The 53460-nt window shown below is 74.0% G+C and carries 47 protein-coding genes and 1 pseudogene; 14 read left to right on the forward strand and 34 right to left on the reverse strand.

The genetic code is table 11. The annotated features are described in order from the left end of the window. Positions 1–50: 50 nt before the first annotated feature. Positions 51–257, reverse strand: coding sequence for a developmental transcriptional regulator BldC (gene bldC, locus ABZ885_RS04275; protein ID WP_014137253.1), 207 nt, complete (start codon positions 255–257; stop codon positions 51–53). A 561-nt stretch (positions 258–818) separates the two neighbouring features. Beyond that, positions 819–1739: a hypothetical protein gene (locus ABZ885_RS04280; protein WP_360183190.1), complete on the reverse strand. Its 921-nt coding sequence runs from the start codon at positions 1737–1739 to the stop codon at positions 819–821. Positions 1740–1980: 241 nt separating this feature from the next. Here ABZ885_RS04280 and ABZ885_RS04285 point away from each other — a divergent pair, with 241 nt between their 5' ends. Both ABZ885_RS04285 and ABZ885_RS04290 read left to right on the forward strand, forming a co-directional pair. After that, complete coding sequence (locus ABZ885_RS04285; protein ID WP_360183272.1) at positions 1981–3096, forward strand: Glu/Leu/Phe/Val dehydrogenase dimerization domain-containing protein; 1116 nt, start codon at positions 1981–1983, stop codon at positions 3094–3096. A 385-nt stretch (positions 3097–3481) separates the two neighbouring features. Next, the gene (locus ABZ885_RS04290) at positions 3482–3739 is read left to right on the forward strand and encodes a DUF3073 domain-containing protein (RefSeq protein ID WP_360183192.1); all 258 of its coding nucleotides are present in this window, start codon (positions 3482–3484) and stop codon (positions 3737–3739) included. 160 nt (positions 3740–3899) lie between these two features. On the opposite strand, the gene purM is transcribed toward ABZ885_RS04290, so the two are convergent. The 3 genes from purM to ABZ885_RS04305 form a co-directional block, all read right to left on the reverse strand. Next, positions 3900–4985: a phosphoribosylformylglycinamidine cyclo-ligase gene (gene purM / locus ABZ885_RS04295; RefSeq protein WP_360183194.1), complete on the reverse strand. Its 1086-nt coding sequence runs from the start codon at positions 4983–4985 to the stop codon at positions 3900–3902. Positions 4986–5063: 78 nt separating this feature from the next. After that, positions 5064–6647 carry an amidophosphoribosyltransferase gene (gene purF, locus ABZ885_RS04300; RefSeq protein ID WP_360183196.1) on the reverse strand — a complete coding sequence of 528 codons (1584 nt, stop codon included), beginning with the start codon at positions 6645–6647 and terminating at the stop codon, positions 5064–5066. Between the two features lie 242 nt (positions 6648–6889). Then, the gene (locus tag ABZ885_RS04305; RefSeq protein WP_360183198.1) at positions 6890–7780 is read right to left on the reverse strand and encodes a diacylglycerol kinase; all 891 of its coding nucleotides are present in this window, start codon (positions 7778–7780) and stop codon (positions 6890–6892) included. 126 nt (positions 7781–7906) lie between these two features. On the opposite strand from ABZ885_RS04305, the gene ABZ885_RS04310 reads away from it, so the two are divergent. The 3 genes from ABZ885_RS04310 (at position 7907) to metG (ending at position 12110) form a co-directional block, all read left to right on the forward strand. Continuing rightward, positions 7907–9190 (forward strand): adenylosuccinate synthase, encoded by a 1284-nt coding sequence (locus ABZ885_RS04310; RefSeq protein WP_360183200.1) that lies wholly within the window; start codon positions 7907–7909, stop codon positions 9188–9190. A gap of 133 nt (positions 9191–9323) precedes the next feature. Continuing rightward, positions 9324–9926, forward strand: coding sequence for a GNAT family protein (locus tag ABZ885_RS04315; protein ID WP_360183202.1), 603 nt, complete (start codon positions 9324–9326; stop codon positions 9924–9926). Between the two features lie 453 nt (positions 9927–10379). Then, positions 10380–12110 (forward strand): methionine--tRNA ligase, encoded by a 1731-nt coding sequence (gene metG / locus ABZ885_RS04320; protein WP_360183204.1) that lies wholly within the window; start codon positions 10380–10382, stop codon positions 12108–12110. A 52-nt stretch (positions 12111–12162) separates the two neighbouring features. Here the strand turns inward: metG and cutA are convergent, their stop codons facing one another. Together cutA and ABZ885_RS04330 are read right to left on the reverse strand one after the other, a co-directional pair. Beyond that, positions 12163–12540: a divalent-cation tolerance protein CutA gene (gene cutA / locus ABZ885_RS04325; protein ID WP_360183206.1), complete on the reverse strand. Its 378-nt coding sequence runs from the start codon at positions 12538–12540 to the stop codon at positions 12163–12165. A gap of 93 nt (positions 12541–12633) precedes the next feature. Further along, positions 12634–13041: a MarR family transcriptional regulator gene (locus ABZ885_RS04330; RefSeq protein WP_360183274.1), complete on the reverse strand. Its 408-nt coding sequence runs from the start codon at positions 13039–13041 to the stop codon at positions 12634–12636. 165 nt (positions 13042–13206) lie between these two features. On the opposite strand from ABZ885_RS04330, the gene ABZ885_RS04335 reads away from it, so the two are divergent. Both ABZ885_RS04335 and ABZ885_RS04340 read left to right on the forward strand, forming a co-directional pair. Further along, the gene (locus ABZ885_RS04335; protein ID WP_360183208.1) at positions 13207–13644 is read left to right on the forward strand and encodes a multidrug efflux SMR transporter; all 438 of its coding nucleotides are present in this window, start codon (positions 13207–13209) and stop codon (positions 13642–13644) included. 64 nt (positions 13645–13708) lie between these two features. Continuing rightward, the gene (locus tag ABZ885_RS04340; protein ID WP_360183210.1) at positions 13709–14029 is read left to right on the forward strand and encodes a multidrug efflux SMR transporter; all 321 of its coding nucleotides are present in this window, start codon (positions 13709–13711) and stop codon (positions 14027–14029) included. 70 nt (positions 14030–14099) lie between these two features. Here ABZ885_RS04340 and ABZ885_RS04345 read toward each other — a convergent pair whose 3' ends face one another. Together ABZ885_RS04345 and ABZ885_RS04350 are read right to left on the reverse strand one after the other, a co-directional pair. Further along, positions 14100–14906 (reverse strand): methyltransferase domain-containing protein, encoded by an 807-nt coding sequence (locus tag ABZ885_RS04345; RefSeq protein WP_360183276.1) that lies wholly within the window; start codon positions 14904–14906, stop codon positions 14100–14102. A gap of 305 nt (positions 14907–15211) precedes the next feature. Next, positions 15212–16237: a hypothetical protein gene (locus ABZ885_RS04350; protein WP_360183212.1), complete on the reverse strand. Its 1026-nt coding sequence runs from the start codon at positions 16235–16237 to the stop codon at positions 15212–15214. A 196-nt stretch (positions 16238–16433) separates the two neighbouring features. Between ABZ885_RS04350 and ABZ885_RS04355 the strand changes: the two genes are divergently transcribed. After that, entirely contained in the window at positions 16434–17489 is a 1056-nt protein-coding gene (locus ABZ885_RS04355; protein WP_360183214.1) for an aldo/keto reductase, read from the forward strand. A 145-nt stretch (positions 17490–17634) separates the two neighbouring features. Here ABZ885_RS04355 and ABZ885_RS04360 read toward each other — a convergent pair whose 3' ends face one another. Next, a complete protein-coding gene (locus ABZ885_RS04360; RefSeq protein ID WP_360183216.1) occupies positions 17635–18057 on the reverse strand; it encodes a DUF350 domain-containing protein in 423 nt (140 codons plus the stop codon). A 209-nt stretch (positions 18058–18266) separates the two neighbouring features. Between ABZ885_RS04360 and ABZ885_RS04365 the strand changes: the two genes are divergently transcribed. Both ABZ885_RS04365 and ABZ885_RS04370 read left to right on the forward strand, forming a co-directional pair. After that, a complete protein-coding gene (locus ABZ885_RS04365; protein ID WP_360183218.1) occupies positions 18267–19409 on the forward strand; it encodes an acyltransferase in 1143 nt (380 codons plus the stop codon). Between the two features lie 93 nt (positions 19410–19502). Continuing rightward, positions 19503–21332, forward strand: coding sequence for an NHL domain-containing thioredoxin family protein (locus ABZ885_RS04370; protein WP_360183220.1), 1830 nt, complete (start codon positions 19503–19505; stop codon positions 21330–21332). Between the two features lie 103 nt (positions 21333–21435). On the opposite strand, the gene ABZ885_RS04375 is transcribed toward ABZ885_RS04370, so the two are convergent. Then, complete coding sequence (locus ABZ885_RS04375; RefSeq protein WP_360183222.1) at positions 21436–22749, reverse strand: M18 family aminopeptidase; 1314 nt, start codon at positions 22747–22749, stop codon at positions 21436–21438. A 326-nt stretch (positions 22750–23075) separates the two neighbouring features. Next, positions 23076–24905 (reverse strand): acyl-CoA dehydrogenase, encoded by a 1830-nt coding sequence (locus ABZ885_RS04380; protein ID WP_360183224.1) that lies wholly within the window; start codon positions 24903–24905, stop codon positions 23076–23078. A 293-nt stretch (positions 24906–25198) separates the two neighbouring features. On the opposite strand from ABZ885_RS04380, the gene ABZ885_RS04385 reads away from it, so the two are divergent. Together ABZ885_RS04385 and ABZ885_RS04390 are read left to right on the forward strand one after the other, a co-directional pair. After that, on the forward strand, positions 25199–25627 hold the full coding sequence (locus tag ABZ885_RS04385; RefSeq protein WP_360183278.1) for an SseB family protein: 429 nt from the start codon (positions 25199–25201) through the stop codon (positions 25625–25627). A gap of 202 nt (positions 25628–25829) precedes the next feature. Continuing rightward, positions 25830–26780: a pirin family protein gene (locus tag ABZ885_RS04390; RefSeq protein WP_360183226.1), complete on the forward strand. Its 951-nt coding sequence runs from the start codon at positions 25830–25832 to the stop codon at positions 26778–26780. A gap of 160 nt (positions 26781–26940) precedes the next feature. Here the strand turns inward: ABZ885_RS04390 and ABZ885_RS04395 are convergent, their stop codons facing one another. From ABZ885_RS04395 to ABZ885_RS04455, 13 genes are all read right to left on the reverse strand, one after another. Further along, positions 26941–29529, reverse strand: coding sequence for a lantibiotic dehydratase (locus ABZ885_RS04395; protein ID WP_360183228.1), 2589 nt, complete (start codon positions 29527–29529; stop codon positions 26941–26943). 46 nt (positions 29530–29575) lie between these two features. Then, a complete protein-coding gene (locus tag ABZ885_RS04400) occupies positions 29576–30433 on the reverse strand; it encodes an ABC transporter permease (protein ID WP_360183230.1) in 858 nt (285 codons plus the stop codon). Further along, positions 30430–31281, reverse strand: coding sequence for an ABC transporter ATP-binding protein (locus tag ABZ885_RS04405; protein WP_360183232.1), 852 nt, complete (start codon positions 31279–31281; stop codon positions 30430–30432). The genes ABZ885_RS04400 and ABZ885_RS04405 overlap by 4 nt, the downstream gene beginning before the upstream one ends. Before the next feature lie 155 nt (positions 31282–31436). Beyond that, positions 31437–32498, reverse strand: coding sequence for an LLM class flavin-dependent oxidoreductase (locus tag ABZ885_RS04410; RefSeq protein WP_360183234.1), 1062 nt, complete (start codon positions 32496–32498; stop codon positions 31437–31439). Between the two features lie 5 nt (positions 32499–32503). After that, the gene (locus ABZ885_RS04415; RefSeq protein ID WP_360183236.1) at positions 32504–33589 is read right to left on the reverse strand and encodes a hypothetical protein; all 1086 of its coding nucleotides are present in this window, start codon (positions 33587–33589) and stop codon (positions 32504–32506) included. A 49-nt stretch (positions 33590–33638) separates the two neighbouring features. Then, positions 33639–33818: a thiazolylpeptide-type bacteriocin gene (locus tag ABZ885_RS04420; protein ID WP_360183238.1), complete on the reverse strand. Its 180-nt coding sequence runs from the start codon at positions 33816–33818 to the stop codon at positions 33639–33641. A 247-nt stretch (positions 33819–34065) separates the two neighbouring features. After that, on the reverse strand, positions 34066–34236 hold the full coding sequence (locus ABZ885_RS04425) for a thiazolylpeptide-type bacteriocin (protein WP_360183240.1): 171 nt from the start codon (positions 34234–34236) through the stop codon (positions 34066–34068). A 260-nt stretch (positions 34237–34496) separates the two neighbouring features. Further along, on the reverse strand, positions 34497–34970 hold the full coding sequence (locus tag ABZ885_RS04430; protein WP_360183242.1) for a hypothetical protein: 474 nt from the start codon (positions 34968–34970) through the stop codon (positions 34497–34499). Beyond that, entirely contained in the window at positions 34967–35950 is a 984-nt protein-coding gene (locus tag ABZ885_RS04435; RefSeq protein ID WP_360183244.1) for a thiopeptide-type bacteriocin biosynthesis protein, read from the reverse strand. Before ABZ885_RS04435 ends, ABZ885_RS04430 begins: the two co-directional genes overlap by 4 nt. Further along, positions 35947–37548, reverse strand: a complete 1602-nt coding sequence (locus ABZ885_RS04440; protein WP_360183246.1) for a hypothetical protein — start codon at positions 37546–37548, stop codon at positions 35947–35949. The genes ABZ885_RS04435 and ABZ885_RS04440 overlap by 4 nt, the downstream gene beginning before the upstream one ends. A gap of 11 nt (positions 37549–37559) precedes the next feature. Beyond that, a complete protein-coding gene (locus ABZ885_RS04445; RefSeq protein WP_360183248.1) occupies positions 37560–39443 on the reverse strand; it encodes a YcaO-like family protein in 1884 nt (627 codons plus the stop codon). Beyond that, positions 39431–41197 carry a hypothetical protein gene (locus tag ABZ885_RS04450; RefSeq protein ID WP_360183250.1) on the reverse strand — a complete coding sequence of 589 codons (1767 nt, stop codon included), beginning with the start codon at positions 41195–41197 and terminating at the stop codon, positions 39431–39433. The genes ABZ885_RS04445 and ABZ885_RS04450 overlap by 13 nt, the downstream gene beginning before the upstream one ends. Before the next feature lie 124 nt (positions 41198–41321). Further along, positions 41322–41543 (reverse strand): hypothetical protein, encoded by a 222-nt coding sequence (locus ABZ885_RS04455; RefSeq protein WP_360183252.1) that lies wholly within the window; start codon positions 41541–41543, stop codon positions 41322–41324. Positions 41544–41742: 199 nt separating this feature from the next. Between ABZ885_RS04455 and ABZ885_RS04460 the strand changes: the two genes are divergently transcribed. Next, a complete protein-coding gene (locus ABZ885_RS04460) occupies positions 41743–42774 on the forward strand; it encodes a LuxR C-terminal-related transcriptional regulator (protein ID WP_360183254.1) in 1032 nt (343 codons plus the stop codon). A 54-nt stretch (positions 42775–42828) separates the two neighbouring features. On the opposite strand, the gene ABZ885_RS04465 is transcribed toward ABZ885_RS04460, so the two are convergent. The 8 genes from ABZ885_RS04465 to ABZ885_RS04500 all read right to left on the reverse strand — a co-directional run bounded on the left by ABZ885_RS04465 (position 42829) and on the right by ABZ885_RS04500 (position 51992). After that, a complete protein-coding gene (locus ABZ885_RS04465) occupies positions 42829–43650 on the reverse strand; it encodes an integrase (protein WP_360183256.1) in 822 nt (273 codons plus the stop codon). 358 nt (positions 43651–44008) lie between these two features. After that, the gene (locus ABZ885_RS04470; protein ID WP_360183258.1) at positions 44009–44632 is read right to left on the reverse strand and encodes a TIGR03086 family metal-binding protein; all 624 of its coding nucleotides are present in this window, start codon (positions 44630–44632) and stop codon (positions 44009–44011) included. Positions 44633–44761: 129 nt separating this feature from the next. Next, complete coding sequence (locus ABZ885_RS04475; RefSeq protein ID WP_360183260.1) at positions 44762–45418, reverse strand: TetR/AcrR family transcriptional regulator; 657 nt, start codon at positions 45416–45418, stop codon at positions 44762–44764. 155 nt (positions 45419–45573) lie between these two features. Further along, on the reverse strand, positions 45574–48102 hold the full coding sequence (locus ABZ885_RS04480; RefSeq protein WP_360183262.1) for an ABC transporter permease: 2529 nt from the start codon (positions 48100–48102) through the stop codon (positions 45574–45576). A 151-nt stretch (positions 48103–48253) separates the two neighbouring features. Beyond that, positions 48254–49570, reverse strand: a complete 1317-nt coding sequence (locus tag ABZ885_RS04485; protein ID WP_360183264.1) for an amidase — start codon at positions 49568–49570, stop codon at positions 48254–48256. 29 nt (positions 49571–49599) lie between these two features. Next, the gene (locus tag ABZ885_RS04490; RefSeq protein WP_360183266.1) at positions 49600–49830 is read right to left on the reverse strand and encodes a hypothetical protein; all 231 of its coding nucleotides are present in this window, start codon (positions 49828–49830) and stop codon (positions 49600–49602) included. A 105-nt stretch (positions 49831–49935) separates the two neighbouring features. Further along, complete coding sequence (gene alc, locus ABZ885_RS04495; protein WP_360183268.1) at positions 49936–51024, reverse strand: allantoicase; 1089 nt, start codon at positions 51022–51024, stop codon at positions 49936–49938. A gap of 59 nt (positions 51025–51083) precedes the next feature. After that, positions 51084–51992: a LysR family transcriptional regulator gene (locus ABZ885_RS04500; protein ID WP_360183280.1), complete on the reverse strand. Its 909-nt coding sequence runs from the start codon at positions 51990–51992 to the stop codon at positions 51084–51086. Positions 51993–52152: 160 nt separating this feature from the next. On the opposite strand from ABZ885_RS04500, the gene ABZ885_RS04505 reads away from it, so the two are divergent. Next, positions 52153–53079 (forward strand): LAETG motif-containing sortase-dependent surface protein, encoded by a 927-nt coding sequence (locus ABZ885_RS04505; RefSeq protein ID WP_360183270.1) that lies wholly within the window; start codon positions 52153–52155, stop codon positions 53077–53079. Between the two features lie 70 nt (positions 53080–53149). Here ABZ885_RS04505 and ABZ885_RS04510 read toward each other — a convergent pair. Beyond that, positions 53150–53460: pseudogene (locus ABZ885_RS04510) on the reverse strand (hypothetical protein); the annotation flags it as partial.

The following is a 53460-nucleotide window of genomic DNA, read 5'->3' on the forward strand; positions in this document are numbered from 1 at the left end:
GGACCCGGCGGAGTCCGGTAAGCGGCCCCTTTGAAAGAGCCTTAGGCCGATCAGGCCTCGGTGCGCTGAGCCGGAATACCGGCCAGCAGAGCGCGCACCTCCGCCTCGCGGTAACGGCGGTGCCCGCCGAGCGTGCGAATGGACGTGAGCTTGCCCGCCTTGGCCCAACGGGTAACCGTCTTGGGGTCCACGCGGAACATGGTGGCGACCTCTGCCGGCGTCAGCAGGGGTTCAGCATCAGGGGTACGAGCGGTCATGAGCGGCCTCCTCGGGAGAACCGAACCAGGGCGGTTCTATCCTTCAAATTCTGCACCTTGGCCCGCGATGCCCGAAATGGCATAGACGGGTCGAGTCGGTTATAGGACGAACGGCTTGTCCTGGTGTCTACAACTACACCATCCGTCCAGCCCTATCGACCAAACCGCCAAAATTGACCCCTCACGGGTTCAAGGCCGACGGATGGCGATGGACCACCCCATAACGGACAGTCACTCGACAGTAACATCCGGTTACGGGAGGACCAGACCCGCCGTTTCCTCGCAAAGCACGCATCGGATCCAGAACCACCCAAAAGTGGGCACGCTCACGTGAAGTTGGGCTGGTTGTCCCATTTTTGCACATAGGGGTAAGTTCGCGTCAACGGTGAGTAGTGTCACGTTCGATAGCTATTGACCCGAACCAGGACCTTGGTCATACCGATCAGGCCGTAGGACCCGCTCAGTCTTACAAGTACCACCGACACCCGGCCCGGCCAGCGGTGACGCCCGCTCAGGCCGCCCCCGCCCCGCCCTCCGGCGCGCCCCGGCCCCCTGCCGCGCTCAGTTCGCGTATCGCAGCGCCAGCACCGACCGCCAGCGCCCCGTCAGCTCCTCGTACGCCCGCAGCGCCTCCGCCGCGTCCCCCGCCCGCAGCGCCCGCAGCCCGTCCTCCAGCTCCCCCGCCGAACGGTCCGCCAGCAACCGCTCCGGCCCCAGCAGATGCACCAGCCCCCCGTAGTCCAGCTCCACCAGCGAGCGCGGGTGGAACTCCTCCAGCCACCGCCCGACCTGCTCCGCCCCGCGCACCAGCTCCCCCTCCGGCACCGCCTCGCGCAACGCCCGGTACGCCCGGGCCACCCGCCGGCGCGCCTGCGCCATCGGCGTCAGGTAGAACAGCGCGGCCCCCTCCCCCTTCTCCCCCTGCGCCGGATCCCCGACACCACCCGTCCCGCCGGCCGGCACGAAGCAGCGGTCCTCCTCCCCGAACGGCAGGAACCACCGCACCGGCACCTCCCACCGGCTGGTCAGGATCCACGGCCGGGCGTCCGGGTGCTCGACCCGCCAGCGCTCCCGGTCCGACTCCGCGGCCTCCCGGGTGGCCGGCGGCAGCGCGGTGTCCACCAGCGCCACCGGCGCCCCCGCCCGCAGCTCCTCCAGCGCCTGCCAGCTGCGCAGCCTGGTCGCCCAGGGACAGACGTACAGCACCCCGTCCAGCGCCCGCACGAAGGCCCGGTCGCTCTCCCGCTCCGGCAGCGGGCGCGGCGTGCGGCCGACCAGCTCGGCCAGCGCGGCCCGCTGCTCCTCCAGCACCGCGGCGGCCACCGGCTGCCCGGCCTCGGCCGCGTCCGGGCCGTGCTCCGCGGCGTAGGCCTGCCAGCGCCCCCGCTCCGGCTCCGGGTAGGCGGCCAGCGGCTCGTAGACCCGCAGGTGGGCGGCGTAGGGCGGCAGTACCGAGGTGCGTACGACGGTCACGTTCTGCATCGTCGCACGCGCCGCGCCCGCCCGGGAGGGCTTCGCCCGGGCCCCGTTCGCGGACGCACTCCGCACGCCCCGTCTCACCACGCGGACAACCGGCCCAAGCTCGGGCAAGAGGGCGGATCCCAGGCGGCCGCGCGACTACTCTTCGCCTTAGGCGCCCGCACCACAGCAGCGGGCCTTCGATACTGGAGTCACCACAGTGACCGACGTACAGACCGCGTCCGCCACGCACCCCGCACCCGGCGTGCTGAGCAGGATCTTCCGTACCGAGCAGGACGGCGCCCCCGGCGACGGCCACGAGCAGGTCGTCCTCTGCCACGACCGCAGCTCCGGACTCAAGGCGATCATCGCCATCCACTCCACCGCGCTGGGCCCCGCCCTCGGCGGCACCCGCTTCTTCCCGTACGCCTCCGAGGAGGCGGCGCTGGAGGACGCGCTCAACCTCTCGCGCGGCATGTCCTACAAGAACGCGCTGGCCGGGCTCGACCTCGGCGGCGGCAAGGCCGTCATCATCGGCGACCCGAACAAGGACAAGAACGAGGCGATGCTGCGGGCCTACGGCCGCTTCGTCGAGTCGCTGCGCGGCCGCTACATCACCGCCTGCGACGTGGGCACCTACGTGCAGGACATGGACGTCGTCGCCCGCGAGACCGAGTTCGTGACCGGCCGCTCGCCCGAGAACGGCGGCGCCGGCGACTCCTCCATCCTGACCGCCTTCGGCGTCTTCCAGGGCATGCGCGCCTCCGCCCAGGCCCGCTGGGGCCAGCCGACCCTGCGCGGCAAGCGCGTGGGCGTCGCGGGCGTCGGCAAGGTCGGCCACTACCTGGTCGGCCACCTGGTCGCGGACGGCGCCACCGTCGTCGTCACCGACCCGTTCGAGGCCGCCGTGAACCGCGTGCGCGCGGCCCACCCCGAGGTCGAGGTCGTCGCCGACACCACCGCCCTGCTCCAGGCCAAGCTGGACGTCTACGCCCCCTGCGCGCTCGGCGGTGCGCTGACCGACGCCGCGGTGGCCGCGCTCGGCGAGTTCGGCACCTCCGTGGTCTGCGGCGCGGCCAACAACCAGCTGGCCCACGCCGGCGTCGAGAAGGACCTCGCCGACCGCGGCATCCTCTACGCCCCGGACTACCTGGTGAACTCCGGCGGCGTGATCCAGGTCGCCGACGAGATCGAGGGCTTCAACTTCGACCGGGCCAAGAACAAGGCCACGAAGATCTTCGACACCACGCTGGAGATCTTCACCCGGGCCGCCGCCGACGGCGTCCCGCCGGCCGTCGCGGCCGACCGCCTGGCCGAGAAGCGGATGCGCGAGATCAGCGCGCTCCGCTCGGTGCTGCTGCCGGGCGCCCGCCGCGCCTGATCCCGGCCGCCCGCGGCCCGCGGTGCGCGGGGGACGGCCGGCTTCCGTCCCCCGCGCATCACAATGTGGAACCGGATTCTCACTTCTGCGCCCGATCGGGTGATCCGAGGTCCCCCTTGGGGGGATAATCGATCCCGGAACGACGGACCTGAGACACCTCCGAACAGCGTGCAAACTGCCGCAAACCCTCCCCTGACCTGGGAAGACCCGGTCTCGGGTGCTGCCAGTGCGCGCCACGTCACACCGACGACGTACCGTCCGGCGGCGGAAACAGGTACCGTTAATGCTCCAAGGGACGGCTTCTCCTACTCCGGGCAGGCCGGTCCTGAACATGAACACGTGTCAGACTCGGGGCCGTGAGCCCCACCGTTGAGGGGGTCGACCCATGGGGCGCGGCCGGGCCAAGGCCAAGCAGACGAAGGTCGCCCGCCAGCTGAAGTACAACAGCGGCGGCTTCGACGCTAACCGTCTGTCCAACGAGCTGGGCGTATCGCCCTCTACCGCTTCGATCGAGCCGGAGCCGATCGAAGAGGAAGAGGACGACGACCCGTACGCGGAGTACGCGGCTCGCTACGCCGACGACGACGAGGACGACGACACCGATTCGGGCACCGGGCCCTCCCAGGCCCGCCGCCGCGCGTAGTCCCAGTCTGGCCTGACCGGCCCGGGTGCCCTGAGCGCCGGGCCGGTTTTCGGCGTTCCCGCACGAGGTCCGCACCCGGCAGCCGTCCGGACGCGCGGAAGGGCCCCTCCGGCCGGTGCCGGAGGGGCCCTTCCGCGCGCCCTGCCGGGACCGGCCGGGCTCAGCCCGCCGTGAAGCCCTCGTAGGCGTTGTAGAGGGCCGCGCCGCCCTCGTGCTCGTCCGAGCGCTCGACGATGTCGCCGAGCAGCCAGGCCTCGACGCCGCGGTCCTCCAGGATCGACAGCACGACGTCCACCGAGTGCGGCGGGACGACCGCGACCATGCCGACGCCCATGTTCAGCGTCTTCTCGATCTCCAGGGTGGCCATCTTGCCGACCTCGGCGACGGTCCGGAAGACCGGCAGCGGGGTCCAGGTGCCGCGGTCCAGGCGGGCGTGCAGGCCGTCCGGGATGACCCGGGCCAGGTTGGCCGCCAGACCGCCGCCGGTGACGTGCGAGAAGGCGTGGACCTCGGTGGCGCGGGTGAGCGCCAGGCAGTCCAGCGAGTAGATCCGGGTCGGCTCCAGCAGCTCCTCGCCGAGGGTGCGGCCGAACTCCTCGACCTTGCGGTCCAGCTTCCAGCCGGCCTCGTTCAGCAGCACGTGGCGGACCAGCGAGTACCCGTTGGAGTGTAGGCCGGAGGCGGCCATCGCGATCACCACGTCGCCGGCCCGGACCCGCTCGGCGCCGAGCAGCGCGTCCGCCTCGACCACACCGGTGCCGGCGCCCGCGACGTCGTACTCGTCCGGGCCGAGCAGGCCCGGGTGCTCGGCGGTCTCGCCGCCCACCAGGGCGCAGCCGGCCAGCGCGCAGCCCTCGGCGATGCCCTTGACGATCGAGGCGACCCGCTCCGGGACGACCTTGCCGACGCAGATGTAGTCGGTCATGAACAGCGGCTCGGCCCCGCACACCACCAGGTCGTCCACGACCATGCCGACCAGGTCGTGGCCGATGGTGTCGTGCTTGTCCATGGCGGCGGCGATGGCGACCTTGGTCCCCACACCGTCGGTGGCCGTGGCCAGCAGCGGCCGCTCGTAGCGCTTGAAGGCGGACGCGTCGAAGAGCCCGGCGAAGCCGCCGAGACCGCCGACCACCTCGGGGCGGTTGGCCTTCTTCACCCACTGCTTCATCAGCTCGACGGCGCGGTCGCCCGCCTCGATGTCGACGCCGGCGGCGGCGTAGGTGGCGCCGTTCTGGTTCGTGGTCACTGCGGTGCGGCCCTCTCGGGTCTGGTGGGGGTTGGAACAGCGGTGGGGTCCCGGTTCGCGGGACCCCACCGTGGGTTCTTACGGGCGGCGCAGGGCGTCGGCCGCGCCGGCACCGCCGAGCAGGGACTGGACGCCGTCCAGGTCACTGCCGCCGGCCGGCTTGCCGCGGACCGCCGGGGGCTGCTGCCCGCCCTTGATCTCGGCCTCCAGCAGGAGCTTGCCGAGCAGCGCCGGGTCGGGCAGCTCCATCGGGTACTCCCCGTCGAAGCAGGCCCGGCAGAGCTTCTCCTTGGGCTGCTTGGTGGCCTCGATCATGCCGTCGATCGAGATGTAGGCGAGCGAGTCCGCACCGAGGGTGCGGCCGATCTCCTCGATGGTCATGCCGTTGGCGATCAGCTCGGCGCGGGTGGCGAAGTCGATGCCGAAGAAGCACGGCCACTTCACCGGCGGCGAGGAGATCCGGATGTGGACCTCGGCGGCGCCGGCCTCGCGCAGCATCTTCACCAGCGCGCGCTGGGTGTTGCCGCGGACGATCGAGTCGTCGACGACGACCAGGCGCTTGCCCTGGATGACCTCGCGCAGCGGGTTGAGCTTGAGCCGGATGCCCAGCTGGCGGATGGTCTGGCTGGGCTGGATGAAGGTGCGGCCCACGTAGGCGTTCTTCACCAGGCCGGAGCCGTACGGGATGCCGCTGGCCTCGGCGTAGCCGATGGCGGCCGGGGTGCCGGACTCCGGGGTCGCTATCACCAGGTCGGCCTCGACGGGTGCCTCGGCGGCCAGCTTGCGGCCCATCTCCACCCGGGAGAGGTGCACGTTGCGGCCGGCGATGGAGGTGTCGGGGCGGGCCAGGTAGACGTACTCGAAGACGCAGCCCTTGGGCTTGGCCTCGGCGAAGCGGGAGGTCCGCATGCCGTTCTCGTCGATGGCGATGAGCTCGCCGGGCTCCACCTCACGGATGAAGGAGGCGCCGCAGATGTCGAGCGCCGCCGTCTCGGAGGCGACCACCCAGCCGCGCTCCAGCCGGCCGAGGACCAGCGGGCGGATGCCCTGCGGGTCGCGGGCGGCGTAGAGCGTGTGCTCGTCCATGAAGACGAGCGAGAACGCACCCTTGACCTTGGGCAGCACGACCTTGGCCGTCTCCTCGATGGAGAGGTCCGGATGGCCGGCGAGCAGCGCGGTCACCAGGTCGGTGTCATTGGTCGCCGCCGTCCGGCCCGAGCGGGAGACGTGCTCCTCGCCGGGCAGTTCGGCGACCATGGCCGCCAGTTCGGCGGTGTTCACCAGGTTTCCGTTGTGGCCGAGGGCCAGCGAACCGTGAACGGTCGCCCGGAAGGTCGGCTGGGCGTTCTCCCAGACCGAGGAACCGGTGGTCGAGTAGCGGGCGTGTCCGACGGCGATATGCCCGTGCAACGACCCCAGCGAGGCCTCGTCGAAGACCTGGGAGACGAGTCCCATGTCCTTGAAGACGAGAATCTGGGAGCCGTTGCTCACTGCGATGCCCGCGGATTCCTGACCGCGGTGCTGCAGGGCGTAAAGGCCGAAGAACGTGAGCTTGGCGACCTCCTCGCCGGGAGCCCAGACACCGAAGACGCCGCAAGCGTCCTGGGGGCCTTTCTCGCCGGGAAGAAGATCGTGGTTGAGTCTTCCGTCACCACGTGGCACGCCTTCGAGTCTAGGGCAGTTGGCACAGGCTTCCGGAACCCGGGAGGCCGGGATTGTCGGGCGATCGCTCGGCAACGCGCGTAGACAAAACCCCTTACCCGGGCCGGATTTCGCGGTCGCGGAATTCGGCGGGACGGCGCTCGCCCTTGTGGTTCGCGCCCGTTGGGGCTTTTCGCGTGCGGACGACACCGGGGGCGGGCGGCGGGGAACGTGAGCCTGCTCACCCGGGCCGCGCCGGCCGGCTACACGGCCGGCAGCAGCAGCCCCCAGGCACCCGGGTGGACCGTCCAGGTGCGGGCGCGGACCGGGCCCACCGGGCGGCCGTCCACCTCGTAGCCGAACCCGCGCCCCGCCACCGAGAGGGTCGCCGCCCGGGCGCGCACGAGGGTGCCGGGCGCGCGGACGACGACCTCCATCACGCCGGCGCCGGCCGCCTCGCCGGCCGGCAGGGTCACCTGGACCACCCGGACCGGGCGGTGGACGTCGGCGATGAGCTTCCCGTCCGCCTCGACCCGCAGGCGCGAGTTCGGCTCGCCCTTCCCGGCCCCGGCCCCGGCTCCGTCCGCTCCCCCGGCCGGTCCGGCGCCGGAGGTTAGTGAGGTCCCCTGCTCGGCCGCAGCCAGTTTCGCCCATAGCGAACGCCAGCCACCCGTCCGGCTCACCGCCCGGCGCGTCCCGCTGCCGGAGATCCGCACCCCGCCGAGCGCGACTCCGCCACCGTCGTCCACCAGCAGGTCCAGCTTGCGCGGCACGCCCGCGAGCACCGCCCGGGCGGCCGGTACCGGCTCCCCCGGCACGCCCAGCGCACGGGCCGCCACCAGCTCCTCCGGCCGGCCCACCGGGACCATGCCCACCGGGTCCGCCCCCAGCTCACGCTGCCGGTACAGGGCCTGGAGCACCCGCTGCAGCGCAAGATCGGAACCGATCACCACCGGTCGCCGCCGACCCCGGTGCGAAAGCACCCGGTCGAGCTCGGACGGGCTCTCCGGGTAGGCCACCTTGACGTCCGCCCCTCCGCAGAGGACGTCCTTCGCGATCCGCACCGACTCGCCGTCGGTCTGCCGGGCCGCCGGGTCGAGGAGCAGCAGAAGCGGCTCGGGGCCGCCGTTCGCAGGCGTGGACAGGGACGACACGACCGGTCCTTCCTCAGGTAATCTCTCGGTGCAAGAGCCCCTTGCGCTATTGCGCCAGGGGCTTCGTCTATCTCGGGGCAGACTGCGGCCTACGCAGGATGCCCCAACCGGAAGGGGTGTACGCCTGTGCCGGCACTCGTGCTCGTTGGCGCTCAGTGGGGGGACGAGGGCAAGGGGAAGGCGACCGACCTCCTCGGTGGCTCCGTCGACTACGTCGTCCGCTACCAGGGTGGCAACAACGCCGGTCACACGGTGGTCATCGGCGATCAGAAGTATGCACTTCACCTCCTGCCTTCCGGAATCCTCAGCCCGAATGTGACGCCGGTGATCGGCAACGGCGTCGTCATCGACCCGGGCGTGCTGCTCTCCGAGCTCAGCGGCCTGAACGAGCGCGGCATCGACACCTCCAAGCTGCTGATCTCGGGCAACGCCCACCTGATCACCCCGTACCACCGCACCCTGGACAAGGTCACCGAGCGCTTCCTGGGCAAGCGCCGGATCGGCACCACCGGCCGCGGCATCGGCCCGACCTACGCGGACAAGATCAACCGCGTCGGCATCCGCGTGCAGGACCTCTTCGACGAGTCGATCCTGCAGCAGAAGATCGAGGCCGCGCTGCACGACAAGAACCAGCTGCTGGTCAAGCTCTACAACCGCCGCGCCATCCCGGCCGAGCTGGTGCTCGAGGAGTACCTCGGCTACGCGGACAAGATCAAGCCGTTCCTGGCCGACACCACCCTGGTGCTGGACGAGGCGCTGAAGGCGGGCAAGGTCGTCCTGCTGGAGGGCGGCCAGGGCACCCTGCTCGACGTCGACCACGGCACGTACCCCTTCGTGACCTCGTCGAACCCGACCGCGGGCGGCGCCTGCACCGGCGCCGGCATCGGCCCCACCAAGATCGACCGCGTCATCGGCATCCTGAAGGCGTACACCACCCGCGTCGGCTCGGGCCCGTTCCCGACCGAGCTGCTGGACGCGGACGGCGAGGCCCTGCGCCGGATCGGCGGCGAGCGCGGTGTCACCACCGGCCGTGACCGCCGCTGCGGCTGGTTCGACGCGGTGATCGCGCGCTACGCGACCCGGGTCAACGGCCTCACCGACTTCTTCCTGACCAAGCTCGACGTGCTCACCGGCTGGGAGCAGATCCCGGTCTGCGTCGCCTACGAGATCGACGGGCGCCGCGTCGAGGAGCTCCCGTACAACCAGTCGGACTTCCACCACGCCAAGCCGGTCTACGAGACCCTGCCGGGCTGGAACGAGGACATCAGCAAGGCGAAGTCCTTCGCCGAGCTGCCGAAGAACGCCCAGGCCTACGTGAAGGCGCTCGAGGAGATGTCCGGCGCGCCGATCTCGGCGATCGGCGTCGGCCCGGGCCGTGACGAGACGATCCAGATCAACTCGTTCATCTGAGCCGCCTGGCACCCGGGGCTTGAGAGGCCCTGCGGGACACCGCGTCCCGCAGGGCCTTTCCCATGCTCCGGGAAGTTTGCACTAAGGCAATATTCCATTGCATCTAGTGCAGAGTGGCGCTACGTTCGGGATCATGACTGCGAAGCTGCCCGAACCCGTCACCCTCACCGGCCGCCACGTCCGCCTGGAGCCGCTGGACCGGGGCCACCTCGCCGACCTCTGGGCGAACGTCGGCCCGGACCCGGACGTCTGGCGCTGGATCCCGTTCGCCGAGCCGACGAGCGAGGCCGAGCTGGGGTCGATCCTGGACGTCCGGCTGGGGGAGGTGGCGGCGGGCACCGCCGTGAAGTTCGCGGTGATCGACCTGACGAGCGGGCGCGCCGTCGGCATCACCGGGTTCTACGACTTCAGGGCCGAGGACGAGCTGGTCGAGATCGGCGGCACCTGGTACGCCCGGTCGGTGTGGCGGACGCCGGTCAACACCGCGTCGAAGCTGCTGCTGCTCACATACGCCTTCGAGGAGTTGGGCATGGGCCGGGTGATGTGGAAGACCGACGCGCTCAACGACCGCTCGCGCAACGCGATCCAGCGCCTGGGCGCGCAGTACGAGGGCACCCACCGCCGGGAGAAGCGGCGGGCCAACGGCGTGTGGCGCGACACGGCGTACTTCTCGATGCTGCGGGACGAGTGGCCGGCCGCGCGCGAACGGCTGACCGGGCGGCTCGCCGCCGGCTGAGGGACGGGCCCCGGCTGCGGCCGGTCGAACGGCTCGCGCGGCTGGGAGTTGACCACCCAGACCAGCCACCCCACGAAGACCAGCGAGACGAACAGCCCGGCCAGCAGGAGAACGGCCATCAGGGGGCGACCGCCGCTGCCGCCCGCACCGCTCCGCCGTACGCCCCGATGAGTTCCACACCCCCTCATCGGCAGGCGCGTCCACGAGGTCAAGCCCCCGCCCGGCCGGCCCGGCCCGCGGGCCCGCCGCGACGGCCGGCGTTCACCTGGCGGAACGGCGGGCGGGGCGCGGGCCGGATTTCGCTACGATTGGGGCGCCCACAGTGGACCTTCGCTCTGTGCGGCAGCCCGGGAGCCGGCGTGTGTGGCGGCCTCCCGTTGCGGCCCCAGACCCTGCGCCTGTCACGGCACTCCGGGGTAGGGGTGCGTGCGGGAGAAATTGGAGCATCCGAGGATGGCTCGGCACCTGATCACCAGCGCCCTTCCCTACATCAACGGGATCAAGCACCTGGGCAACATGGTCGGGTCGATGCTCCCGGCGGACGTCTACTCCCGGTACCTGCGGCAGCGCGGGCACGAGGTGCTGTACATCTGTGCCACCGACGAGCACGGGACGCCGGCCGAGCTGGCCGCGCAGGAGGCCGGGCTGCCGGTCGCGGAGTTCTGCGCGGCGGCGCACGACCAGCAGAAGGCGGTCTACGACGGCTTCCGGCTGTCCTTCGACTACTTCGGGCGCAGCTCCTCCCCGCAGAACCGGGAGATCACCCAGGAGATCGCCCGCGAGCTGCACGCCAACGGGTTCATCGAGGAGCGGGCGATCCGCCAGGTGTACTCGAACACGGACGGGCGCTTCCTGCCGGACCGGTACATCGTCGGCACCTGCCCGCACTGCGGCTACGACAAGGCGCGCGGCGACCAGTGCGAGAACTGCACCCGCGTCCTCGACCCGACGGACCTGCTGGAGCCGCGCTCGGCGATCAGCGGCAGCTCCGACCTGGAGGTACGGGAGACCAAGCACCTCTTCCTCCTCCAGTCGAAGCTGACCGAGCAGGTGGAGCAGTGGGTCGGCGCGCACGGCGACCAGTGGCCGGTGCTGGCCTCCTCGATCGCCCGCAAGTGGCTGACCGAGGGCCTGCAGGACCGCGCGATCACCCGTGACCTGGAGTGGGGCGTGCCGGTGCCGGCCGACGTGTGGCCGGAGCTGGCGGCGGAGGGCAAGGTCTTCTACGTCTGGTTCGACGCCCCGATCGAGTACATCGGCGCCACCAAGGAATGGGCGGACGCGGCGCCGGCCGGCGAGGTCCGGGACTGGAAGTCCTGGTGGTACGAGGCCGACGAGACCGTCCGGTACACCGAGTTCATGGCCAAGGACAACGTCCCGTTCCACACGGTGATGTTCCCGGCGACCATCCTCGGCTCGCGCCGGCCGTGGAAGAAGGTCGACTACGTCAAGGCCTTCAACTGGCTGACCTACTACGGCGGGAAGTTCTCCACCAGCCAGAAGCGGGGCATCTTCACGGACGTCGCGCTGGAGCTGCTGCCGGCCGACTACTGGCGCTACTTCCTGATGGCGCACGCCCCCGAGTCCGACGACTCCAGCTTCACCTGGGACCTCTTCGCCTCCGTCGTCAACAAGGACCTCGCCGACACGCTCGGCAACTTCGTCAACCGGGTGCTGTCGTTCAGCCGGAAGCGGTTCGGCGACGACGTCCCGGCCGGGCACGCGGCGGGCGAGGCGGAGGAGCGGCTGGGCGCGCAGATCGCCGAGCTGCTGGCCGACTACGAGGCCCAGCTGGACGCGCTGAACTTCCGCAAGGCGGCGCAGAGCCTGCGCACGCTGTGGAGCGCGGGCAACGCGTACCTGGACGAGAAGGCGCCCTGGAAGCAGGTGAAGACGGACCCGGAGGCGGCCGCGCTCACCCTCCGGACGGCGATGAACCTGATCCACCTGTACGCGGTGGTGTCCGAGCCGTTCATCCCCGCCGCGGCCGCGGCGATGCGCGGGGCGTTCGCGCTCCCGGCCGACGCGCCGGCGCGTACCCGGGCGTGGGTGAGCGCGGAGGAGGCGCGGGCGCTGGACTTCGTGCCGGCCGGCACGGCGTTCACCGTTCCGCCGGTGCTCTTCGCGAAGATCACCGACGAGGACCTGGCCGCCTGGACCGCCCGCTTCGGCGGCGGCGAGTAGGCGACCGGGCGTACGGACGCACGGGCTGATCCCGGGTCACGGTGGCCCGGGGTCAGTCGGCGCTCTCGTCGGTGGTCCCGGCGGTGGGTCCGGTGGTGACCCCGGTGACGGTCTCGGCGGCGACCCACCGCAGGTAGGCCGGGCTGCCGCCGGTCACCGGGACGACGACCACCTCGGGGGTGTCGTAGTCGTGGTGCGCGCCGATGAAGGCGGTGAGGCGTTCGGCGAGGCCGGCGCGGGTCTTCAGGTCCACGCGCCACTCGAGCGTGTCCTGGACCTCGCCGTCCCACCAGTAGAGCGAGCGGATCCGCTGCACCTGCGCGCAGGCGGCCAGGCGCTCGCGGACGGCGGCGGCGGCGAGGGCCCGGGCCTTGTCCTCGGTTGCGTGGGTGGTGGTCACCACGACGACGTCAGGGGTGGTTGCCGGCATGCCGCGACGGTACCGCGCGCCGGCCGGTCCGGGGAGCGGCCGCCCGGGGAGCCGACGGTCGGGGAGCTGCGGCCCGGGGGGGCGGCCGGCCGGTCAGCCCAGGGAGCCGCGGGCTGTGCCGAGCAGCGGGGCGAGGTCGGGCGCGGCGGCGACCTCCTCGTCCAGGGCCGCGGTGAGGGTCTCCTCGTAGGTGGCGCGGGCCTCCTGGTGGCGGGCGCGGCCGACGGCGGTGATCACGGTGTAGACGCCGCGCCGGTCGTCCGGGCAGGAGTCCCGGTAGGTGAAGTCCGCGGCGTGCAGGCGGGCCACCAGGCGGGTGACCGAGCTCTGGTTGAGGCCGAGTCCGGCGGCGAGGTCCTGCATGCGCAGCTCGCCCCTGGGGGCCTCGGCGAGGAAGCCGAGGGCGCGGTACTCGGAGAGCCCGAGGCCGTGCCGGCGCTGGAGGGCGGTCGCGAGGCGGCCCTCGACGTGGGCGTGCAGAGCGCTGAGCCGGCTCCACATCCGGGCGTCCGAACCACCGCCGGCGGGGCTGGGTTCCGTGGGCATGGGCGGCTCCTGACCGGGTGCGACGGTTGACACAGATTACTTGTACATGCATGCTCTTGCCCAGTCGAAAAGAATTTGCACATACATGCAATGACCGTGACCCCGGGGGGTTCCGTTCCCATGGCCTGGATCTACCTGCTCATCGCCTCGGCCTTCGAGGTGGTCTTCGCGCTCGCCACCAACGCCACGCACGGCTTCACCGAGCCGGGCCCGTCCCTGCTGACGGCCGCGGCCGCCGCGGGCGGGATCTTCTTCCTCAGCCTCGCCCTCAAGACCCTCGACGTCGGCGTCGGCTACACCGTCTGGACCGGGATCGGCTCGGTCGGCACCGTCGTCCTCGGCACGGTGGTCTTCGACGAGTCGATGAACGCCGGGAAGGCCGTCGCCTTCGTCCTGATCATCGGCGGGGTGCTCGGCCTGAAGCTCGCCGACCGGTTCGGCCGGGCGGCGGACGGCCCGGCGGCCGGCCCGGCGGACGGACCGGACGCCGGGCAGACGGCCGGACAGACGGCAGAGCAGGCCGGGGGCCTGACGCCGCAGCACCAGCCCGCCGCCTGACCACCGCGCCGATCCGCACCCGCACCCGCACCCGCACCGACCGTCCACGAAGGAGTGCACCACCATGGCCTGGCTCCACCTCGCGATCGCCGTCGTCTTCGAGATCGCCTTCGCCGTCGGCACCAACGCCACGCACGGCTTCACCAGGCTCTGGCCGTCCGTCCTCACCCTGGTCGCGGCCGCGGGCGGCATCTTCACCCTCAGCCTCGCGCTGCGGACGCTGGACGTCAGCGTCGGCTACACGATCTGGACCGGCCTCGGCTCGATCGGCACCGTCGTCTTCGGCGCCCTGCTCTACAAGGAGCGGATCACCCTGCCGAAACTGCTCTCGTTCGCCTCGATCATCGCGGGCGCCGTCACGCTGAAGCTGGCGTCCGGGTTCTGACGGGGCGCCGGGGCGGGCCGGCCACCCGGCTCGCGCCCGCCCCGCCGCCGTCGGGTCGGCCCGCGTCGGGTCAGCCCGCGTCGGCCGCCTTCCGTGCGGTGTGCACGGTGGTGGCGGTGAGGTAGAAGGCGTCCGGCCGGTTGAGGATGCCGGCCGGGGCGTCGCGGTCCAGCAGCGCGTCGAGGGTCGCGAGGTCCTCGGCGTCCAGGCCCCCGGCCACCTGGCCGCGGCGCCGGTCGAGTTGGGCGTGCAGGTGTTCGCGGGCGGCGGCCGGCAGCGGCGCCGGCCACTCCACCAGGAAGGTGCGCGAACCGGCCGGGACCAGCCCGGCCGCGGCCAGCATGGCCGGCCAGTCCTCCACCCCGTCCGTGGCGCCCGGGAGGCCGGCCCGCATCGCGGCGAAGACGTCCTCGTGCGCGGCGTCCAGCCGGGCCTGCAGTCCGGGGCGGCCGAGGCCGATGTCGCGCGGCAGGAACCGCAGCGGCAGCCCGCCCTCGGCGACGGCGAGCAGGCCGCCCGGGCGCAGCGTGCCGGCCAGGGCGGTCAGCGCGGCCTGCTGGTCCCCGAGGTGGTGGACGGCCTTGGACGACCAGACCAGGTCGGCGGTGCCGAGCAGGCCGAACCCGTCCGGGAGGTCGGCCTGCCGGGTGGTGACCCGGCCGCCGGAGCGGGCCACGGCGCGCTCCAGCAGGGCGGACGACCGGTCGACGGCGACCACCTCGGCGGCCGGGAAGGCGTCGGCCAGCAGGCCCGCGACCACGCCGGGGCCGCTGCCCACGTCGAGCACCCGGCCGACGGGGGTGCCGTCCAGCAGGTCGTGCAGCCACTGTGCGGCGCGGGTGAGCGCGGGGGCGTACAGCTCGCCCTCGCGCTCCAGGAGGTCGGCGAGCGCGGACCAGTCCGTGTCGGACGAGAGCGCGTGGTGGTCGTGGTGGTCGTGGGAGGCGTGGCCCTGGTGGCCGTGGTGACGGGCGGGGGTGGGCACGGCGTGCTCCTTCGGATCGGTACCGGATGCGGCTCGGGCGGCGGCGGGCGCCTGGCCGGCCTCCTCGTCCGCCGGGTCGCGGTCGGGGGCGAACGCGGCGGCGGCCCACGGCGGTCACTTCCACCGCCAGGCTGCGGCGGCCCCGGTGGCGGCGGCAAGCTTTGTTGCCGGTTCCGCAAATCAGCTCGCCCCGGCGATCAGGCCGAGCGGCGCCAGTACGAGCGGGCCGCGACGGCGAGGGCCACGCCGAAGACGGCGAAGGCGCCGAGGCCGATCCAGCACACCAGCAGCACGTCCGCCTCGGTCGGGAAGGAGCCGCGCTGCACGGTCACCACGCCCATCGTGGCGAGCCCCGCGTAGCCGATGCCGAAGATCCCGTACGGCGCGAGCGTGGCGGCGCCGAGCAGGGCGGGGGTGAGCGGCAGCCAGCGGGGGACGCGGCGGCCGCTCAGCAGCAGGGTCCAGCGCGGGAACACCAGGCCCCACGGGCGGACCAGGCCCCAGAGCAGGAACACGCCGAGCGCCGCCAGCAACGCGGTCACGTCCAGGCCCCAGGACTGCAGGGTGAGCCAGAGCCCGGAGGCGCCCTCGCGCTCGGCGTCGGCCAGGATCCGGTCGCCGCTGAGGCCCGCGAAGGTACCGCCCAGGGCCCAGGTCGTCTTCATCCAGACGTACGGGACGAAGGCCAGCGTCCCGGCCAGCGCGACGAGCCGGACCTGTCCCGGGGCCGCGGTCGGCGCCGGGGGCGGACCGACCCGGGGCGGACCGTCCGCGGCCGTCCGGGCACCCGCCCGGCCGGTGCGGGCGGCGGCCGCCAGCAGGACGGCGCCGAGCGCGGACAGCGCGTGCTGGGCCGCTCCCGGCCCGCTGTCCACGCCCTGGTTGACGATCAGCGTGATGACGTCCATCAGCAGGCCGAACGCCCCGGCGACGGCCGCCGCACAGAGCGCCCAGAGCACCGGCCCGAGCACCCGCCGGAGCACCGGCCGCGGCTCCCGCGCCCGCACCGCCGCCCCGGCGAGCGCCGCGGCGGCGCCCACCCCGGCGACCAGCCAGCCCGTCCAGGCCGCGCCGGACAGCGCCGTCCCGGTCCCGGCGCAGCCGGCCCCGAAGCCCGCGTACGCCACGCCCCAGACGGCCGGCCCCGAACCGTCCCCCACCCACCGGGGCGCACCCCGGCCGCCCGCCGCCCGGCCCGCAGGCCACCCGCTGGTCGTCGTCATGCCCCCACGCTCGCACCGGCCGCACCGCCCGGACCTCGGCCGCGCGGAGGACCGGCTCCCCCTCCGGGGGGACGGCGGGAGCGGGCGGACGGCCCTTGCGTTGGAGCGCACTCCAGCTCATAGCATCGGCGGGCCCGCCGCCGCGTCCCCGACCGGGACGGACGGCAACCACCGAGACCACAGGGGGACTTGAACCATGCGCTACCGCGTTCTGGGCGGCACCGGCATCGAGGTGAGCGCCTACTGCCTCGGCACGATGATGTTCGGCGCGGTCGGCAACCCCGACCACGACGACTGCGCCCGGATCATCCACACCGCCCTCGACCAGGGCGTCAACTTCGTCGACACGGCGGACATGTACTCGGCCGGCGAGTCCGAGGAGATCGTCGGCAAGGCGCTGGAGAGCCGGGGCAACCGCGACGACGTCGTCCTCGCCACCAAGGTGCACTTCCCGATGGGCGAGGGCCGCAACCGGGGCGGGAACTCGCGGCGCTGGATCGTCCACGAGGTCGAGCAGAGCCTGCGCCGGCTGCGGACCGACCGGATCGACCTCTACCAGGTCCACCGGCCCGACCACACCACCGACGTCGAGGAGACCCTCTCGGTGCTCGGCGACCTCGTCCGGGCCGGCAAGATCCGCGCCTTCGGCTGCTCGACCTTTCCCGCCGAACAGCTGGTCGAGGCCCACCACGTCGCCGAGCGCCGCGGCCTGCCGCGCTTCCGCACCGAGCAGCCGCCGTACTCGCTGCTCGCCCGCGGCATCGAGCGCGACGTGCTGCCGACGGTGCGACGGCTCGGCATGGGCGCGCTGACCTGGGCCCCGCTCGCCTCCGGCTTCCTCACCGGCCGCTACCGCAAGGGCCGGCCGATCGACCTCGGCACCGGCCGGGCCGCCCTCACCCCGGCCCGGTTCGACCCGGCGCTGCCGGTCACCGCGGCCAAGCTGGACGCCGTCGAGGAGTTCACCGTGCTCGCCGAGGAGCTCGGCCGGACCCTGCCCGAACTGGCCCTGGCCTTCCCGCTGGCGCACCCGGCGGTCACCTCGGTGATCATCGGCCCGCGGACCGGGGAGCAGCTGGCGGCCGCCCTCAAGGGCGCCGACCTGGTGCTGGACGACGACACCCTCGACCGGATCGACGCGATCGTCCCGCCCGGAACCAACCTCTACCACCCGGACGGTGTCTGGCAGCCGCCGGCCCTCACCGACCCGGCCCAGCGCCGTCGCCCGGTCGCCGACCGCGCGGCGGGGTAGCGGCCGGCAGGCCGGTCACGCCGGTGAGGTCCTCCTCGCCGGCGTGACCGGCCTCGGCGAGCCGGCGCCGCATCAGCCGGACGTAGGGCCCGATCAGCTGCGACCGGCCCGGCGGCACCGGCGGGCGGCGGGTCGGGCGGTGCGGTCAGGCGATCGCCGCGGCGACGACGGCCGCGACCGCGAGGTTGCAGCTGGCCGAGACCCAGACCGCCGGGTGGGGCTCGGGGTCGACCAGGATGGCGCCGAGCCTGCCCGGGGTGAGCAGGTCCACCAGCCAGAACGCGACGGCCATCAGCAGCAGCCCGAGCAGGCCGAAGCAGGCGGTGGAGACCAGGCCCTTCCCGAAGTCCTCGTAGGTGTAGAGGATCGCGGTGAAGACGATGCCGCCGATGCCGAGCAGCGCCGAGCTGAGCAGCACGGCGGCGTTGCGGTTGCGCTCGACCCAGATCTGGTGGCCCAGCTTCCCGGGCGTCAGCACGTCCACCAGGACGATGCCGAGGAGCAGCAGGACCACGCCGACGCCGCCGAAGGCGGCCGCCTCGCCGAGGCCGTGCAGGATGTCGTTCACGTCGTCTGGCCCCCGGGTCCATCGGTCAAGGATCGGCAAAACATATCCCATGGCCCCCGGGCCCGGGAGGGCCGCAGCACACCGAACCGTCACAGTCCGCCACCGGATGGTCAAGAACACGCAAGGTCGGTCATGATGTCGGTGCCCTTTGACCGAGGGCGCCCCAGCAGGTGCCCCGCCGACGCCACCGTCCCGCCCGGAGACTCGCCATGCGCAGACTGACCCACGCCGAATTCCTCGCGATGAGGAGGTTCGACGCACTGGACGGCCTGCGCGCCATCGCCGCCGTGATCGTGGTCTTCTTCCACTACGGCGGGCCGCAGTCCAAGTTCCTCTCCGGCTGGATCGGCGTCCACACCTTCTTCGTCCTCTCCGGCTTCCTGATCACGACACTGATGCTCCGTGAGAAGGACAGGACCGGGCGGATCTCGCTGCGGAACTTCTACATCCGGCGGATCTTCCGGATCGTGCCGCTGTACTACGTCGGACTGCTGATCACCATGGTCGCCGTCTACAAGTCCGGGTACAGCTGGAACGTCCTGATGGACCACCTGCCGCACTTCCTCGGCTTCATGAACGAGTACCACCTGGCGGGCGACACCCCGTACCTGCACACGTGGACCATCGGCATCGAGCAGAAGTTCTACCTGGTCTGGCCGCTCGCGCTGATCCTGGTCAGCCTGGTCTCCAGCAAGCTCCGCGCCCCCCTCGCCGTCGTCGCCATCGGGCTCGTCCTGATCCGGTACAACGACACCTGGAAGGGGATGGGCATCCACTACTCGGTGCTGCTCACCGGCGCCCTGCTCGCCATCGTGCTGCACCACCGCCGCGGCTTCGCCCTGCTGAGCCCGCTGACCCACCCGGTGGTCGGCGTGGTGGTCGCGGCGGGCTTCGTCGTCCTGCACCAGCACATCCCGGACCTCACCGCCTACTTCGGCGACGAGCAGCCCACCGTGTTCCTCTACGGCGTCGGCGTCGCGATCCTGCTGCCCACCCTGCTGGGCCCCGGCCCGGGCCGCTGGATCCTCTCGCAGCGCCCGCTGGTCTTCGTCGGCGAGCGCTCGTACGGCCTCTACCTGCTCCAGGCCTCCGCGGTGCCCGTCACCGCCACCCTGGCGCCGTGGATCCCCGGGCAGTCCCCCAAGTTCGCCGCCGCCGCCTGCGTGGTCGCGCTGTTCGCCGCCGACGCACTGCACCGCCGGGTGGAGACGCCGATGATCGAGGTCGGCCGCCGCCTGATCAAGTGGCTCGACAGCCGCTCCGCCGGCACCCGCCCGGCCGTCCCCGCCCAGAAGTCCGGCACCGGGACCGAGCCCCACGGCGAACCGGCCCTGGCCGGCCGCTCCCAGTAGACGGGCCTCCCGCACGGCACCCCGGCACGGGGGGTGTTCCCGCTCCGGCGACCACCCGGAATGGGAACACCCCCCGTGCGGTTTGATGGGGTTATGGCATCTCGTGCACGTGTACGCGCCCCCGAGCTGGTCGGGGCAGGCGGTTGGCTGAACACCGGCGGCAAGGAGCTCACGCTCGCCGACTTCCGGGGCAAGATCACCATCCTGGACTTCTGGACCTTCTGCTGCATCAACTGCCTGCACGTCCTGGACGAGCTGCGGGAACTCGAGGAGAAGCACCGCGACACCGTGGTGATCGTCGGCGTGCACTCGCCCAAGTTCGTGCACGAGGCCGACCACCAGGCCGTGGTGGACGCGGTGGCCCGGTACGAGGTGCACCACCCGGTGCTGGACGACCCGGCGCTGGCGACGTGGAAGCAGTACGCGGTGCGCGCCTGGCCCACCCTGGTGGTGATCGACCCCGAGGGGTACGTGGTCGCCCAGCACGCCGGCGAGGGGCACGCACACGCCATCGCCCGGCTGGTGGAGGAGCTGGAGGCGGAGCACGCCGCCAAGGGCACGCTGCGCCGCGGCGACGGCCCGTACGTGGCGCCCGAGCCCACCGAGGGCGCCCTCAAGTTCCCCGGCAAGGCGGTCCGGCTGCCGGACGGCCACTTCCTGGTCGCCGACTCCGGCCACCACTCGCTGGTCGAGCTGGCCGAGGACGGCGAGACGGTGGTCCGCCGGATCGGTGACGGGGTGCGCGGCCTGGTGGACGGCGGCAGCCCCCGGTTCAGCGAGCCGCAGGGGCTGGCCCTGCTGCCGCCCGGCGCCGCCCGCGACGGCCTGGGCGTCGACGTGATCGTCGCCGACACCGTCAACCACGCGCTGCGCGGCGTCCGGCTCGCGGACGGCAGCGTGACCACCCTGGCCGGCACCGGCCGGCAGTGGTGGCAGGGCTCCGCCGCCGGGGGCCCGGCCCGCGAGGTGGACCTCTCCTCCCCGTGGGACGTCGCCTGGTTCGACGGCAAGGTGTGGATCGCCATGGCCGGCGTCCACCAGCTCTGGGCGTACGACCCGGAGGCCGGCACCGTCGGCGTCGCGGCCGGCACCACCAACGAGGGCCTGGTCGACGGGCCGGCCGCCGAGGCCTGGTTCGCCCAGCCCTCCGGCCTGGCCGTCTCGGCGGACGGCGAGCGGCTCTGGGTCGCCGACTCGGAGACCTCGGCGCTCCGCTCGGTTTCCCGTGGAACCAAGACGGTGGAGACCGCCGTCGGCACCGGCCTGTTCGACTTCGGCCACCGCGACGGCGAGGCCGGGCAGGCGCTGCTCCAGCACCCGCTGGGCGTCACCGTGCTGCCCGACGGCTCGGTCGCGGTCAGCGACACCTACAACCACGCGCTGCGCCGCTTCGACCCGGCGAGCGGCGAGGTCAGCACGCTGGCCACCGACCTGCGCGAGCCGTCCGGGGCCGTCCTGGTGGACGGCGACATCGTGGTGGTCGAGTCGGCCCGGCACCGCCTGACCAGGCTGCGGCTGCCCGAGGAGGCGGTGCGGGTCGAGTCGGTCGCGCACCGCACCCAGCGGGCCGCCACCGAGGTCGCGCCGGGCGCGTTCCGGCTGGACGTGGTGTTCCAGGCGCCGGCCGGCCAGAAGCTGGACGAGCGCTACGGCCCGTCCACCCGGCTGCTGGTCAGCTCCACCCCGCCGGAGCTGCTGGTCTCCGGGGCCGGCGCGGACTCCGCACTCTCCCGCGAGCTGGTGCTCTCCGACCGGGTGACCGAGGGCGTGCTGCACGTCTCGGCGATGGCCGCGTCCTGCGACGACGACCCGGAGATCGAGTACCCGGCCTGCCACGTCCACCAGCAGGACTGGGGCGTGCCGGTGACGCTGGCCGCGGACGGCGCGCGCCGGCTGCCGCTGGTGCTGGCCGGCCTGGAGTAGCGGGGCCGGACGCGGACGGGGCCCGCACGCCGTGTGCGGGCCCCGTCCGCGTCCCGGGGCCCGGGAGCGCCTTCACACGCCGGAGCGTCCCGCTCCGGGCCGCTCAGCCCTCCAGGAACGCCTTGATCGCGCTCGCCAGCAGGTACGGGTCCTCCGCGCCGCACAGCTCGCGCGCCGAGTGCATGGAGAGCGCGGCGATGCCGCAGTCCACGGTGGCGATGCCGAGGCGGGCCGCGGTGATCGGGCCGATCGTCGTCCCGCAGGGCATGGCGTTGTTGGAGACGAAGGTCTGCCACGGCACGCCGGCCTTCTCACAGGCCGCCGCGAACACCGCCCGGCCGACGCCGTCGGTGGCGTACCGGTTGTTGACGTTGACCTTGAGGATCGGCCCGCCGTTCGGCATCGGGTGGTGCCCCGGCTCGTGCCGCTCGCTGTAGTTCGGGTGGACGGCGTGGCCCATGTCGGAGGAGAGGCAGACGGTGCCCGCCAGCGCCCGGGCGCGGTCCTCGGGGCTGCCGCCACGGGCGTGCACGGTGCGCTCCAGCACGTTGCCGAGCAGCGGGCTCTGCGCACCGGTGTCCGACTCGCTGCCGGTCTCCTCGTGGTCGAAGGCGGCCAGCACCGGGATGTAGGGCAGCGCGGCGCCGTCCGTCGCGGCCGCGGTGGCCACGGCGGCCAGGGCGGCGGTGGCGGCGTGCACCGACAGCAGGTTGTCCAGCCGCGGACCGGCCAGCAGCTCGCGGTCGCGGCCCAGGTAGGCGGCGGGCTGCACGTCGTGCGTCATGAGGTCCCAGCCGGCCACGTCGGCGGCCTCGACGCCGGCCCGCTGCGCGACGTACGCGATCAGCGCGCCCTCGTCGACCGGGCCCAGGCCCCAGATCGGGGTGAGGTGACGCTGCTTGTCGAGCTTCATCCCCTCGTTGACCTGCCGGTCGAGGTGGATCGCCAGCTGCGGCACGCGCAGCAGCGGCTCGTCCAGCTGCACCAGCCGGCGGCTGCCGTCGCGCAGCGCGAGCCGCCCGGAGAGGCCGAGGTCCCGGTCGAGCCAGGTGTTCAGCGGCACGCCGCCGTAGATCTCCACCGCGACCTGCCGCCAGCCCGCCGTGCCGGTGTCCGGCAGCGGCTTGACCCGCAGGTTCGGCGAGTCGGTGTGGGTGCCGACCACGCGGAACGGCGTCTCCGGCCCGGCGCCCTCCGGCACGTACCAGGCGATCAGCGCGCCGCCCCGGATCAGGTAGCGGCCACCGGCCACGGCGTCCCAGGCGTCCGTCTCGGCGACCTGCCGGAAACCCGCCTTCTCCAGCCGCTCCGCGGCGCTGGCGACCGCGTGGTACGGCGACGGTGACGTACCGAGGAAGGCGATCAGGTCATCGGTGTGCGTCCGGTCGAAGAAGGCCGGGCGGGCGGCGGTCGACATGCTGCTCCTGGGTCGAGGGAGGGCCGAAAGCCGGTTGGGGAGTCGGCTTCGCCCCCTGAGCATATGCCCGTACACGGACATGACACTCGGAACGCCCCAACGGATGCAGAACGCTGACAGAAACGTGAACTGCCGCCACCAGACGTACGCGTACCGAACGGTGCATACCCGTCGCACAGGGTCATCCGGGGCCCGGGGGCGGCACCTGACGGCGTCTCACGGCGGCGGCCGCGGAAAGCACGGGGAAACGCCGGAGGGCCCGGTCGGAAACCGGGCCCTCCGGCGTGAGGGTGGGTCAGGCGGTCAACGGGGTGACGCGGGCGTTCCTAGAACGCCTCCTCCGCCAGCTCCATGATCTCGTTGTCGATGCCCTCGGCGATCAGGCGCTGCGGGGTGATGGTCGGCAGCACGTTCTTCGCGAAGAAGCGGGCCGCCGCGACCTTGCCCTGGTAGAAGGGGACGTCCTTCTCGGAGGCGCCGGCCTCCAGCTTGGCCAGGGCCACCGCGGCCTGGCGCAGCAGCAGCCAGCCGACCACGACGTCGCCGGAGACCAGCAGCAGGCGGGTGGTGTTGAGGCCCACCTTGTACATGTTCTTGACGTCCTGCTCGACCGAGGAGAGGTCGGCCAGGAGCTTGCCGATGATGGCCTCCAGGTCGCCGGCGGCCTTGGCGAGCAGCTCGCGCTCGGCGGCCAGGGCGTCGCCGCCGGCGGCGGAGCCGATGAACTTCTGGATCTGCTCGGACAGCGCGGTGAGCGCCTGGCCGCCGTCCTTGACGATCTTGCGGAAGAAGAAGTCCTGGCCCTGGATCGCGGTGGTGCCCTCGTACAGGGTGTCGATCTTGGCGTCGCGGATGTACTGCTCGATCGGGTACTCCTGCAGGTAGCCGGAGCCACCGAAGGTCTGCAGGGACTGGGCGAGCTGCTCGTAGGACTTCTCGGAGCCGTAGCCCTTGACGATCGGCAGCAGCAGGTCGTTCAGGCGCTCGGCGGCCTCGTCGCGCTCGCCGCGCATCTTGGCGGCCATCATGTCGTCCTGGGTGGACGCGGTGAACAGGACCAGCGCGCGCATGCCCTCGGCGTAGGCCTTCTGGGTCAGCAGCGAGCGGCGCACGTCCGGGTGGTGGGTGATGGTGACGCGCGGGGCGGTCTTGTCCAGGAACTGCGAGATGTCGGCGCCCTGCACGCGCTCCTTGGCGTACTCCAGGGCGTTCAGGTAGCCGGTGGAGAGGGTGGCGATGGCCTTCGTGCCGACCATCATGCGGGCGAACTCGATGATCTTGAACATCTGGCGGATGCCGTCGACGGTCTCGCCGAGCAGCCAGCCCTTGGCCGGGTGCTTGGCGCCGAAGGTCATCTCGCAGGTGTTGGAGGCCTTGAGGCCCATCTTGTGCTCGACGTTGGTGGCGTAGACGCCGTTGCGCTCGCCGAGCTCGCCGGTCTCCCAGTCGAAGTCGAACTTCGGGACGATGAAGAGGCCCAGGCCCTTGGTGCCCGGCTTACCGCCCTCGGGGCGGGCCAGCACCATGTGGATGATGTTCTCGGACATGTCGTGCTCGCCCGAGGTGATGAAGCGCTTCACACCCTCGATGTGCCAGGAGCCGTCCTCCTGCTTGATCGCCTTGGTGCGGCCGGCGCCGACGTCCGAACCCGCGTCGGGCTCGGTCAGCACCATGGTGGAGCCCCAGAGGCGGTCGGTCATCCGCTTGGCGACCTCCAGCTGCTCCGGGGTGCCCTCCTCGGCGATGACGCCGGCGAAGGCCGGGCCGGAGGAGTACATCCAGATGGCCGGGTTCGAGCCGAGGATCTGCTCGGCGAACGCCCAGATCAGCGAGTTCGGGGTGACCTGGCCACCGATCGACTCCGGGATGCCCAGGCGCCACCACTCGGCGTCCATGAAGGCCTGGTAGCTCTTCTTGAACGCGGCCGGGATCGGCGCGGTGTTGGTCTCGGGGTCGAAGACCGGCGGGTTGCGGTCGGTGTCGGCGAAGGACGCGGCGAGGTCGTTCTCGGCCAGACGGGCGATCTCGCTCAGGATGTTCTTCGCGGTCTCGACGTCCATGTCGGCGAACGGACCGGTGCCGTACACCTGGTCGCGGCCGAACACCTCGAAGAGGTTGAACTCCACGTCCCGCAGGTTGGACTTGTAGTGACCCATGGCCGTTTTCTCCGGTTCGTCGCTTCCGGGAGACCGCCGCGTTCGGGCGCCCCGTACCCACCAGTAGGCATCATGATGCTACCCAGCGGTAACTTGTTTCAAGCCCCTGGCAGTGAATCCGCTATGAACGTGGTCACGTCCCACAAGGCGGGACGACCACTCCTTGTCAGGATCGACGCCAGCACGGGCGGGTGCGCTCCCGATAGCCTGTCCGTGTGTACGGCTATGACCAGAACGCATACCCGGGTGATCCCTACCAGCAGCAGGCGGGACCGCAGCCGGGAATGAACGGCATGCCCGGCCCCGGCCCGTACGGCGAGCAGCCGCAGGCGTCGCAGCAGCAGTCCCTCTACCCCGAGCCCTCGCCGCCCTCGCTGGCGGACGCCGTCCGGGCCTTCACCACGGGGTCGATGGCGGTGGAGGACTTCCAGGCCATCTTCATCACCTCGAAGGTGCACTGCCCGCGCGGCGACCGGCCCGGCTTCCTGGCACTGCACAACACGCCGACCCCGGTCATCCCGATGTTCAGCTCGCTGAAGGAGCTGCGCCGGTACGCCGGCAAGGACTCCAAGCACTTCACCGTCACCGGCGCCGAGGTCCTCGACCTGCTGCCGACCGGCTACGGCTTCGCGCTGGACATGGAGGGCGAGCACCGGATGGTGTTCGACGCCAAGGCCGTCGAGCAGATGGTCGACTTCACCATGCGCCGGATGTACGGCTGACGAGCACGGCCGGCGCCCGTCCCGCGCCCGTCGGCCGCCTCCCGGGCGGCTGACGGCCGGCGCCCGCCCGGACCCGGACCACCCCCGAAGAGGACTCCCGGCCGCACCGTCGACACATAGTTCAACATTCAACTTGCTTCTTGTTGAGGATTGAACTAATCTCGTGGACGTAGGCCAGAGGAACCCCCCGAAGGAGGCCGACATGCCCGCCGTGACCGTCGAAAACCCGCTCGTTCTGCCGCGAGTCGCGGCTCCCGCCGAAGGCGCCCGGCCGCGCCCGGTGCTGGCCGTCTCGACCGCCCCGGAAGGCTTCGAGGGCGAGGGCTTCCCCGTCCGCCGCGCCTTCGCCAAGATCAACCAGAAGTACCTGGACCCGTTCATCATGATGGACCAGATGGGCGAGGTGGACTACGCGGCCGGGGAGCCGAAGGGCACCCCCTGGCACCCGCACCGGGGCTTCGAGACCGTCACCTACATCATCGACGGCACCTTCGTGCACCAGGACTCGCACGGTGGCGGCGGCGTCATCACCGACGGCGACACCCAGTGGATGACGGCCGGCTCCGGCCTGCTGCACATCGAGACCCCGCCGGAGTCGCTGGTCATGTCCGGCGGCCTGTTCCACGGGCTGCAGCTGTGGGTGAACCTGCCCGCCGCGGACAAGATGATCGCGCCGAAGTACCAGGACATCCGGGGCGGCAACGTGAAGCTGCTCGCCTCGGAGGACGGCGGCGCGCTCGTCCGGCTGATCGCCGGCGACATCGCGGGCCACCAGGGCCCCGGCGCCACGCACACGCCCATCACGATGATCCACGTGTCGGTGAACCCCGGCGCCCAGGTCACCCTGCCCTGGCGGGCCGACTTCAACGGCCTGGCGTACGGCCTCGCCGGCAGCGGCTCCGCGGGCACCGAGCGGCGCCCGTTCCACAGGGGGCAGGCGGTCGTCTTCGGCGACGGGGACTCGCTCACCATCCGGGCCGACGACACCCAGGACTCCCGCAGCGCCACCTTCGAGGTCGTCCTCCTCGGCGGGCTGCCGATCCGGGAGCCGGTCGCCCACTACGGCCCGTTCGTGATGAACAGCCACCGCGAACTCCAGCAGGCGATGGAGGACTTCCACGCCGGCCGGCTGGGGACCATCCCCGCGTCCTGAGGCTGTGACCGGCACGGGCGGCCGGTGCGGGCAGGTTCCTGCCCGCACCGGCCGCCCGTCGGTCGTCGGTCGTCGTACGGCCCCGGCCCGGCCCGGCCCCACGGCCGGACCCGAGCGGCGGCCGGGCCCGCACGACGGCCGCGTCGGAGCGGCGGCCGGGTCAGACGCCGACCAGGCCGGCCCGGAGCACGTCCCTGCGGAGGGCGCTGAAGCGTCCGCCGGAGGGACGGTCGAACTCCACGATCCACTCGAAGGTGTTCGGGCTCTCCCCGAGCCTCGGCAGGGCCTCCTCCAGGTATCCGCCGCCGCGCCGCTCCAGGAGCTTGGGCAGGACCCGGGCCATCAGGGCACTGGAGAAGTCGACGTACTGCGGCTTGCCGCGCCTGCGCTGGTCGATGAACGACCGCCACTCGGAGGCGCTGCCGACGTAGTCGGACGGGTCCTGCTGGAAGAGCGAGGTCTTGACGAAGACCTCGTCGGGCACCCGGTTCCCGGCCCGCCACTCGGTGAGGCGGAGCAGGTAGGAGACCTCCTCCTCGGAGGGCCCGGGCTGCGGGAGCTCCCCCTCGGCCAGGAACCAGCGGCGGCGGTGGAGCAGCACCCGGCCGGCCCGCAGCCGGGGCAGGCCGAGGACGCCGTCGCGGTCGCGCTCGGCCAGCCGCCCGCGGGCCTTCTCCTGGAGGTCGAGCACCAGCCGGCCGGAACCGACCAGCCAGTAGGCGAGCCGCAGCGGGAAGGGGTACATCTCGCTGTACTGCGAGCCGAGCGGGAGCACCCGGACCGGCCGGCCGTCGCGGTCGAGCAGTTCCAGACGGTCCTCCGCCGGGTCGTGGCGGAGCGTCAGTCCGGCCCACTCGCGCGGGGTGACGGTGTCGGGGAGCACCTGCGGGTGCAGGTTGATGTTGGTGCGGTACAGGCCGCGGTCCTCCAGCACCCGGGCGCCGTCGGCGCCGTACAGGCCGAGCAGGCGCTCGGCGAGCCGGCCGACGGCAGGGCCGCCGGTGCTGCTCGCGGCGTGCAGGAAGCGCGAGTTCAGCGAGGCGTGGCCCGCGTAGGCGTCGTTGACGACGAGCAGCTCGTCGGAGGGCTGGATGAGCACCCCGTACGAGAGCGGGACGGCCCGGAAGCGGTCGGGCAGCCCGGCGGTGAGCTCGGCGAGGTAGCCGGCGTCCCAGATCACCTCGTCGCGGTGCCGGCCGGCGTGCACCTCGCGGACCAGGGACCCGACGGCGCGGCGGCGCAGCGTGTGGAGCCGCTCCAGGCTGCCGTCGCCGGGGCCGAGGCCCTCGGGTCCGGCGGTGCGCAGCAGGTCCTCGCGCCGGTAGACCTCGTTCACCAGGTCCTGGGCGTGCTCGATCAGCCCGACCGAGGCGCCGGCGCCGAAGCGCTCGACGAAGGCGGCGGTGAGCAGGGCCCGGACCTCGTGGAAGCGGTCGTAGGCGGACTGGAACTCCAGGACGTGGGCGAGGTCGCCGAGGGCCCCGGTGTAGCCGGCCGGGCTCGGGGCGGTGGGCGGGAAGACGAGGTCCTCGTTGACGTGCAGCCGGGCCGGGCGCCCGCTGACCTCCAGGAGCCGCTCCTCCAGCTGCGGCAGCCGGCCGACCAGGGCGGGGCGCTGGCCGGCCGGTGCGGTCTCGATGCCCTCGACCACGTCGGCGAGCTCGTCGAGCAGCCGGCCCGCCGCGGGGTGGTCGCCCGACAGGCGGCGGCCGATCGCGCGCAGGCCGGTGCGGTCCTGCTCGTCCGGGCCGGGGGCGGCGGTGAGCATGCCGGCGGCGACGACCTTGGCGACGTAGTCGGCGGCGGCCTCCCGGCTGTCGCCGGTCCTGGCAGCGAGGTCCTCGGCCAAGTGGTCGACGTGGTACGGGCCCATCCCGGCCATGGCGAGCAGCAGCCGCAGGTGACGGGTGAGCGGGGCGGAGAGCATCCGCACCCGGTCGCCGTCCACGCGGGGGAAGTAGACCCGGTCCGCCTCGGCCCGGAGGGTCGGCGACACGGTGACCCAGCCGGCCGGGCCGCCGGTGACCGGCAGGCCGCCGAGCACGTGGTTGAGCACGGAGCGGTCGATCTCCGCGAAGGCCCGCGCCGTGTCGCCGTCGAACTCGACCTCGTCGAGCTGCGGGCCGTCCTCGTCCCAGTGGGCCAGGCCGACGGCGGTGAACTGGGAGAGCGGGCTGGTCCGCAGCAGCGCCCGGGTGGCGTACTGGATCAGTCCGCGCTCGGACTTGCGCAGCCTGCGGTCGGCGGCGCCGCCGACCGCGCTGTACCGGACGGCCGTGTCGTGCACCGTCGGGGCGAGCAGCGACACGGCCTTGCCGAAGGTGGGGCTGTCGAGCAGGCCGGCCAGGTTGCGCCGCTCCAGCTCGACGGCCTCGCCGTAGCGTTCGCGGACCCGCTCGGCGACGGCGGTGTACTCCCGGTGGAGTGCCAGCCAGGCGCTGGTCGCCTCCGGGAATCCGTCCGCCGTCGCGCCCGGGTCGCGCCCGTTGAAGATCGCCCGGCGCAGCGCGACCACCCCTCGCCGGCGCTCCGGGTCCTCGACGGTGCCGGCCAGGGCGTAGAGCTCGTCGCAGGCCAGCGGCTGCCAGGAGTCCCGCTGCTGCTTGATCAGCGCGAGGTGGGCGAGTGACCTGCGCAGGCCCTCGGTGGAGAGCCGGCGGGCGGGCAGCGGGTTGACCCGGAGCTGGACGGTGTCGGCGATGCCGCCGTCCGCGCGGGGCGGACCGGCGGGGTGGTCGGGGTGGTTCATGGCCATCCTCTCTGGGGACCGGTGGTGGGGCCGGTACGCCGCCGGCTCAGAAGCGGCGGGCGTTGCGGCGGAAGGTGACCCAGCAGAGGGCCAGGCCGCCGATCAGCCAGGCGGTGAGGACCAGCGCGATCCGTCCGTGCTCCCAGGCCCCGGCCGGTTCGGCGGCGGCGAAGGACTCGGGCAGGAAGGCGGAGCGGATCCCCTGGGTCATCCACTTGAGCGGGAAGAGCGAGGCGACGATCTGGACCGGCTTCGGCAGGGCGGTGATCACCCAGAACACTCCGGAGATGAACTGAAGGCCGATGTAGGGGAAGTTGACCAGCGCGGGGGCGTTGCGGGCGGACCGGGCCAGGGAGCCGATGGTGATGCCGATCAGCGCGGTGGAGACGGTGCCGAGCACGAAGACCCACAGGAAGGTGAACCAGTGCGCGGCGTCCTTCGGCAGCTGGAAGCCGAACATCGCGACGCCCAGGGCCAGGATGACGGTGACCTGGACCAGGGCCTGGGCCAGGATCAGCACGACCTTGCCGATGAAGTACGACACCAGCGGGAACGGCGTGCCGGAGAGCCGGCGCAGGGTGCCCTCGTGGCGGTCCACCGCGATGCCGATGCCCATCGTGCCGAGGGCCGAGGACATGATCGTCGAGCCGATCATGCCCGCCACGGTGACCTCGCGCATCTTGATGCCGGTCCCGGGCACGACCTGGTCGAAGAGGCTGCCGAAGATCACCAGCAGCATGATCGGCATCAGGATGCTGAAGACCATGGCCTCGCGGTTGCGGATCAGCAGCCGCACCTCGAACAGGCCGCGGGCCAGCCCCAGGCGGATCGGGGACGGGAGCGGCGCGCGCGCGGCGGACGCGGTCGCGCGGGCGACGGCGGGGGCGGGGGCGGCGATGGTCATCGGGCTTCTCCGATCATGGCGAGGTAGGTCTCCTCGAGGCTCGGGCGGTGCACCTGAAGGTCGGGGACGGCACCGGCGAACTCCCGCGACAGCTCCTCGATCAGCTGCGCGGGGTTGGTGGTCTCGCGGCGCTCGCGGCCGTTCGGGCCCTGCCAGGTGACGACGGTGCCGGCCTCGGCGCGGCCGCCGAAGCGCTCCGGGGTGTCGACCTCCACCAGCCGGCCCCCGGCCAGCACGCCGATGCGGTCGGCGAGCTGCTCGGCCTCGTCCAGGTAGTGGGTGGTCAGCAGGATGGTGGTGCCGTCGGCGGCGAGGTCGCGGATCAGCTGCCAGAACTGGCGGCGCGCCTCCGGGTCGAAGCCGGTGGTCGGCTCGTCCAGGAAAAGCAGCTCGGGGCGGCCGACGATGCCCAGGGCGACGTCCATCCGGCGGCGCTGGCCGCCGGAGAGGTCGCGCAGGGCCGCGTCCTTCTTCTCGGTGAGGCCGACGACCTCCAGCACCTCGTCGACGTCGCGCGGGTCCGGGTAGTACGACGCGAACTGGGCGAGCATCTCCCGCACCCGGGCGTCCGGCTGGTCCTGCGCGGTCTGCAGGACCACGCCGATCCGGGACCGCCAGCGGCGGTCGGCGCGGGCCGGGTCCTCGCCCAGCACCAGCACCTCGCCGCCGGAGCGGGGGCGCAGGCCCTCCAGCACCTCGACGGTGGTGGTCTTCCCGGCGCCGTTCGGGCCGAGCAGGGCGAACACCTCGCCGCGCGGGATCTCCAGGTCGACCCCGTCGACGGCCCGGTGGTCGCCGTAGCTGACCTGGAGGCCCCTCAGCACGATCGCCGGTGCGTCGTGGCTCATCTCATCTCCTCGTGTTCCCCGCTCCGGACGGCCGGGCGGTGTGGTGCGGCGGTGCTGTCCGCCGGTGGGCGGCCGGTGGGGCCGGGGTGACGGCCGGTCGGGCCGGCGCCGGATCGTGGCGGCCGGTCGGGCCGGCGCCGGATCGTGGCGGCCGGTCAGGCCAGGAACTTGGGGCGGACGTCCTCCAGGAACAGCCGCAGGCTGCGCTCCGCGACGTCGCCGGGCATCGCCCCGAAGTCGGCCTGGAGCAGGATGTGGTCGGCCTGCACGACGTCCTGGAACGCGGCGAGCTTCTCGGCGACGGTCGCCGCGGAGCCGACGACCGCGCCGCCCTCGGTGCGCAGCCGCTCCGGCGTGATCATCCCGACGTACTTCCCGACCTGGTCGTAGCCGGGGTACGCCTTGGAGGTGGCGCTGTTCCAGGACGAGGTGGCGCCGCCCCAGACCCGCAGGTACTCGGCGAGCAGCGGGTCCCCGAGGCGCTGCGCCTCGGCGTCGGTCTCGGCGGTGAACACCGGCAGGCTGGCGGCCACCCGCGGCTGCTGCCCGCTGCCGCCGTGGGTGCGCTCGAACGCGTCGCGGTAGAGCGCGACCTGCTCGCGGACGGCCTCCAGCGGGGTCAGCGAGGGGGTGATCAGCAGCCCGAGGCCGAGCTCGCCGATCCGGGTGAAGCTCTCCGCCGACCGCACCGCGGCGGCCCAGACGGGCGGGTGCGGGGTCTGGGTGGGCCGGGGCAGGATGGTGGCGTCCCGGTAGGAGAAGAACGGGGTGTCCTCGGTGACGTTCTCCTCGGTCCACAGGCGCAGCACCGCCTTGATGGTCGCCTCGAAGCGCTCCCGGCTGCTGTCCATGTCGACCCCGAAGGTCTCGAACTCGTACGGCAGGTAGGCGCGGGCGAAGCCGATGTCGAGCCGGCCGTGGCTGATCGCGTCCACCATCGCGGCGTACGAGGCCAGCTTCACCGGGTGGTGGAAGGCCGGCAGGACGCAGCCGGTCATCAGCCGGATGCTGGTGGTCTGCGCGGCGACGGCGGCCAGGAACCCGAGCGGGCTGGGACAGTAGCCGCCGTACGGGTGCAGGTAGTGCTCCGTCATCTTGACGTGGCTCATCCCGGCCTCGTCGGCGATCCGGGCCAGCGAGAGGACGTCGTCGAAGTACGCGGACGGCGACTTGGTGTCCGGCCCGGCGTCGGGGAGCAGCGAGATTCCGAAGTCCATGGGTTTCACTCCGTGGTGGTGGTGGCGGTGGTCGGGGCGGGCGCGGCGCGGCGGATGCGCTCCTCCCAGGTCTCGCCCAGGGCCAGGTCGGTGGCCTCGGCGAGGGCGAAGCAGAGGTAGTAGCGGTGCAGCGGAGTGACGTCCAGCAGCGGCAGCAGCTCGTAGAAGAAGTTGAGGAGGCTGCGGTAGGAGGCGAAGGACTCGTCCGGGTCGGTGGTGATCCCGTACTGCTCGGTCAGCGCGTGGAAGCGGGTCGGCGGCCGGGTGCTGCCGTCGGGGGCGGCGGGCGCGAAGCCGTCCAGGTAGGCGTTGCCGAGCCGGCCGGAGCGGACCAGCGCGTCCAGGTAGCCCCAGCCGTAGCGGAAGGCGGCGTGCCAGCCCGCGGTCTCCGGTCCCGGCCCGTCGGCGAGGTGGCGGCGCACCAGGGCGGTGAGGCGGCCGGAGTCCCGCTCGAAGCGGCGCCGGAACTCGGGGCGGTGGTCCTGCCCGGCGAGCGGCGAGGCGAGGAAGGCCTCGGCGTGCGAGCGGAAGGACATGGTGCCGAAGGGCAGCCGGCCGGGGTGGGTGCCGGCCAGGGTGGCCATCACCTCGGCGAGGTGGGCGAGCAGCGCCTCCTCGTCGCGGTGCTTGCGCAGCGCCGCGAGCAGCGGGTCGAGCAGGGCGCCCTGGACGGCGGTGCGGGCCTCGCGCAGGTCGGGCAGCCAGTCGGCGCCGGCCGCGTCGGAGGCGATCAGCACGGTGCCGGGGGTGCGGAGCGGCGGCGCGGTGCGGCCGGTCTGCTCCCACTCCTCCAGCCGGCGGGCCTGGCGGAGGTAGTCGGCCTCGGTGGGGCCGTCGAGCGGGGTGCCGGCCAGCGCGGCCTCGGCCCGGGCGGACCAGCCGGAGACGTCCAGCGGGCGGCCGCTCTCGGGCCGCACGACGACCTCGTAGTGGGGCCCGCCGCGCCAGCCGCGGCGCAGGTGGACGGCGCGCAGCCGGTGGTCGCGGCGCAGTCCGGTGGCGAGCGGGCCGAGCACGTCGGCGACGTAGGCGCGGGGCTGTTCGGGACGGCCGTGGATCCGGATCACCAGCGGGTCCGTGGTGGTGGTCATACGGGTCTCCTTGACGGGCGTCGGGTTCGGCACGGCGGCTGGTCCGCTGTCAGCAGCAGCAGGTGGCGGAGGAGGACGAGGAGCAGCAGAACCAGCCGCCCCAGTTGGAGGCGCCCATCTCGGGCAGGGCGATCGCGTCGCCCAGCTCCAGGACGGACAGCTCCTCGATCTCCAGCTCGGTGGGGTCGGCCGGCGACTCGGTACGTGCGGCCCGGTGGTACTCGGTCATGGCTCCTCGCGAAGGTTCGGCGACTGGGGTTGGGGTGGGGCCCGATGCGGCTCGGGGTGGTGCTCGTTAGGGTGCGCGGGGGCGGTGCTCGTTGCGGTGGGCGCGGGGTTGTGCTCGGGGTGGCGCCCGGGTCGGTGCCCGGTGGCGCGGGGCCCCGCGGGTGCCCGGTGGTCCGGAACACCCGCGGGACAGTGCCTGGCGCGCCGCTCCGCGGTCGCGGCCGCGCGCCGGTGTGCGTACCGCTCGGTCAGCAGCAGCAGGTGGACGAGGAGGACGAGCAGCACATGGTGCCGCCGCTCGAAGCGCCCATCTCCGGCAGGGCGGCGGCGTCGCCGACCTCCAGCACCGACAGCTCCTCGACGTCGACCGCCGGAACCTCGACCTGCTCGGCCTGCGGGGTGTTCACGGACTCGCTCATCTGTGGATCTCCATGTGATCTCATCGCTTCGTTCCCGGAGCGGGCCCGTTCGGGCCGTGTTCCGGACTCCGCACGGCGGACGCCGGCGGAGGGTGGCCGGCCAGGAAGCGCCGGCGCTCACCCCTGACGGGGGAGGTCTGTGGGAGGGATCGGCCGATCCCGGGGAACGGGCCGCGCGGCGGCCCGTCGTCCGGCCGGCCGGTGTCGTCCGGACGACCGGTGGCACGGGCACCCGGTGGACTGCACGGGCACCCGGTCGGCTACGCGGGCGTCCGGTCGGACAGTTCGGCGACCAGCAGGACGCCGGTGTCCAGGCCGTCCAGCTGCGCGGCCATGTCGAGCAACTCCTGGTCGTGCACCCGCGGCCAGTGCACCGCGAAGCCGTGGGCGGCCGCGGCCTGCGCCAGACCGCAGCGCAGCCCGTCCACCACCGCCCGGCCGGTCCGCGGGTCGCCGGCGAGCGCGCACCAGAACGACCCGTCCGACTGTCCGGCCGGCGTACCGAGGGCGGCCGCGAAGGCCTCGGCGAAGGCGTGGCCGCGGTACGTCCTGCCGCCGAGCGGGAGCAGGACCCGGCCGTACCGGCCCGCCGTCCGTTCCAGCGCGAACCAGCGGCCCTCCGCGAGCGGCGGCCCGACCCGCTCGGCGAGCTCCGGCAGCAGCACGGCGCAGCCGCGCGCGTACCCGCCCGGCGGGACGGACGCCGGACCGGCCGGCGTCCCGGCGGCGGTCATGCCGCCGCCGCCGTACGGTGGCCCGCCCAGAGCTCGATCAGCACGCTGAGCAGGAAGACCTCCTGCTCGGGGCCGAAGCCCAGCCGGTTGAGCGTCATGTGCAGGTGCGAGGCGAGGATCTCCGGCGGGCTGGAACTCAGCGTCCCGGCCCGGGCGGCGTCCCGCCAGACGTCCATGGCGGCGCCCAGCCGATGCGCCCACCGGTCGGCGGCCCGGCCGGCACCGGGCAGGGCGCCCGGCCCGCCCGGGAAGCGTTCGGCGAGCAGCCCCGCGGAGCGCAGCGACGCCTCGCGGGCGGCGAGCGGGTTCATGTCCGGGTGCTCGGCGCGCCCGGCCCAGGTCAGCCAGGAGGTGCGCAGTCCGCGCAGGAACCGCTCCTGGGAGACCTCGTCCGGGTCGGCCGCGCGGACCGCCGCCGCGATCGCGAGCAGGGCGAAGGAGACCCGGGCGTTCCAGTTCGGACGGGTCCGCAGGACAGCCGTCACCAGCTCGCTGCTGTCGCCGAACAGCGACTCGCTGAGCCCCAGCAGGGCGGGCCCGCCGTAGCGGTCCGTCTCCGGGGTGTACGACTCGCGGTGCACCCCGCCCGGTCGCAGCTCGGCCAGCGGCAGTGCCTCGAAGCCGTCCGCGCCGCCCTCGCCGGCCTTGGCGATCGGGCCGGTGCTCCGGTGGTACTGCTCGGTGCTCATCCGCTCGCCGTCCGGGATGCCGGCGTTGACCGGGGCCAGCCGTTCGGCGAGCGCCGCCGTGACGCCGGGCTCGGCCGACTCGTCCAGGCCGGCGAGCCGCAGCCGCAGGTGCGGCCCGTGCTGCCAGTACCGGATGAAGAACCAGCCGGTGATCGCGCCGTCGGCCCGCAGCCCGCGCACCACCGGTTCGACCACGTCCAGCAGGACGGTGTCCACCAGCGCCGGGACGGCGGAGTCGAGGTGGAGGTGCCAGCAGCTCCAGCGGGGTCTGTTGTCCGGGGTGCCGGTCATGACCGCAGGTCCAGCATCGGCTCGCGGAACCGGCCGGTGCCGCAGACCACCTGGAAGACGGCGGTCTGGTCGCGGTCCAGCTCCAGCGTGCGGGCGATCCGCACCTCGTCGAAGGCGCGGGCCGGCCGGGCGTACATGCCGTACGCCGCGGCGCCGAGCACCAGGCCGTGTGCCGACCAGCCGCAGGCGTACTGCAGCAGCTTCCACGCGCTCGGCCCGAACTCGGCGAACAGCGCGCGCAGGTCGGCGGTGAAGGTCCAGACGAAGGTGGCGTGCCGCACCGAGCAGTCGTTGCCGCCGCTCAGCGGGTACCCGAACTGGGCGTCCAGGGCGGCGTGCACGCCGGGCCGGGCGAGGTGCCCGGTGAGCCGGTCGTCCTCGACGCGGTGGATGCCGTCCGGCAGCCCCTCGACGTCCTGGGCGCAGAGGGTGAGCCGCACGTGCCGGGCGACGGCGGCGAGCAGCGGGGACGGCGGCGGCGCACAGGCCAGCGCCAGGCTGTCGGCGACGGCCGCGTACGGCTGGGGCGCCCGGACGCCGGAGAAGCCGCCGACCCCCTCGGGGGTGCGCCCGGCCGTGCGGTTCCAGAGCACCTCGGCCCAGGTCAGGCCGTTGCCCTCGACCGGGTACGGGCCGGTGCCGGTGGTCCCGGCCGCCGGGGCGGGCGCGCCGGACGGCCTGGTCAGCCGGTCGATCCGCAGCACCCGGTCCAGTGCCGGGTCGCCGGTGGGCGCCGGCCGGTCGGTGCCGGGACGCCAGCGCGGGGTCGCGCCGTCCAGCCGGACCGCGACCGGGTAGGCCCAGCCCTCGGCGGGCCGGACGCCGATCCGCTCGGCCAGGCCCTCGGGGTCGGGGGTCGGCAGTTCCAGCTCCGCCCGGACCCCGAACAGCTGGGCCGCGAGGTAGAGGCTGCGCAGGTTGTGACCGATTTCGAGGTCCACCAGCGGGCCGCGCAGCAGCGCGTACTGCGGCGGCAGGTCGGTGTGCCGCCCGGCCAGCACCACGGTGGTGCCCTGCTCGCCGGCGGCGGCAGGGGTGCCCTCGACGTCCAGGAGCGCGTGGCGCTGGACGTCCAGGTAGCGGGTGGCGCCGTCCTGCAGCAGGTAGGGGCGGACCGGGAACTTGCTGCGGACCGACGGCACGACGCGGTGGTCGTTGAAGGAGTTCGACGGCTCCCGGCGCTGCAGGCCGAACGCGGTGACCAGCAGGTGGTCGAGGGTCTCCTCACCGGCCGCCGGCCCGTCCTCCGGCCGCAGGGCGGCGGGGAAGGGGGTGCGGCGCAGCAGCCGGGAGGTGCCGAGGGCCAGCGGGCGGCCGGCGTCGGGGCGAACCCCTGCGGGGAGCTGCCCGCTGGTGGTGCCGATCGAGGGGTCGATCTGCGGGCCCGGGGCGACGAAGGCCTTGCCGGCGCCCTGTTCGAAGGCGAAGCGGCGCAGTTCCCGCAGCTCGTCGGTGCCGTGCGGGGTCGTGCTGCCGTGCGGGGCGGAGGCGCCGTGCGGGATCGTGGTGCCGTGCAGGGCGTCGGTGCCGTGCGGGGTCGTGCTGCGGCGTGGTCCGGCGGTGCCGGGCAGCGTGCCGCGTTCGAGCATCAGGCTCATCGGTCCTCCTCTCACGGGAACGGGTGGGGGTCGAGCGGAAGGTCGTCGGCGGTGACCGGGCGGCCGTCGACCAGGAGGCCGTCGGTCAACCGGGTGAGGCCGAGCAGCCGCTGGTTGGCGTGGCCGAAGGTCATCGGCAGCGTGCCGGGGACGATCACCTTGGCGGCGGCCAGTCCCAGGTCGCGGTGGTCCCGGGTGGACTGGTCGACGACGATCGCGGTGTCCAGTCCGGCGTCGGCGTACAGGCCGAGCACGGTCTCCAGCGAGGCCCGGACGTCGGGCTGCGCACCGGCCGCCGGACGCAGGGCGTCGGGCCAGCCGGGGAAGGCCTCGTCCAGCCGCACGACCGGCCCGCCCAGCACCTCGGTGACGCGGGGCAGCAGCTCGGGCCGCTTGTAGAGCTGGTAGTGGTCGTCGAGGACGCGCACCTCGAACGGGTCGGTGATCATCCGCTCCACCGCCGCCGGGTCGAACGGCACCCGCTCGTGGACCAGTTGCGCCAGTTCCCACAGGCCCGCCTCGACCGCGGCCTCCGGGTCCGGATGGGTGCCGGCCGCGGAGTAGCTGGCGGGGAACAGCCCGTCCCGGTGGACGGCCAGCACCCACACCGACGGCAGCGGGATGTCCTGGCTCGCCGCCAGCAGGTGCACGTCGTAGCCGCGCGAGCGGATCAGGCCGATCAGCTCCCGGCTGCGCTCCCGGCGCACCGACGCGGGGTCGATGGCCGGCAGCGGGCGGCGCCGGTGCCAGGCGAGCAGGAACGCGTCGCGCTCGGTGACCTCGAAGAGGGCGTGCAGCGCCGCCTCCTCCAGGCTCGCGCCGAGCGCGCAGCCGCTGGAGGACTCCAGGAAGTGGATCTTCTTGTCGCCCTCCCGCTCCAGCCGGTACTGGTAGAAGCCGACCTCGGCCGGGACCAGCACCGGCTCGCCGGTGGGGATGCGGTGGCCCCAGACCCAGTCGGTCGGGGCGTCCGGCGCGTACGGCAGCACGCGGCAGGAGGGGTGGGCGAGCTGTCGGGCGGTGTGCCCGCCCAGCGCGGCCGGGTCCAGGGCGGGAAGGCCGATGCCCTGGTAGGGCAGGTCCCTGACGACCCGTCCCGTCCCGTACGGGAACCCGCCGATCCGCTCGTACATCTCCAGGATGGCGACGGGGTCGCTCTCCCGGTAGGTGACGCCGCGGCCGTGGCCCGAGCCGACCGGCCCGCCCGGCATCACGGCGTTGCTCATCGCGAACGGGGCCTGGGTCTCCCGCTGCACCCCGACGAAGGGGCCGAAGCGGGCGTCGACGGTCCGCCGGTGCAGCTCGTCGGCGGGCATCGGCAGGCCGGGGCGCTCGCGCAGCGGCAGCGGCGACGGCGACGGGCGGTCGGCGAGCACCAGCGGCTCCGGCGTCCGCACGGGCGGCGCGTCGGTGCGGTCGTGCGGCATTCCGGCGTCCCCGCAGACCGGGCAGGCGTGGTACCGGGTGATCCGGTGCCGGCGCAGCCCGCCCGGGCGGACGGACAGCAACTCGCCCGGGGCCAGGGGGGTTCCGGCGGCCAGCGCGGCCCGGGCCAGCAGCGGGAGCAGCGGTGACGCACCGGTGCCGGAGCGCCGGGCACGCCACTCGCGGACGATCGGGTGGCCGTGGGCGATCGGTGCGGCGAGCCGCTCACGCGCCTCGGCGCAGCCCGCGCAGGAGGGCGCGGGCCCGGCCGGGTCCCACAGCGGGCCGATCTGCACCTCGTCCGGGAAGACCCGGACGGAGAGCAGCGGCACCCCGGCGTCGCGGGCCGCCGTCCAGGCGGCGCGCTCCGCCTCGGTGTCCCAGCCGTCGGACACGCTGGGGCGGGCGCCGTGCAGGTCGGCGAACTCCTGCCAGACGGTGGACGGTTCGGCGATCGTCAGGACAGCCATACCGGCCCCCAGCACAGCTTCTGCTCCCCGGCCAGCGGGTCGGCGACGACGCGGACCCCGAGCGGACGCACCCCGTGCGCGTGGCAGTACGCCTCGACGTCCTCGGCCAGCGCGTTCAGTTGCGGCCCGGTCAGCAGGTCGATCAGGTCGGTCGCGGGTGCCGGGTCGACGGTGCCGGGGTGGCCGGCCTGCTCGGCCCGGCGGGCACCGTGGGCCGCGGCCAGCGCCAGGCCGGCCGCCCGGTCGGTGCCGTCGCCCCAGGCGGAGCCCAGCACCGCGCCGGTACGGGCGTCCGCGACGGTGACGGTGCACCAGGGGCCGGCGAGTCCGGCGGGGCGGACGAGCGTCAGCGTGACCGGCTGGTCCTCGTACTCCTCCAGGGTGCGCCAGAACCGCAGGGTGTCGTGGTCGGTGATGTCGTCCCAGCCCAGCACGGTGGCCGGCGCCGCGGCGGAGCGTGCCAGGATCCGCAGGACACCGTCCAGCAGCCAGCGCGCCTCGGTGGTTCCGGCGGCCGACACCGAACGCTCCAGCAGGCGGATGCCGGGCGGGTACGGGGCGGCGGCCAGGACGCGCAGCCCGGCGAGGATCGCCTGGACGGCGGCGGAGCCGTGGTCGATGCCGCGGCGGACGAGCGGTCCGCCGAAGTCGGGGGTGAGGCCGTCGAGAACGGCCAGGGCGGACGGGAGCTGCGGCAGGTCGTCGGGGGCGATCCAGCGGAACGGGCCGGTCCAGGGTGCGAACAGCGGCAGCGCGTCGGTGAGCACCTCCTCGGTCACAACCGGCCCGAGCCCGGACGGGTCGGCGTCGCCGAGGCTGCGGATGCCGCTCCACTCGGCCTGGCCGGACCCGGCCAGCACGGCCTCGTCGGTCTCCAGCGCGGGGCCGTGCACCACCGAGACGGAGTTCTCGGGCGTGCCGAGGCCGATGTGGTGGAACGCCCGGTGGGCGGCGAGCGCACCGGCCATGATGGCGCCGGTGGGCGACGGCACGGTCCGGGGCTGGTCGCCCTGCCGGATCACCGCACGCTCGACCAGGCCTTCGTGCAGTCCGGGCGCCTCGCCCGCCGTCCGCAGCGGGCCGACGACCTGGGGACCGCCGGCCTGCGACGCGTCCGCGGTGGTCACCGGGACGATCGCGGCGCCCGGCGCGAGTTCGGCGGTCGCGTCGCCCGACGGGGCGGCGTCCACGACCACCGCGACACAGGCACCGGACAGCAGTCCGGCGGCCTCGGCGGCGGAGGCGGGCAGGACGACGCGGTCGAGCTCGGGGTCGAGCAGCAGCAGCTCGGACGGGTCCGGGGCGCTGCCGTCCGTACCGGCCAGGACGACGCTGCCGAAGCCGGCCGCGGCCAGGCCGCGGGCCGCCGACTCGGCGGCGGGACCCCGGCCGAGGACGGCCGCCCGGCCCTCGCGCACCCGGCGGAAGGCGGTGTACGGCTCGTCGCTGCGGGTCTCCAGGTAGGCGAGCGAGTCGCCGTAGGCGGCGCGCTCCTCCGGTCCCGGGTCCGGGGTGTCCAGCCGGTCGAGGTCGAACAGCAGCTCGCGGACGAGGAGCTGGCCGGCCACCCAGCGCACGACGTCGCGGGCCTTCTCGGCGCCGGCCGCCGCGACCAGTTCGTCCTCGGTGGCGCCGCGGTCCAGCAGCGGGGTCAGCCGGTCGACCAGCTGGAACAGACTCGCCGGGCCGGCCAGCAGGAACGCCCCCTTGGCGGCGGAGACGTACACGCCCTTGCTGACCGGTGCGTAGTGCACTCCGGGGCGGGATCGCACACCGCGGAGCGGCAGCGGGGAAGGTGCGGCAGACATGGGTCCTCGATCGCGGGTCGGATCAGGCGGATCGGCTCGGGTCAGGTCGGGCAGGGCTCCGGCGGTGCGGTCACTCCCAGCGGAGGTCGTTGTGGCCGTCGTCCTTGCCCGACTTCTTCAGGGCCGGCTTCGGGACGAGGTGCAGCGGGTCGGTGTCCGCCCCGGCCGCCTGCACGGTGACGGCGGCGGCAGCGGCGGCGGTGGCGGTCGCGGTGGCGGCGGACGCCGGACCGGCCATGACCACGGTGGCGAGAGCGGTCAGAACGAAGCAGGAAGCAAGGCGCTTGCGCATGGTGTTTTCCCCCGTTGTGTCGATCGCCGGGTCACGGCGTCGTACGTCCCCTCGGGCCCCTCCGCCGTTTCCGGCCCGGAGCCGCACCTGCTTTCCGGTGCAGCTCCACAGTGGCCCGCCGGTTGGGGGGATCTCCACCTGGCGCCCCTGTCATAAAGTTGCAACGCAGCGAAAGCACTATGATCAAACGGGGGCAATCATGGTCGAATCGGACATCCTTCCAGCACTTTCAGGCCGTCTCGACGAGACGGCGGCAAGGGTGTTCACCTGGGCGGTCCGGCGCGGCCGGCTCGACGACCGGGCGGCCGAGGAGCTCGGCCTGACCTCCGGCCAACTGGAGCGGGCGACCGCCGCCCTGTCCGCGCTCCACCTGCTGCGCCCCGCCCCCGACGGCTCCCCGGAACTGATCGCCACCAACCCCGAGCTCGCCGCCGCCGAACTGATCGGCCCCATCAACGCCGAGCTGCAGGCACGCCAGCAGCAGGCCGCCCAGGTCCGGACCGAGCTGCTCGGGCTGGTGCCCTTCTACTACGAGATGAGACGCGAGCGCAGCAGCGCCGAGGCCATCGACGTCATGGAGAACCCCGACGACGTCCGCGCCATGTTCCAGGAGCTGGCCGGAAACTGCCGTACGGAGGTGTTCAGCGCGCACCCGGGCATCGGCTCGGTCGAGGGCCTGACGGACGCGCTCACCCGCAACCTCGAACTGCTCGAACGCGGCGTACGGATGCGGGCGCTGTACCAGCACACCGTCCGCGTCAACCCGGCCATGCAGCACTACGCCAGCCGACTCACCGCCTCCGGATGCGAGTTGCGCACCGACAACGAGATCGTCGACCGGGTCGTCATCGTGGACCGGGAGGTGGCGTTCATCCCCCGGACGGGGATCGGCGCGCCCAGCGGCGCCGTCATGGTGCGCGAGCCCGCCCTGGTCGACTACCTCTACCGTTCGCTGGAACAGTGCTGGAGCCGGGCCCTGCCGTTCGACCAGGAGGAGACCCGCAGCGTGGTCGCGGGCTACGGCGAGGCCGGCGCGGCGATCAAGCGCTCCATCGCCCGGATGCTCGCCGACGGCAGCACCGACGAGCAGGCCGCCCGGCGCCTGGGCATGTCCGTCCGCACCTGCCGTCGGCACATCGCCGAGCTCATGGACAGCCTGGGCGCGGACAGCCGCTTCCAGGCCGGCGTCCTCGCCGAACGGTCGGGCTTCGTCACCGCGTCGGCCGCCTGAGCGGACCGCCGTCCGCCGCGCCCACCGCCCGGCCGGCCCGCACCCCGGCCACCGTCACAGCAGGGCGTAGAGCGCCGAGGCGTCGTCGTGCGCCTTGCCGCGCGGCCATCGCTCGCAGGTGACGTCCGTCCGCTCGACCGCCCGCACCTGGGCGATCAGCTCACCCGGCCCGGACTCGGCGAGCAGCCGCAGCGCGTCCGCCCAGCTGCCGAGGCCGAACCGCTCGGTGTAGCGCGAGGCGCCGTCGGTCAGGGCGGCCACCGCGCGCAGCCGTTCCAGGCCGACGAAGCCGGTCTCGGCGTGCCCCGCCGCCTTCGGGCTGGCGGCGGCGATCCACGGGCCGGCGCCGCTGTTCCGGGCGGCCCGGACGGCCCGCGCGTACTCCAGGTGCAGCGCGGCCCGCTCGGCCGAGCCGGGCACCGTCGACCAGACCTGCCGGCGCAGCTCCTCCCCGCCGGGGAAGCGCTGGTTGTCGCCGATCACCTTCGGCGGGCCGTCCCTGAACTCCAGCACCAGCAACGAGTCGCCGAGCACCAGGTACTCCAGCGCGGCGCCGTGCCGGCGGGCCGCGACCACCATGGCGGCCGGCGTGTTGGGGTGGGCCAGGTCGCAACGGCCGCCGTGCAGCGCCGCGGTCTCCACGATGGCGTCGGCCAGGCACTCCGCGATCGAGCGGTCGGCGCGGTCGGTCAGTCTGGCCAGCAGGTGCACCCCCAACCGTCGTACGTACCACGGGGTGCCGTGGCGGCACCCGGACTCCAGGCCGGTCGGTGAGCTCGAACCGTCGAGCAGTACGAGCGCCTCCGGCGAGGCCGCCGCGAAGTCCTCGCTGTCGCGGTCCGGCCGCCGTGCTTCCCCTGCCAGCTGTACCTGCATCCCGACAGTGTGGCCGCCGCCCGGGGCGCAGGCCCAGACCCGTGCACGCGGCGCGCGGTCGCGCCCGGTGGCAGCAGGGGCATTCCGGCCATACCGTCGGATACCGAGTGGACGATTCGGCCGATCACGGCCCGCCGGGTTTGGACTCCCCCACGAGGGGCCCGGCGGACCGGACGTGACGAGGAGCGGCAAATGGAATGGTGGCAGTTCGTCGTGCTGGTGGTCGCCTCGCTCGGCTTTCCGATCGCCGCACTGCTCTTCCTGATCGGCGGACCGCGCTTCCCGGACGAGCCGCGCGACGGCCGGTGACGGCCGGCGAGGGCCGGTAAGGGCCGGTAAGGGCCGGACCCACCCCGGTTCAGCGGGCGGGCGGCGCCCAGGCCGGGTCACGGCCGAGCAGGGCGAGCGCGCGGTCGAACGGCCCTGCGCCGTCGGCCGCTTCATGGCGCTCCCGGAAGGCACGTCCCGGCGCCCGGTCCGCGGGTCCGGCCGGCACCAGCCCGGCGGCGTCGAGCAGCGCGGCCGCCAGCGGCTCGTCCCGGTCCACCGCCGCGGCCGTCCCGGCCGGCACGCCCAGGGCGGCCGCGACGTCCCAGGTGTGCACCAGGGTGTCCAGCAACTGGAAGCCGATCGCGTGGCGCAGCCGGAACGGCTCGCCGTCACGGATCTCCGGGAGCCGGAGCCGCGGTTCAGCGGCTCCGGCGGACGCGGAGGTGAAGGCCGCCGTCAGCTCCTCCGCCGAACGGCGGAACGCGCCCGCCGGATCGCCGTGGACCGGGACGTCCCGGAAGAGCGCCGGGTCCGGCGCGGCCCCGCGGGCGGCAGCGGCGAAGCCCCGCTGTTGGCCGACCATGTGTTCCAGCAGCCGGCGGAGGTCCCAGCCGGAGCACGGCGTCGGCAGCACCAGCTGTTCGGGCTGGACGGTGCCGATCACGCCCGCCGCCAGCTCCAGGGCGCGGGTGTGCAGTTCGAGCGGGCTCATCGGTCTCCCTGTCGGTGCTGACGGGTCTGCCTGGGTGCGGGGTCGAACTCGCGAGGATATTAGCACGACCGTTCGTGCAGTTTTATGGGCGCGGAACACCCGGCGGGCACGCCGGGGAACCTGCGCGGATCAGGCGAGCACGGGAGTCTGCGGATCGGCCGCCTCCGCCCGGAGCAGGCGCAGCAGCGTGCGGCCGGCCCGCTCGTACGGGCCGTCCTCGCCGAACAGCACGGCCTGCGAGTTGGCCGTCTCCAGCACCGCGACCAGGACGAACACCAGGTCCTCCAGGTCCGCTCCGGCGCGCAGCCCGCCCGTCGCCGCGGCGTCCCGCAGCGCGCCCAACAGCACGCCGTGCCACTCCCGCGCGCAGTCCGCCAGGGCATCGCGCAGCGGGCCGGGGCGGGCGTCGAACTCGGCGGTGACCTCGGTGAAGAAGCAGCCACCGGGGAAGACCCGGGCCCGCGAGTAGGCGAGCCAGCTCTCGCACAGCTGCCGGACCCGGCCCAGACCGGTACTGCCGGTGTCCTCCACCGGGGCGATCACGGCGTCGTAGAAGATCCGCCGGGCGGCCCGGACGGTGGCCAGCTGCAGCTCCTCCTTGGAGCCGAAGCCCGCGAACACACCGCTCTTGCTCAGCCCGAGGTCGCCCGCCAGCCGCCCGATCGAGAGCGCGTCCAGCCCCTCCACCGAGGCGATCCCGACCGCGCGCCGCAGCACCGCGCGACGGGTCTCCTCACCGCGCTGCACCCGTCCGTCGGTGCGTCCGGTCGTGACAGAACCGGCCACGGTCCCTCCACCTCAGCTGTCGGTCGGCACGGGAGACCCGTCGGGCAGGAGCGCCGCCGGGCGGCCCACCGAGGTGAGCCGCCCGTGGCGCCTTCGTCCTGCCAGGGTATAGCGGGTGGTACTCCGCGCCCGGCCCCGTGCTCACCCGGTGCGGCTCACCGCGACACGCCGAGGGCGGGCGCCCGCAGGGCCAGCCGGGCCGGCAGCGTGGTGGCGGCCAGCGCCAGCACCGCGGCCAGCGCGAGCACCCCGGCGTAGCCGGCCCACCCCCAGGCCACCCCGGCCGCGCCGGTCATGCCGACGCTGAAGGCGGTGAGCACCGCGAACGCGATCGCCGAGCCGGTCACCACGCCGGTGGCCACCACGGCCGCCGCCTCCAGCCGCAGCATCCCGAGGATCTGCCGCCGGGTGGTTCCGGTCAGCCGGAGCAGCGCGAACTCCCGCCGCCGGTCGGCGGTGGCCATCGCCAGGGTGTTCACCACCGAGATCGCGGTGAAGCCGAGCACCAGGGCCATCCCGAGGTAGTTGGCCGCGGCGCCGTTCTGCCGGGCCTCGGCCGCGATCTCCCCGGACTGCGCCCGGTCGAGCACCCGCACCCCGGGGAAGCCCGCCACCGCCGCGGTCAGCCGCTCCCGGGTGACCCGGTCGTCCGCGGCCACCAGGACGGCGGCGGCGAGCGGGTTGTCGACGTGCCGGACGAGCAGCGCATGGGAGACGGTGAGGTCGCCGAAGCCCAGCCCGCGGGCGTACACGGCCCGGACGGTCAGCGTGGCGGGGGTGCCGTCGCCGAGGACCATCCGCACGGTGGAGCCGGGGCGCACCCCGAGGGCGCCGGCCGCCGTCGTGCTGACCGCGAGGTCGCCGTCGCCGAAACCGGCCAGCGTGCCCGCCGTCACCGCCGGGTCCCAACCCGCCGTCAGGCCCTCCGGAGTCACGCCCTGGACGCCGTACTTCTCCAGGTCGATCCGGACCGAGCTGCGCAGCACCTCGGTCACCGCGGTCACCCCGGGCACCGCCCGGACCGCCTGGGCGGCCTGGCCGGGCACGCCCGGCGCGCTCGCGGCCAGCGTCCACGGGGCCCGGACGCCGTCCTCGGCCTGCCGGGCGGCCGCGCCGCCGAGCGTGGACTGGGTGAAGAGCACCGTGCAGACCATCGCGGTCAGCAGGGCCAGCGGCGCGGCGGCGGCGCCGAGCCGGCGGGACTCGGCCCGCAGGTTGGCGGCGGCCAGGTGGCCGCTGACCGGGAAGACCCGCAGCACCCCGCCGGCCAGCGCGGAGGCCACCCGGGCCAGCACCGGGCCGAGCAGCGACACCGCGACCGCCAGCACCACCACGGCGGCGAAGGTGACCGGGGTGGCGGCCTTCTCGGTGTCCAGTGCGGCGAGGACGGCGACCAGGACGATGCCGCCGGCCAGGGCCAGCACGCCCGCGACGGTCCGGGCCCACCCGGCGCCGGGCACCTCGACGGCGGCCTCGGAGAGCGCCTGGCCGGGCCGGATCCGGGAGGTGCGGCGGGCCGAGATCCGGGCGGCGGCCCAGCCGGCCAGCAGGGTCGCGAGCACCGCGGCGAACACCGGGAAGACGCTCAGCGTGTGGTGCAGGGTGTCCGGCACCGCACCGAGGTCGACGAAGCCGTCGTACAGCAGCCCTCCGGCGGGCAGGCCGGCCAGCGCGCCCAGCACCCCGGCGGCCAGGCCGAGCAGCAGCGCCTCGCCGCCGATCAGCCGGCGCACCTGCTTCGGCGTCGCGGCCACCGCGCGCAGCAGGGCGATCTCCCGGGCCCGCTGCTGGATCAGCAGGGCGAAGGTGCCGCTGACCACCAGGACCGCCACCAGCAGGGCGGTGCCGCCGATCGCGGCCCCCATGCTGACCAGCTTGATCCGGGCACCGGCGGCGTCCGGGAACTCGGCCTGTCCGCGGTCGGCGCCGCGGTGGACGACGGCGTGGTCGGCGGCCAGCACCGGGGCCAGCGCGCCGGCCAGCTTCGCCGGGTCGGTGCCGGGCGCGGGCAGCACGGCGATCGCGGACACCTGCCCGGGCCGGCCGGCCAGCCGCTCGGCCTCGGCCGGGTGGAAGAACAGCGCGCTCTGCTCGGTGAGTTCGACGCCCCGGGCGGCGGCGATGCCGGAGATCCGGTATCCGGCGGGTGCCTGCGTGGAACGGACCGTCAGCCGGTCGCCGACGTGCAGCCCGGCCCGGGCGGCCAGGCCCGCGTCCACCACCAGCTCGTCGGCGGCGCCCGGTGCCCGGCCCTCCGCCAGGGTGAACGGGGTCAGCTCGGCGGAGGCCCAGGAGTGCCCGTACCCGGGGAGCCGGTCGGCGGCCACCGGCTGGGCGGGGAAGGTGAGTTCGGGCACCGCGGCGCGGACGCCCGGCACCGCCGCGATCCGCCCGGCGAGCCCGGCGGGCAGCCAGGCCCGCTCGGCGAGCGGCTTGGCCTTCTCCTTGGTCTTGGTCTTCCCGTTGCCCTTGTCCTGGACGGTCGTCCGGTGCACCTGCTGGTCGCCGGCCACCACGAGGGGCGCGCCCGCGTACCGCTCGGTGCGGATCTCGCCGCGCAGGCCGGTCTCCAGCAGGGTGCCGCAGGCGGTGACGGTCAGTGCGGCGAAGAACAGTGCGCAGAAGGCGCCCACGAAGCTCGACCGGCGGGCGCGCAGGCTCTGGAGTGCGTAGGAGAGCAGCATCAGGCCCGCCCTCCCCGGCGCGTCGGGGCGGGGACCGCCCGGCGGAGCGGGCGGTCGGGGCTGGGGATTCGGGGCGGCTTCGGCATGGCTTCACCCTCCCGCGCGGGCGGGTGCGGGCGCAGTGCGGCGGTCCGGCCGATCCGGGCGGGGGTTAACCCCCCAACGCCTGCTCCAGGAAGGCGGCCCGGGCCAGCAGTTGCTCGTCCGCGCCGGCCGCGCCGACCACCTGGAGGCCCAGCGGCAGACCGGCCGCCGTGCCGGCCGGCAGGCTGAGGGCGGGCAGGCCGAAGTAGCTCCAGGGCAGGGACATCACCGGGTCGCCGGTGCTGCCGAGCCCGGCCGGGGCGGGGCCGGTCGCCGCGGGGGCCAGCACGAGGTCCGCCCCGGAGGCGGCCCAGGCGTCGGCGAGCCGGGCGCGGGCGTGCTCGCGGACGCGCAGCGCCGTGTCGTGGTCCTCCGGCCGGACGGCCTGGCCGCGCCGGATCCCGGAGGCGGTCTCGGGCCGGTAGAGGGCGCCGAAGCGCTCGAACCAGTCGGCGTGGGTCCGGGCCTGCTCGAAGCGGTTGATCGTCTGGAACTGCCGCAGCAGTTCACCGACGTCGGGCAGCAGCTCGACCTGGCGGACGGTCAGCCCGGCGGCGGCCAGCCGGGACAGCTGCCGCTCGAAGGCCTGCCGCGCCTCCGGCCGGGCGCGCTCCAGGTACGGTCCGGCCGGTACGCCGAGGACGGGCGGCGCCGCGGCCGCGGCCTCCGCGGCGACGTCGGGGCGCCAGCCGTCACAGAGCAGCGGTGCGGCCAGCGCCGCGCCCGCCAGGTCGGCGGTGAACAGGCCCGGGGTGTCGAAGCTCGGCGCGTTCGGGATCACCCCGGCGAGCGGGATCCGCCCGTGCGTCGACCGGAAGCCGACCACCCCGCAGTAGGCGGCGGGCCGGATCACCGAACCGCCGGTCTGGGTGCCGACCGCCAGCGGCACCAGCCCGGCCGCGACCGCCGCCACCGAGCCGCTGCTGGAGCCGCCCGGGGTGTGCCCGGGGTGGTGCGGGTTCCGGGTGGGCCCGGGGGCGCTGCCCGCGAACTCGGCGGTGACGGTCTTGCCCGCCACCAGCGCGCCGGCGGCCCGCAGCCGGTCCACCACGGCGGCCTGCGGGCCGGCCAGCACGCCCGGCGGCAGGGCGGAGCCGGCGTGCGTGGGCAGGCCGTCGACGTGCACGATGTCCTTGATCCCGACCGCCACCCCGTACAGCGGCGGCGCGGTGGCCGGGTCGGGGTGCCGCGCGGCCAGTGCCCGGGCCTCGGCGTGCAGGCGCTCCGGCCGGCCGGGCTCGGGCACGAAGGCGTGCAGCAGCGGGTCGAGCTGCTCGATCCGGGCGCAGAGCCGGTCGACGTGGGCGGACAGGCCGGGCCCGCCCGACCGGAGTCGGGCGGCTTCCCCGGCCAACGACCGCGGCCGGACCAGTGCTTCCTCCATGCCGGCCACGGTACGGCCTCGTGCCACGCCTACGGGTGCTCGGCGGACAGGTAGGGCGTCTCGCGCAGGTAGTACGCGCCGCAGGTGTGGCAGCAGAGTTCGGGGGTCTTGCCCCAGTCCTCCGGCTCGCGCAGCGGCGCGCTCTCGTCCAGCTCCCGGCCGCACATGGCGACGGTCTCGGAGCCGCGGACCATGTGCCAGAGCCGCACCCCGGCGGCCGGGCCGTCGGCGCCGTACTCGGCGCGCATCTGGTGCATCATTCCCCCATCGTCCGGCGGCCCTCCGGCTCCGGCAACCGGAGTCCGGCGGGGTGGCCGACGGGGTGGCCGGGCGGCCGACGGGGTGGCCGGGCGGCCGGGGCGGGCTCAGACCAGGCTGCCGTGGAGCCGCAGCCGGGCGATGCCGCCGTCCGGGAAGACGTCCAGCCGGACGTGGGTGGCCGGCCGGGGCGCGGCCGGCACCAGGCGGTGGACGGCGTCGGGCTGAAGCTTGGTCCGCGGCACCAGCTCGAACCACTCCCCGGGGTCCGCGGCCTGTGCGTCCCGCCCGTACAGCGCCGCCCAGCCGGCCGCGTTGCCGACGTAGTACCCGGTGTCGATCTCCACCGCCCGGATCGCGCCGCGCCCGGCGAGCCGGAGGCGGACCCAGTCATGGCCGCCGTCGCGGCGCCGGCGGTTCTCCCAACCGTCGCCCATGGCCCGGGACTTCCCGGGCAGCACGAGGTTGGCCGGGGACGAGAAGAAGCGGTCCGAGGCGTCCTCGACGGCGCCGCCGTTCTCCAGGGCGGCCAGGTCGAAGGTGCCGAGCGCGGCCAGCCAGGCGGCGTCCGGCCGGGCCTCGCCGTGCACCCGGAGCCGGGCGATGCCGCCGTCGGGGTACTGGCTGAGCCGCAGGTGGGTGAACCGGCGGCCGCTGTCGACGGCGAAGCCGTTGGCGGCGTGGCCGCGCACCGGGGAGCGGGGCACCAGCGGGTGCCAGACGGTGCTCCCCGCGAGCAGTTCCTCCGGGCCCGGGGTGCCCGGGAGTTCGGCGCCCTCCAGGCCGATCTGCTGCGGGTGGTTGCCGCGGAAGTGCGCGGTGTCCACGACCACGCCGTGCACGACTCCGGGGACGCCCAGGCGGATCAGCGCCCAGTCGTGGTCCCCGGCGGCCGGGTGCGGGCGGTCGGGGCCGGCGCCGCGGCGGCGCCTGGTCTCCCAACCGTCCATGATCTGGCCCTTGTTGCCGAAGGTGTGCGGGCGGAACTCGGCGGGCCCGGGCAGCAGCAGGTTCTCCCGCTCGGCGAACAGCTCGTCGTCGGCGGCGATGACGGCGCCGCCGAGCCGGCGGTCGGCCAGGTCGGTCAGCGCGGTGAAGGCGAACTCGCCGGAGCGGTAGTCGGCGTACGGATTGCCGCCCGCGTAGGGGAGGGCGGAGGCGTCGGGCAGGGTCCTGGGGGTGTCGTCGGTGGCCATGCGTCCACCATCGCCCCGCCCGGACGAGCAGGTCCATCACAAAGAACCGAGCACACCGTTCAGTCCGTCTGAACGGTGGCCGCCACCTCGGCCAGCGCGGCCAGCACCCGGCGCAACGGCGGCGTCCGTTCCGTCCCCTCCCGGACCGCCGCGACCACCCGGCGGGTCGGCAGATCGGCCGGCAGCGCCCGGACCACCGCCCCACCGCCCCGGCCCGCCGAGGCCAGCCGGGGCACCAGCGCCACCCCGAGGCCCGCCGCGACCATCGCCAGGATCGCCGTCCAGTCCGCCGCGGTGTGCGCCCGCTCCGGCACGAAGCCGGCGTCGGCACAGGCCGTCAGCGTGATCTCGCGCCAGGGCCCGGCGGCACCGTAGATCCACGGCTCGGCGGCGAGGTCCGCCAGGCGCAGCCCGGGCGCGCCCGCCAGCGGGTGGCCGGGCGGAAGTGCCACGTCCAGCGGGTCGCTGAGCAGTACCGACCGGACGAACCGGGGATCGCCCGCGCCTGGCTGCACGGCCAGCGACAGCGCCAGGTCGACGTCGCCCGCCGCCAACAGCCCGTACGCCCCGGCCGCCTCCGCCTCGACCACCCGCACCACCAGCCGGGGCGCGGCCTCCCGCAGCCGGGCGATCGCGGGGACGACCAGCCCGCCGATCGCGGTGGCGAACGCGCCCACCCGGACCTCGCCCGCCTCGCCGTGCAGATAACCGGCGAGCTCCGCCTCGGCCCGCTCCAGCTGCCCGAACACCAGCTCGGCGTGGCGCAGCACCAGCCGCGCCGCGCTGGTCAGCCGGACCCGCCGGCCGTACGGCTCCAGCATCGGCGCGCCCAGCTGCTTCGCCAGCGCCGACACCTGCTGCGAGACCGCCGACGGCGAGAGGTGGAGCCGCTCGGCCGCCGCCGTCACCGTCCCGCACTCCCCGACCGCCCGCAGCACCCGCAGCCGCCGGAGGTCCCACTCACCCACCGCACCCATCGCGCCAGGGTAGATCGACTCCGGCCCCCCCCGGCCGAGGACCGCTGTCCGCCCCCCGGTAGGGTGCCGCTCCTGCGAGCCGCCCGGTGATCACACCAGGTGTCAACTCGCCCAAAATCTGGCACACTTCACGCAAATGGGGGCAAAGATCGTGCGCTCTTCCCGCCTGCTGGCCGCATCCACGCTGCTGGCACTCTCCCTCGGCGCGACGGTCGGCACGACCAGCGCCGTCGCCGTCTCCGTCTCCCCGAGCCCGACCGCCACGGCCACGCCGTCGGCCACCGCGTCAGCCTCCCCCTCCGCCACGACCTCCGCCACGGCCTCCACCACGGCTTCCCCGTCGGCGTCCGCCACGGCCAGGCCCACCGGCCGCCCGACCGTCCCGGTGCCGACGCCCACCGCCACCGACCGCTGCCACGGTGGCGTGTACCAGAGCAAGCTCCTCAAGACGACCGGCACCGGCCTGTTCGACACCACCCTGGTCAAGGGCGGCCCGGCAGCCGAGGTCTCGGTGGTCTTCGAGAACAAGAGCGGCGTCGACCTGCCCGTCATCCATCACGGCCTCTACGTCACCGACGAGTTCGACACCCCAGTGGGCCCCAACTGGAGCCCCGAGTTCTTCGACGTCCAGGTGAACACCGGCTCCGGCTGGAAGGCCTTCAAGCTCACGGACCGCAACTTCTCGTTCGACGTCGCCAAGCTGGCAAAGGGCGAGAAATTCACCGTCCAGCTCCGGATCGCCGCGACGGCGAAGGCCCCGGTGGGCAGGTACGGCAGCACCATCGGCGGCGGGTCAGACGCCTTCGACAACGACAAGGTCCCCACCCCCGCCAATAACAAGGCCAACGCCTGCACCCAGTTCATCGACTACTACGAGGGCGACTTCCAGGTCGCCGATGCCGGTACCGCACCCACCACCAAGGCCCCGTCGGCCCCGGCCCCGGCCGGCCCGCAGCTGGCCCAGACCGGCTCCAGCTCCGACACCGTGCCGATCGCCGTCGGCGGTGCGACCGTGCTCGCGGTCGGTGCCGGGACGCTGTTCGTGCTGCGCCGCCGCAAGGCCGGTTCGCACGGCTGAGACCGGCAGCAGCGGGCGGAGAAGGGGGGACGGGCGGCGGGCGCCTGTCCCCCCTTCTCCGCCCGTACCGTCAGCAGGCCCGCAGCAGCGCGTCGTCCTGCCACTTGAGGATCTTGTCGAAGCTGACGATGGCGCCGCGGAGCGGGTGGTTGCGCAGCTGGACGTGGTCGGTGAGGGCGTGGATGAGGAAGAGGCCGCGGCCGGACTCGGCGGTGAGGTCGGGGAGGGTGTCGAGGTCGACCGGGCGCAGCGAGGGGGCCGGCGGGCGGCAGGGCAGCACGTGGGTGTCGTAGGGGCGGCCCTCGCGGCGGGGGCGGTGGCCGGTGACCAGCGGCCCGGGGATGCTGGCCCGGCCGCGCCGGGTGCGGCGGCGGGGCGCCG

The sequence above is a fragment of the Kitasatospora sp. NPDC047058 genome (assembly GCF_040643935.1).
Taxonomy (GTDB): Bacteria; Actinomycetota; Actinomycetes; order Streptomycetales; family Streptomycetaceae; genus Kitasatospora.

Coding starts and splice junctions, on each gene's coding strand:
- ABZ885_RS04385 (WP_360183278.1), top strand. CDS start 25,199: ATGCCCGGCCCCGGCCCGTACGGCGAGCAGCCGCAGGCGTCGCAGCAG.
- ABZ885_RS04400 (WP_360183230.1), bottom strand. CDS start 30,433: ATGACCATCGCCGCCCCCGCCCCCGCCGTCGCCCGCGCGACCGCGTCC.
- ABZ885_RS04380 (WP_360183224.1), bottom strand. CDS start 24,905: ATGGGTCACTACAAGTCCAACCTGCGGGACGTGGAGTTCAACCTCTTC.
- ABZ885_RS04340 (WP_360183210.1), top strand. CDS start 13,709: ATGGCCTGGCTCCACCTCGCGATCGCCGTCGTCTTCGAGATCGCCTTC.
- ABZ885_RS04470 (WP_360183258.1), bottom strand. CDS start 44,632: ATGAGCCCGCTCGAACTGCACACCCGCGCCCTGGAGCTGGCGGCGGGC.
- ABZ885_RS04410 (WP_360183234.1), bottom strand. CDS start 32,498: ATGGACTTCGGAATCTCGCTGCTCCCCGACGCCGGGCCGGACACCAAG.
- ABZ885_RS04490 (WP_360183266.1), bottom strand. CDS start 49,830: ATGATGCACCAGATGCGCGCCGAGTACGGCGCCGACGGCCCGGCCGCC.
- alc (WP_360183268.1), bottom strand. CDS start 51,024: ATGGCCACCGACGACACCCCCAGGACCCTGCCCGACGCCTCCGCCCTC.
- ABZ885_RS04445 (WP_360183248.1), bottom strand. CDS start 39,443: ATGGCTGTCCTGACGATCGCCGAACCGTCCACCGTCTGGCAGGAGTTC.
- ABZ885_RS04465 (WP_360183256.1), bottom strand. CDS start 43,650: ATGCAGGTACAGCTGGCAGGGGAAGCACGGCGGCCGGACCGCGACAGC.
- ABZ885_RS04365 (WP_360183218.1), top strand. CDS start 18,267: ATGCGCAGACTGACCCACGCCGAATTCCTCGCGATGAGGAGGTTCGAC.
- ABZ885_RS04335 (WP_360183208.1), top strand. CDS start 13,207: ATGGCCTGGATCTACCTGCTCATCGCCTCGGCCTTCGAGGTGGTCTTC.
- ABZ885_RS04455 (WP_360183252.1), bottom strand. CDS start 41,543: ATGCGCAAGCGCCTTGCTTCCTGCTTCGTTCTGACCGCTCTCGCCACC.
- ABZ885_RS04425 (WP_360183240.1), bottom strand. CDS start 34,236: ATGAGCGAGTCCGTGAACACCCCGCAGGCCGAGCAGGTCGAGGTTCCG.
- metG (WP_360183204.1), top strand. CDS start 10,380: ATGGCTCGGCACCTGATCACCAGCGCCCTTCCCTACATCAACGGGATC.
- ABZ885_RS04430 (WP_360183242.1), bottom strand. CDS start 34,970: ATGACCGCCGCCGGGACGCCGGCCGGTCCGGCGTCCGTCCCGCCGGGC.
- ABZ885_RS04420 (WP_360183238.1), bottom strand. CDS start 33,818: ATGACCGAGTACCACCGGGCCGCACGTACCGAGTCGCCGGCCGACCCC.
- ABZ885_RS04355 (WP_360183214.1), top strand. CDS start 16,434: ATGCGCTACCGCGTTCTGGGCGGCACCGGCATCGAGGTGAGCGCCTAC.
- ABZ885_RS04460 (WP_360183254.1), top strand. CDS start 41,743: ATGGTCGAATCGGACATCCTTCCAGCACTTTCAGGCCGTCTCGACGAG.
- ABZ885_RS04280 (WP_360183190.1), bottom strand. CDS start 1,739: ATGCAGAACGTGACCGTCGTACGCACCTCGGTACTGCCGCCCTACGCC.
- ABZ885_RS04375 (WP_360183222.1), bottom strand. CDS start 22,749: ATGTCGACCGCCGCCCGCCCGGCCTTCTTCGACCGGACGCACACCGAT.
- ABZ885_RS04435 (WP_360183244.1), bottom strand. CDS start 35,950: ATGACCGGCACCCCGGACAACAGACCCCGCTGGAGCTGCTGGCACCTC.
- ABZ885_RS04350 (WP_360183212.1), bottom strand. CDS start 16,237: ATGACGACGACCAGCGGGTGGCCTGCGGGCCGGGCGGCGGGCGGCCGG.
- ABZ885_RS04290 (WP_360183192.1), top strand. CDS start 3,482: ATGGGGCGCGGCCGGGCCAAGGCCAAGCAGACGAAGGTCGCCCGCCAG.
- cutA (WP_360183206.1), bottom strand. CDS start 12,540: ATGCCGGCAACCACCCCTGACGTCGTCGTGGTGACCACCACCCACGCA.
- ABZ885_RS04330 (WP_360183274.1), bottom strand. CDS start 13,041: ATGTGGAGCCGGCTCAGCGCTCTGCACGCCCACGTCGAGGGCCGCCTC.
- ABZ885_RS04405 (WP_360183232.1), bottom strand. CDS start 31,281: ATGAGCCACGACGCACCGGCGATCGTGCTGAGGGGCCTCCAGGTCAGC.
- ABZ885_RS04370 (WP_360183220.1), top strand. CDS start 19,503: ATGGCATCTCGTGCACGTGTACGCGCCCCCGAGCTGGTCGGGGCAGGC.
- ABZ885_RS04390 (WP_360183226.1), top strand. CDS start 25,830: ATGCCCGCCGTGACCGTCGAAAACCCGCTCGTTCTGCCGCGAGTCGCG.
- ABZ885_RS04485 (WP_360183264.1), bottom strand. CDS start 49,570: ATGGAGGAAGCACTGGTCCGGCCGCGGTCGTTGGCCGGGGAAGCCGCC.
- ABZ885_RS04440 (WP_360183246.1), bottom strand. CDS start 37,548: ATGAGCCTGATGCTCGAACGCGGCACGCTGCCCGGCACCGCCGGACCA.
- ABZ885_RS04395 (WP_360183228.1), bottom strand. CDS start 29,529: ATGAACCACCCCGACCACCCCGCCGGTCCGCCCCGCGCGGACGGCGGC.
- ABZ885_RS04415 (WP_360183236.1), bottom strand. CDS start 33,589: ATGACCACCACCACGGACCCGCTGGTGATCCGGATCCACGGCCGTCCC.
- ABZ885_RS04480 (WP_360183262.1), bottom strand. CDS start 48,102: ATGCTGCTCTCCTACGCACTCCAGAGCCTGCGCGCCCGCCGGTCGAGC.
- ABZ885_RS04315 (WP_360183202.1), top strand. CDS start 9,324: ATGACTGCGAAGCTGCCCGAACCCGTCACCCTCACCGGCCGCCACGTC.
- bldC (WP_014137253.1), bottom strand. CDS start 257: ATGACCGCTCGTACCCCTGATGCTGAACCCCTGCTGACGCCGGCAGAG.